The organism is Curtobacterium sp. UCD-KPL2560, assembly GCF_001705035.1.
Classification (GTDB): Bacteria; Actinomycetota; Actinomycetes; order Actinomycetales; family Microbacteriaceae; genus Curtobacterium.
The window spans coordinates 1-55,292 of sequence record NZ_MCIG01000005.1; the positions used below are offsets into that span (position 1 = coordinate 1).

A 55,292-nucleotide genomic window follows, 5' to 3' on the forward strand; every position below is an offset into this window, starting at 1 on the left:
GGTCGGGCCTCCCGGCCGCGCCGAGGCACGACGCGGGTCGACGTGGCGGGGGTGGGTCGCGCCTCCAGACCGGTCGACCGGCCACGGGGCGGCGGCGACCCGCCGTCGCACCGGTACCGGGCCCGGCCGACCGGACACGGACCGGGTACAGGACGGGGCCGCGCGGCGCATCAGCAGCCAGCGCGGCCCCGTCGGTGCGGATCCCGCCCCCACAGCGGTACCCGCGGGTCGACCGGGTGCTAGCGCGCCCCGTCGACGTCCTTGGCGAGCGTCCCCAGGTAGAGCTCGATGACCTTCGGGTCGTCGGCGAGCTCCCGCCCGGTGCCCGAGTACGCGTTCTTCCCCTGGTCGAGCACGTACCCACGATCGCAGATCTGCAGACAGCGCCGGGCGTTCTGCTCGACCATGATGATCGAGACGCCGGCCTTGTTGATGCGCCGCGTCCGGATGAAGGTCTCGTCCTGCCGCACCGGCGACAGGCCGGCGCTCGGCTCGTCGAGGAGCAGCACCTTCGGGTCCATCATCAGCGCACGCGCCATCGCGACCGACTGCCGCTCACCACCGGAGAGCGAACCGGCGCGCTGGTTGCGCCGCTGGCCGAGGACCGGGAACAGGTCGTAGATGACCTCGAGCCGCTCGGCGAACTTCTTCGGGCGCAGGTACAGGCCCATCTGCAGGTTCTCCTCGATGGACAGCGAGGGGAAGACGTTGTTCGTCTGCGGGACGAAGCCGACGCCGGCCTGCACGAGCTTGTTCGCCTTGAGGTTCGTGATGTCCTCGCCCTGCAGCGTGACGGCGCCCTCGCGGACGTTCACCAGGCCGAACAGCGCCTTGAGGAGCGTCGACTTGCCGGCACCGTTCGGGCCGATGATGCCGATGAGCTCGCCCGGGTAGCAGTCGAGGTCGCAGCCGTTGAGGATGTTCACGCCCGGCAGGTAGCCGGCGACGAGGTTCTTGGCGCTGAGGACCGGTTCGCGGTCCAGGGTCGCCGTGCCGGTCGCGGTCGTCGCGCCGGTCGCGGTCGTCGCGCCGGTCGCGGTCGTCGCGCCGGTCGCGGTCGTCGCGCCGGTCGCGGTCGTCGGGTCCGGACTGGAGGCGCGGCTCGCGTCCGCTGCGTTCGGTGCGTCGGTCATCGGGTCGCCTCCTGCTCGTCCTGCTCGCGGTGGTCGGCCGCCGCGTCTTCTTCTGCGACCTCTTCGGCGAGTTCCTCGTAGGTCTCCTCGGTGAGGAGCGAGTCGTCGCCCAGGTCGGTGTCGTGGTGGGCGCCGAGGTACGCGTCGATGACGGCCTGGTCGTCCATCACCGTGTCGGCCGGCCCCTCGGCGACGACCTTGCCCTCGGCCATGACGACGACCCAGTCCGAGATGTGCCGGACCATGTGCATGTCGTGCTCGACGAAGAGCACCGTCATGCCGTCGTCGCGCAGGGACTTGATGTGCCCGAGCAGCGACTGCGTCAGTGCCGGGTTCACGCCGGCCATCGGCTCGTCGAGCATGATCATGCGCGGGTCGGACATGAGCGCCCGGGCCATCTCGAGGAGCTTCCGCTGACCGCCCGAGAGCGAACCGGCGTAGTCGTCCTTCTTCTCGAGGAGCTTGAAGCGGGCGAGGAGGTCCTCGGCCTTGGCCGTGATCTCCTGCTCGCGCTTCGACCAGAGCGGCTTCACGAGGGCGGCGAAGAAGTTCTCGCCCGGCTGGTCCCGCGCGCCGAGGAGCATGTTCTGCATCACGGTCAGGCGACTGAGCGCCTTCGTGAGCTGGAACGTGCGGACCATGCCCTTGTTCGCGATGTGCGTGGCGCTCGTCTTCTGCAGGGTCGCCCCGTCGAAGGTGGTCCGCGCGCCGGGGGTCGGCTTGTCGAACCCGGTGAGCAGGTTGAAGAACGTGGTCTTGCCGGCACCGTTCGGACCGATCAGGGCGGTGATGGAGCCGCGCTGGACCTCGAGGTGGTCGACGTCGACCGCGGTCATGCCGCCGAAGTGCCGGGTGACCCCGTCCACCGTCAGGATCGGGTCGGTCTTGCTGTGGGCGTACGTCTCAGACACTGAACGTCAGCTCCTTCTTGTTGCCGAGGAGTCCCTGTGGACGGAACACGATGAGGAGCATGAGCGCGACGCCGACGAGCACGTACGAGAACTGCTCGGCCTGCTGGGCGTTCATGATCGAGTCCGGGATGAAGTCACCCGCGAGGGTGCGGATGAACAGGCGGACGACGAAGAACAGCACGGAGCCGAGCACCGGACCGAACACCGTCGCGGCACCGCCGAGGATGAGCGCCGTCCAGATGAAGAACGTCATCGAGCGGCCCATCGCGTCCGGCTGCACCGAGCTCGGCAGGACGTAGATCACCCCGGCGAGCGCACCGAGCGCGCCACCGAACACGAGCGCCTGCATCTTGTACGAGTAGACGTTCTTGCCGAGGGAGCGCACGGCGTCCTCGTCCTCGCGGATGGCCTTCACCACGCGGCCCCACGGGCTGCGCATGAGCAGGAACAGCACGAGCGTGAACAGGGCGACGAGGCCCCACGCCGCGATGCGGATCCACCAGCCGTTGACGCCGTTGTTCGAGTACGTGAACCAGAGGATCGACGTGGTGCCGTCGGGCAGCGGGCTGAGCGCGTTGAACGGGTCGCGGTAGGCCGAGCCGGCGATGCCGTTCGAGCCACCGGTCGTCGTGGTGAGCAGGCTGGAGCGTCCGACCATGCGGATGATCTCGGCGCCGGAGATCGTCACGATCGCCAGGTAGTCACCACGCAACCGCAGGGTCGGGACACCGAGGATCACCGCGAAGACGATCGCCACGGCGAGCGCGACGAGGACGGCTACCACGAAGGGCAGTCCGTTCGTGATCGAGATCGCGAACCCGTAGGCACCGAGCAGCAGGAACGCCGCCTGGCCCATGTTGATCAGGCCCGTGAGGCCGAAGTGCACGTTGAGGCCGATCGCCGCGAGGGCGAACGCCGCCGTGGTCGGCGCGAGGGCCTCCTGCGTCAGCGAGCTGAGCAGGTTCAGGATGTAGTCCATGTCGGTGCTCCCTTAGCCGATGCGCTCGGCGCGGCCGAAGATGCCCTGCGGCCGGAACAGCAGGATGAGGATGAGGATCACGAGGGCCGTGGCGTACTTGAAGTCGCCCGGCAGCACGAGGTTCGTGAGCTCGACGATGATGCCGATGATCATCGAGCCGACCAGGGCGCCGTACGCGGTGCCGAGGCCGCCGAGGGTGACGGACGCGAACATGAGCAGCAGCAGCTGGAGACCGGTCTGCCAGTTCACGCCGTTGAGCACGAGGCCGAGCATCACGCCGGACAGGCCGGCGAGGCCCGCCGCGAGCGTCCACACGAAGCGGATGACGCGGTCGACGTCGATGCCCGAGGCCGCGGCGAGCGCGGGGTTGTCCGACACCGCGCGCGTGGCACGACCGAAGCGGGTCTTCGCGAGGAAGAGCCCGGTGCCGACGAGCACGACGAGCGCGACCGCCATCGCGACGTAGGACTGCACCGTCAGGGTGAGCCCGGCGAACGTCACCGTCTCGGGGTTGCCCTGCTGGATGCGGACGGTCGAGGCGCCGAACAGGTACTGGAAGGCGTACTGCGCGGCGATCGACAGACCGATCGTCACGATCATGAGCTGCGTCAGGCTGATCCGCTTGCGCCGCAGGGGCTTCCAGATCGCGGCGTCCTGCAGGTACCCGGTCGCGGCGCAGAGCAGCGTCACCACGATGCCGGTCAGCCAGATGTTCCACCCGAGCTGGTTCGCGAAGACGTAGGCCAGGAGCCCGCCGAGGGTGACCTGCTCGCCGTGCGAGAAGCTCGACAGGCCGGTGGTGCCGTAGATGAGCGAGAGGCCGACCGACGCCAGCGCGATGAGGAGCCCGAGGCGGATGCCGGACGCGAACTGCTGCCAGGCCCGCGCGGGCGTCACGCTCGACGTGTCGGTGTCCGTCGTCGCGCCCTTCTGGTCGGAGAGCTGGAAGATCTGCCCGACGTTGGCGTTCAGCGTGGCGTTCACCTTGCGCTCGGCGTCCGCGGCGTTCGTCAGGTACTGGCCCTTCGGCAGCGAGGACTGGTCGACGCTCACCGTGTACTGCCCGGCGGTCGTGACGCTCACCGACCACCGACCGGTGGCGTCGGTCGTCGCGGTCTGGTCGAAGGACGCGGGTCCGGCGACCTCGACGTCGATGCCCTTCGCCGGCTTGCGCTCGGAGTCCAGGATCGTGCCGCGGATGCAGCCGTTGGTGGGGCTGACCGTGCAGGGCCCGGTGGCCGCCGTCCCGCCGGCCGGGCTGGTGCCGGCCGGGCTGCTGCTGGCGGACGGACTGCTCGTCACCGCGTCGGCTGCGGGCGACAGTGCCCAGTCGACCGCGAAGGTGGCGAGGAAGGCGAGGAAGAGCACGGCGGCGAGGACCAGGCGGCTGCGGCCTGGTGCCCCGCGGCGGAATCGGCGCATGAGCGCAGACCCCGGCGGAGTGATGGAACCCACGGATGAGCCTCTCGTTCGGATAGTCGAGGACCCTAGGGATTTTTTGTGTCCCCCGTGTTTCCGTCACGTCTCCTGCACAAATCGTGCTGCATTCGTGACCGATCCCCTGTCGATCCGCATGAATCCGCCCGTCCGGCCGGTACAGCGGTCGACGCGAGAGGTGTCCAGTGCCCTCCGGGAGGGGTCACGACGCACCATCCCAGCGGTCCCCCAGCGTGGATCTGCTCAGGCGCAGGAATGGCGCCTCGCCCGGGCGCGTTACCATTGCCCATCGGGAACCCGACGGTGCGTTGCCGGTGCAGCAGACCACTTCACCTCGCCCACGAAGGGGACCCATGGACCAGCCGGATCCGTTCGGATTCATCGGACTCACGTACGACGACGTCATGCTCCTCCCCGGGCACACCGACGTCATCCCGAGCGAGGCGTCCACCACGTCCCGGCTCACCAAGCGCATCTCGGTCGCCGTCCCGCTGCTGTCCGCGGCGATGGACACCGTGACCGAGGCCCGCATGGCCATCGCCATGGCGCGCCAGGGCGGCATCGGCATCCTGCACCGCAACATGTCGATCGAGGACCAGGCGGCCTACGTCGACAAGGTCAAGCGGTCCGAGTCGGGCATGATCACGAACCCCGTGACGACCCGTCCCGACGCGACCGTCGCCGAGGTCGACGCCGTGTGCGGGCAGTTCCGCGTCTCCGGCCTGCCGGTCGTCGAGGAGGACGGCACGCTCGTCGGCATCATCACCAACCGCGACATGCGCTTCGTCGCCCCGTTCGAGATGGGCACCACGCTCGTCCGCGACGTCATGACGAAGGCCCCGCTCATCACGGCGTCCGAGGGCATCGACCCCGAGGACGCGGTCGCGATCTTCGCGCAGCACAAGATCGAGAAGCTGCCCCTCGTCGACGAGTCCGGCCGCCTGACCGGGCTCATCACGGTCAAGGACTTCGACAAGAGCGAGAAGTACCCGGACTCCACCAAGGACGACGAGGGCCGACTGCGCGTCGGTGCCGCGATCGGCTTCTTCGGTGACGCCTGGCAGCGCGCCGAGGCCCTGCGCGACGCGGGTGTCGACGTGCTCGTGGTGGACACCGCGAACGGCGAGAGCGAGGGCGTGCTCGACATGGTCCGTCGCCTGAAGGCGGACCCGTCGTTCGCCGGCATCGACGTGATCGGCGGCAACGTCGCGACCCGTCAGGGCGCCCAGGCGCTCATCGACGCGGGCGTCGACGCGGTCAAGGTCGGCGTCGGCCCCGGCTCGATCTGCACGACCCGCGTGGTCGCCGGCGTCGGCGTCCCGCAGGTCACCGCGGTCTACGAGGCGTCGCTCGCGGCCCGCGAGGCCGGCGTCCCGGTCATCGCCGACGGCGGCCTGCAGTACTCGGGTGACATCGCCAAGGCGCTCGTCGCCGGCGCGGACACCGTGATGCTCGGCTCGCTCCTCGCCGGCACCGACGAGTCCCCGGGCGACCTGGTGTTCGTCGGCGGCAAGCAGTACAAGGCGTACCGCGGCATGGGCTCCCTGGGCGCCCTGCAGACCCGCGGCGAGAAGACCTCGTACTCGAAGGACCGCTACTTCCAGGCCGACGTCCCCTCGGACGAGAAGCTCATCCCCGAGGGCATCGAGGGCCAGGTGCCCTACCGCGGCTCGGTGGCGAACGCCGTCTACCAGCTCGTCGGCGGGCTGCGGCAGTCGATGTTCTACGTCGGCGGCCGGACCGTGCCCGAGCTCAAGGCCCGCGGCAAGTTCGTCCGCATCACGGCCGCGGGGCTCAAGGAGTCGCACCCGCACGACATCAAGATGGTCGTCGAGGCCCCGAACTACCGCGGCTGACCGACCCTCCCGCTCGTCCCCACGTCGGCGGTTCCCCGCAGCGCCACCCCGCTGCGAGGAGCCGCCGACGTGCTGTTCCCGGGGACGTTCCGGCACGGCCGTCGAGGTCCGCGTCCACCGGACAGGACCGGTCCTCCCCGGCCAGCGGCGGGCCCGAGACCGTCCGGACGGACTCCTCATCAGGGGTTCCCGGGCGGCCGCTCAGATGAGTCACGGGTCTGTAACGAAACGTCCAGGGGAGGATCTCGGACACACACGCGAAACACATCGGCCCTAGTTTTCTCGGCAACCCACGCAGAGGACACTGCGCTCGACCCGATGCGGTCAGGCCTCCGCGCAGAGAAAGGGCTCCACGGATGATCAGAACCACCCGTGCCACCACGGCACTGGCAGTGGCGGGAGCGGCAGCGCTCCTCCTCGCCGCGTGTTCCACCAGCGGCAGCGCCGAGTCCACGTCCTCGGCCTCGGCCGGCGGGGCGAAGAAGGACCCGGCGGCGAGCTGCAAGGCTCCCGCCACCCCGGGTACCGACGCGCTCAAGATCGGCACGATCCTGCCGCTCACGGGGACGCTCTCGTACCTCAACCCGCCCGCGGAGTCCGGGGTCGGCCTGGCCGTCGAGGACATCAACGCCGCCGGCGGCGTGCTCGACAAGGACGTCAGCATCGACCCGGCGACCGACTCGGGTGACAGCAACGACATGACCGTGTCGAGCTCGGCCGCGACGAAGCTCGTCAACGCCAAGGTCCCGGTCGTCATCGGTGCGGAGTCGTCCAGCGTCACGCTGAACGTCATCGACCAGCTGACGAGCAGCTGCATCGTGCAGATCTCCCCGGCGAACACCGCGACCTCGCTGTCCGGCTACTCGTCGCACTACTTCCGGACCGCTCCGCCGGACTCGGTGCAGGGTTCGGCGCTCGGCCAGCTCATCACGGGTGACGGCAACGCCAAGGTCGCGTTCCTGGTCTTCAACGACACGTACGGCACCGGCCTGCGCGACACCGTCCAGAAGGCCATCGAGTCCTCGGGCGGCCAGGTCGTCTACGGCGGCAAGGGCAAGGGCCAGGAGTTCCCGCCCGGCCAGACGACGTTCTCGTCCGAGGTCACCGCGGCGCTCGCCACGAAGCCCGACGCGATCGTGGTCCTCGCCTTCGACGAGACGAAGTCGATCGTCCCCGAGCTCAAGTCGCAGAACGCCGACATGGCGAAGATCTACATGTCGGACGGCAACACGGCCGACTACTCGAAGGACTTCGACAAGGGCACGCTGGCGGGCGCGCAGGGCACCATCCCCGGCGCGAGCCCGAAGGACGAGCTGAAGCAGCGTCTGTCGGACTTCTACCAGAAGACCGCCGGCAAGCCGCTCGCCGACTACTCGTACGCCGCTGAGTCCTACGACGCCACCACCCTCGCCGCGCTGGCCGCGGTCGCGGGCAAGGGCACCGACTCCGGCACCATCCAGGCCAACATGGCCAAGGTGTCCGGTGCGGACGGCGGCACCGAGTGCTCGACCTTCGCGGACTGCAAGAAGCTGCTCGACTCCGGTCAGCAGATCCACTACACCGGCCCGTCCGGCATCGGTCCGTTCGACAAGAAGAACGACCCGTCGAGCGCCTACATCGGCATCTACAAGTTCGACGGCGACAACAAGCCCGTGTACCAGAGCGCCATCCAGGGCTCGGTCTCGAAGTAACCACTGCACGGCAGCGAGCACGACGGTCCCCCGCGGAACTCCCGCGGGGGACCGTCGCGTTCGCGGGGGTCGTCGCGTGCGCCGGGAGCGCTGTCACGCGCACGGGGCCGGGCCGCGTGCACCGAGCACCGTCGCGGGAAGACCCGGATGACCGGCCGGGAGGCGCGCCCCGCCCCCGTCAGGCCGGCTCGACCACCGCGGGTGCGAGCGCCCGGCGCCGCGCTGCCCGAGCGGCCACGAAGCCGTCGACGGTGAGCACCACGAGCGCGACCCACACGATCCCGAAGCCGATCCACCGTGCGGGCGGCATCGCCTCGTGCTGCACGACCACGCCGACCAGGAGCTGCATCACGGGCGCCAGGTACTGCGTCAACCCGAGCGTGGACAGGCTCACCCGCCGGGCCGAGGACGCGAAGAGCAGCAGGGGCACCGCGGTCGCCGGGCCGGTCAGCACCGTGACGACGGTGTGCCCCCAGCCCTCGCTCGCGACGGTCAGCCCGCCGCCGAGCCCGGTCACCCCGAGCACCACGAGCGTCCCGACCGCGATCGGCAGCAGCCACACCGTCTCGAGGGTCAGCCCGCTCAGTGCGTCCACCGTCCCGCCGACGCGCTTCTTCACCAGGCCGTACAGCCCGAACGAGAACGCGAGCACGAGCGAGATCCAGGGCACGTGCCCGTAGCCGATCGCGATGACGACGACCGCGACGACGCTGATGCCGACCGCGGTCCACTGCGCCGCACGCAGGCGTTCCCGCAGCACGACGACGCCGAGGGCGATCGTGACGAGCGGGTTGATGAAGTAGCCGAGCGCGGCCTCGACCGTGTGCCCGGTCGTCGTGGCCGCGACGTACACCGTCCAGTTCACCAGGATGAGCACCGCGGCGAGCCCCATCACGAGCATCACGCGACGCCGGGCGAGCAGGGAGCGGGTGCGCAGCCACGAGCGGGTGACCGCGATGGCGACGACGCAGAACAGCAGCCCGAAGACGATCCGCCACGCGACGATCTCGAACGCGCCGGCCGGGGCCATCGCCGCGAACAGCAGCGGCATGAGCCCCCAGAGCCCGTACGCGACGATCGCCTGCACGACCCCGACGGTCGCCTCGCTGCGGGCCGGTCGGGCGGACGTCGGTTCACTCACGGAACCATCCTAGGAAGCCGGACCGACGCGGCGGACGGACACCGCGCCTCCCGGCCGACGAGCCCCGGGACGCGACGCGACACGGCGGACCGGCGCCGCGCCTCCCGGCCGACCAGCGCCCGCGCCGCGACCGGCACTCTACCTGCGTGCGCCCCCGGGAACGCGAGAACGCCCCGCCGGCCGGAGCCGAGCGGGGCGTTCGTCAGGTGCTGGCTGGGTGTCAGCGCTCGATGACCGCGAGCACGTCGCGAGCCGAGAGGACCAGCAGGTCCTCGCCCGAGTACTTGACCTCGGTGCCGCCGTACTTCGAGTAGATGACCTTGTCGCCGACGGCGACGTCGAGCGGGATGCGGTTGCCGTTGTCGTCGATGCGACCCGGTCCGACGGCGACGACCTCGCCCTCCTGGGGCTTCTCCTTCGCGGTGTCCGGGATGACCAGACCGGAAGCGGTGGTCTGCTCCGCCTCGACCTGGCGGATGACGATGCGATCCTCGAGCGGCTTGATGGTGACGGCCACGGTGACCTCTTCTTTCTCGGTACTGACTCGGTACAGATGGGAACCGGGTTGGCACTACGCACAGGAGAGTGCCAACGCCAACTCTAGGGGCTGCCTGGCACTCGGTCAATCCGAGTGCCAGCACGTGTCGGGCCGTCCGGCGACCTGCGAGGATCGTCGGGTGGACGCCGCCGAACTCGCACAGCTGCTGACCCCCGCGGGGATGGCCCTGCTCGACCGTACCCCGAGCGTCTCCGACGGGGGCGAGATCGTCCGGGTGGTCTCGAGGCTGCGCGCCGAGGGCCACGACCCGGCCCTCGTCGCCGGGGTGCTCACGCAGGCGAAGCTCCGGCAGAAGGCCCGCGGCAAGTTCGGCGACTTCGCCGCGCGCATGCTCTTCACCGAGGCCGGCCTCGAGCAGGCGACCCGGCTGCAGGTCGCCGCGCAGCACGCCGGCCGGTTCGCCGCTGCGGGGCTGACCCGCGTGGCCGACCTCGGCTGCGGGATCGGCGGCGACGCCATGGCGATGGCGGCGCTCGACCTCGACGTCACCGCGGTCGACCGCGACGAGGTCACCGCGGCCGTCGCGACGCACAACCTCGCGCCGTGGCCGAACGCCCGGGTCGAGCTCGGCGACGCCGCGGCGTTCGACACCGCGCGCGTCGACGGTGTCTGGATGGACCCCGCCCGGCGGACGGCCGGTCACGCGAACACGAAGCGCCTGGCCGACCCGGACGACTGGTCGCCCTCGCTCGACACCGTGTTCGCGACCGCGACGACCACCCCGACGGGCGTCAAGCTCGGACCGGGCATCGACCGCGACCTCGTGCCGGACACCGCCGAGGCGCAGTGGGTGTCGGTCGACCGCGAGGTCGTCGAGCTCGTCCTGTGGTTCGGCCCCCTCGCGCGCCCGGGCGTCCGCCGGGCCGCGACGGTCATCGGCGCGCACGGCGTCGCCGAGCTGACCGGGGCGGCGGACGCCGAGGACGAGCCCGTCGGGCCGATCGGCGACTACCTGTACGAGCCGGACGGCGCCGTCATCCGCGCACGGCTCATCGGGGACCTGGCGCGCTCGATCGACGGCCGGATGCTGTCCGACGGCATCGCGTACGTCACGTCCGACCGGGCCGTGTCGACGCCCTTCGCGCAGGGGTTCCGGGTCCTCGACACGATGCCGCTCGACGTCAAGAAGCTGTCCGCGCGGCTCGCCGCCGACGACGTCGGCACGGTCGAGGTGAAGAAGCGCGGGGTCGACGTCGACCCGGCGCAGTTCCGGAAGCGGTTGCGGCTGCGCGGCCGGCGGTCGGTCACGCTCGTGCTCACCCGTCTGGAGGGACGGCACACCGCGGTCCTGTGCGAGCGCCTGGGCGACGTGGCGGCCTGAGCGCGGGGCGCCGTCGGCCCCCGGGGCGAGCCGGGCCGGACGGGTGCGTGGTCGCGCTGGGCTGCGCGCTGCGCGCTGCGCGCCAGTGCCGTGCGCCGGGGGCCGTGCGCCAGCGCCGGGGGCCATCCGCCGTGCGCTGTGCGCCGTGCGCGGGCGGACGCGGCGCCCCCGACGACGAGAGCACCCCGCGGGTCCCGCGGGGTGCTCTCGTCGTGGCTGCTGTGGTCGGCTCAGCCGATGAAGGCGCCCGAGTCGTAGTCGTAGCCGTACGGGTCGGAGTTCCCCGCCGTGATCCCGACGATGATGACGATCCCCACGATGAGCACGTACAGACCGGTCAGGACCCACCCGCCGATGACCCCGGCGAGCGCGAGCCCCCGTCCAGCCTCACCGGTCTGCTTGATCTTGCCGAGGGCGATGTGCCCCATGATCGCGCCGGCCGGGCTGGTCAGGATGACGAGCGGCCAGATGATGATGCCGGCGTAGGCGAACACGATCGACAGGATCGCGAGCGTGTTCGTCTTCGGACGCTGGGCGTACGGCTGGTAGCCCGTCGAGGCGTACGGCGCCGCGTACGGGTTCGCCGACTGCTGCGCGTACGGGTTCTGCCCGTACGCGTTCGACGGCTGCTGCCCGTACGGGTTCGACGGCTGCTGGCCGGAGGGGTTCTGGGACGCGTACGGGGACTGGCCCGCCGCGGGCGCCTGGCCCGGCTGCTGCGACGGCGCGGCGTAGGGGTTCTGCCCCTGCGGCGCGCCGTACGGGTTCTGCTGCTGGCCGGGCGCCTGGTGCCCTGCCCCCGGGTACTGCTGCTGCGAGGGCGCGGCGTACGGGTTCTGCTGCTGGCCGGGCTGGCCCTGGTGCTGGCCGGCGGCCTGCTGACCGGTGCCCGGGTACTGCTGCTGCTGCTGGGCACCGTACGGCTCGTGCGACGACTGCTGCCCCCCGGCACCCTGCGCCGACGATCCCTGGCCGGACTCCGCCCACGGGTCCGCGCTGCCGGGCGTCGTCGCGCCGTGTGACTGCGCGCCCTGCTGTGCGTCGTCGGAGCCCCGCTGCTCGCCCGGCTTCGGCCACTGGTTCTGATCGGACACCGTTCCACCCCTCTCGACGCCCCGGTCGGTCGGCGCCTCACTGGATCCTCCCACAGACCGTCCCACCCGGTGCTGGAGGGGCGGCCCGGTCAGACCTGGACGGTCGTCACCGGCAGGGTCGAGTCGGCCGCGAGCCCGAGGTCGCTCGGCGCGTGCCCCTCGGCGACCAGGCGTGCGCCCACCGCGGCGATCATCGCGCCGTTGTCGGTGCACAGGTCGAACGGCGGGATCCGCAGCGCGACCCCGGCGGCGGCGCAGCGTTCCTCGGCCACGGCCCGGAGCCGCGCGTTCGCGACCACGCCGCCGCCGAGCAGCAGCCGGTCCACGCCGGTGTCCCGGCACGCGGCGAGCGCCTTCGTCAGGAGCACGTCGACCACGGCCTCGCGGAAGCTCGCGGCGACGTCGGCGACCGGGACCTCGCGGCCCTCGTCGCGGCACTTCTCCACCCAGCGCGCCACGGCCGTCTTGAGCCCCGAGAACGAGAAGTCGTAGCGGTGCGCGGCCATGTCCTTCGGCAGGGTCAGCCCGCGGGGGAACCGGATCGCCGTCGGGTCGCCCTCGGCCGCCGCACGGTCGATCTGCGGGCCGCCGGGGTACGGCAGGCCGAGGAGCCGCGCGACCTTGTCGAACGCCTCGCCCGCGGCGTCGTCGATCGTCTCGCCGAGGAGCTCGACGTCGCCGACCAGGTCGCGCACGAGCAGCAGCGAGGTGTGCCCGCCGGACACGAGGAGCGCCACCGTCGGCAGCTCGATCGCGGAACCGTCGGCGCGCAGGACGTCCGCACCCACGTGCCCGACGAGGTGGTTCACGCCGTACAGCGGCTTCCCCGTCGCGACCGCGAGGGCCTTCGCCGCTCCGACGCCGACCATGAGGGCGCCCGCGAGGCCCGGGCCCGCGGTGACCGCGACCGCGTCGAGTTCGTCGAGCGTCACGCCCGCGCGGTCGAGCGCCTCGTGCAGGGTGGGCGTCATCGCCTCGAGGTGCGCCCTGGCGGCGACCTCGGGCACGACACCGCCGTACCGGGCGTGCTCGTCCATGCTCGACGCGATGACGTTGGCGAGCAGCGTGGTCCCGCGGACGATGCCCACGCCGGTCTCGTCACAGCTCGTCTCGATGCCCAGCACCAGGGGTTCAGCCGCGCTCATCGAGGGTCTCCTGTCCGACGGGTCCGACGGGCGACGTGGTGGGAGCGGCGGCGGGCAGTTCCGCGCGCATCACCCAGGCGTCGACGCCGTCGGGTTGGTAGTAGCGGGGGCGCACGGCGATCCGTTCGAAGCCGGCCGCCGTGTACATGGCCTGGGCCACGGGGTTGTCGGCGCGGACCTCGAGGAACACCTCGTGCACGCCGCGACGCCGTGCCTCGTCGAGCAGCTCCGTGAAGAGCGCCTTCCCGACGCCCCTCCCCCGCTGCTCGGCCGCGACGGCGATGGTCTGCACGTCGGCGACGGGGTTCCCCGCGAGCGAGGACAGGCCGCCGTACCCGACGATCGACGGAGCCCCGTCGTCGGTGGTCTCCACCACGACGTAGTACCCGTGCGGGGACCACAGCTCGCCGGACATCTGCGACGCCGACCACGCGTCCGTCGGGAACGAGACCCGCTCGAGCCACATCACGTCGTCGAGGTCCTGCGGCACCGCCCGGCGCATCCGCAGCCCGTCGGGCAGGGACGGTGCGCTCACCGGACCACCCGCTTCGGGGCCCCCGGCATCGTCACGTCGGGGTCGCGCAGGTACAGCGGGCTGTCGTCGGCGAAGGGCGCGCCGGAGGCGAGCCGGTCCGCGGCGAGCGCCCCGAGCCTCCAGGCCGGGATGGTCGCGACGGTCACGCGGTCCCAGCCCACCGCATCCGGACGGGAGGCGCGGATCGCCTCGTCCAGGTCGGCGGGCCTGGCGAGTCCCGGCCCCGCGACGCGCGTGCCGGTCCGGTCGTAGGCGCTCCAGTAGACCTCGCGCCGGCGCGCGTCCGTCAGGACGACGAACGGCCCGTCCTGCTCCTGGTCGGCCGCGACCGCGTCGTGGCTGACGAGCGGGAGGACGGGGACGCCGCGTGCCGCGGCGAAGGTGCGCGCGGCGGCGATGCCGACGCGCAGGCCGGTGAAGGGCCCGGGCCCCATGCCGGCGACCACACCGGTGACGTCGGCACCGGTGATGCCGGCCTCGGCGAGGACCTCGGCGAGGAACGGGCCGACGACCTCGGCGTGCCGGCGGGAGTCGTCGGTGCTGCGCTCGGCGACCGCGCGGCCGGAGGCGGGGTCGACGACGGCGACCGAGGTGCCGGCGGACGTGTCGATGGCGAGGAGCACGCGTCCATCGTAGGCGCGTCGGAACGCGCGGGATCTTTCCCCCTTGCCCCGTGAACTGATGTTCAGTACGTTGCACATCAGACACCTCGATGGAAGGAGACTCATGAAGAACGTGAAGCCTGCCACCGCAGCGACACTCACCGCGATCATCGCCGCGACGGTCCTCGTGCCGACAGCGGGTGCTTCCGCTCAGACCGGACCCTCGACTCCGGCGATGCAGCATGCCGCGACGAGCCCGACCCTGAACGGCACTGGCGAAGGACAGGATCCCCGTGGCGTCGGCGGAGTGGCGAAGGCCCTCTACGCGGGTTTCAAGGCGGCAACTTCCCCACGCGACGCGGCGAAGGTCCTCTCGTGGGCGAGCGTCGTGGGGAGGTCATCGTTGCCGAACGGCGAGACGGCCGACCTCGAAGCCGACTACTTCGACCGCTGACCCGGGGTGGCGCTCTGTGTGCGGAGCGCCACCCCCGCCGGAGGAATCATGAAGAGACGGATGCTCTGTGCAGCCTCTGCCGTGGTCGTCAGCAGCTACACGCTGCTCGCCCTCGCCCTCGTCCTCGCGGGCCCGGTCACTCCGATCAGTTTCGCGCTCGCGCCCATCGCACATCGCATCGAACCCTGGTTCTCGCAGAGCTGGCAGCTCTTCGCCCCCGATCCGATCAGCGAGGAGCGAGGAGTCCTCGCCCGGCTCGCCTGCCGACGCGGAAACACCGAGTTCACCGACATCACGACCCCGGCGATCGTCAGGTCCAACTCGAGAAGGGTCTTCCCGTCGAGGGAGAGCCGGATCGTGAGCAACCTCCTCGTCCAACGGTTCATGCAAGACCCCGTCAGCCAACGCCTCGCGGAGAAGGACATCGATCGCCCGCGCGAGCTCACCGAGGTGGCCCGCAAGGCGGAACGGGACGCCGAACAGACATCGGCCCGCTACGCCGCACACCGGGTGGGTTGCGCCGACGGTTCGCAGGCCTCGGCGGCCCAGTTCCGGTACGTGTTCCACCGGTTCCCTGGCTGGTCCAGACGGACTGCGGAGGACGACCAGGAGAACACGCGCGTGGAGGAATCCGGATGGGTCGTGCTGCAGTGACCGCGATCGTCGATCGCATTGTCCGTTGGTTGAGTGACCGACCGCATTCGCCCACTGCGGTTTGTCTCCTCAGGGCCACGGTCGGTCTCGTCTCCGTGGCGTTCTACGTCACGGGATACGCTGAGCGGCGCTTCTTGTTCGGACCGGACGGCCTGTACGGCGCGGACATGACACGTGCCCTCCTCGCCGATCGCGGCGCAGTCAGCCTGTACATGGTGAGCGATTCCCCAGCCTGGTTCGAGGCCGTCTTCCACACAGGTCTTGCGCTCGCCGTCCTGGTCACGGTCGGCGTCGGTGGTCGCGTCTTGCTCGGATTGCACGGCGCCTTCATCTGGTCGTTGTACATGACGAATCCCACGCTCATGGACGGCGGAGACAACCTCGTCGTCCTGGTGATCCCCTTCCTCCTGCTCACCAGGTGCTACGACCGGATCGCGGTGCCATCGAAGCCGAGGCGCGGCGCGCCCACGATCGGGACATCCGTCGCCCACAACACCGGGCTGCTCCTCATCGCCGCGCAGGTCTGCATCGTCTACCTCCTCGCCGGTCTCTACAAGGTCCAGGGCCAGCTGTGGCAAGACGGCACAGCGCTGTACTACATCCTCCGAGTCCCAGAGTTCTTCTGGCCGGAGGTCACTCCGCTCCTCTTCCACTTCGGTTGGGCCCTCGTCGTTGCCGCTTACGCGACCGTGCTGGTGTCCGTCTTCTTCCCCGCTTTCGTACTGTTCCGGGCCGGGCGGCCGATCGCCGTCTCCGCGATGGTCGTGTTCCATGCCGGGATAGCGCTGCTCATGAACCTCACGTCGTTCGCACTCGTGATGATCGCCCTCGACCTCGTCTTCGTCGATGCACATGCCGAGCGGATGGCCCGCCGGGCCGTGCTGGTGGTTCGAACAGCCACGCGCGCGGTCACGCGGACGATCAGGAAGGTGCACCGTGAACCTGTTCCGTCGTTCGAGGAATGACACAGGGGCCTGGATCGCCGGCAAGGTGGACGCGACCGGTCATCTGGAGATGCTGCGCGACCACGTCGAGCCGTACGCTCCCGAGCGCCTGGTCGAGTGGGGCAGCATCACGAAGGCGGTCACGGCGACCGCCGTGCGGATCGCTGTCGACCGGGGTCTGATCGAGGACGGCCACGAGGTCGCTCGGGTGGTCCCCCGGCTGACGGGAGCGCACTTCTCCGTCGACGAGGTTCTCCGTCATCGTTCGGGCCTGCCTCGCATGGCCCACCCGATCAGAGCGTTCTTCCAGCGCGACCCGTACGCCGACGTGGTCGGACGCCGCCTCGACCCGGCGGTCGTGACGCCGTTGCTCCGCCGAGGCGACCTCCTCTACTCCAACCTCGGGTACGCCGTCCTCGGCGAGGTCCTCGACGAGGTGACCGGCGACTGGTGGGCGTGGGCCACCGACGAAGTCCTCCGTCCAGCGGGAGTCAAGACCGCGGTACTCCACCCTCCGCCGAGGGATCGCGTGCTGCCGCGGGACCGCGGCGGCCGCGCACTCACGCCATGGTCCGTCGGTGCGGGACCGTACGCCGCAGCCGGCGGTGTCTGGTCGACGTTCGACGACCTGTGCTCGTTCCTCAGCACCGCGTTGCTGACCTCGGGGACGCCGCCCGGCTGGCAACGAGCGCCGGGAGCCGACGTGATCAACGGCGCGACCCGCCACAGCCGAGCGTGCGCGATCAGACCGCTCGACGGGACTCAAGTCGTGGTCGCTCATGGCCTCGGTCTCGGCACGCGGCTGGAGCGGATGACGGTGGAACTCCTGAAGGAGATGCGCTCCGGAGGCACGCACCGTCCCTGAACCGCGGGCGTCCTCGTGGCGATGACGAGCGGACGTCCCCCGGAGTGGGGTACGTCACGGTGCTGTCGAGAACGGCGTGTCGACCGACAAGCCACCCTGCGGGCCGTCGGGTCGGCCCGCAGGGTGCGGTGATCCACGGAAGGCCCGCACCCAGGAAGGGTCCGTCATGCGCAACCGTACCGTCCAGGTGGTCCTCACCACCGCCCTCCTCGCCTCGGCGCTCGTCGCCGCTCCCCTCGCCCAGGCGCCCGACCACGCGGAGGCGGCCACGCCGCCGAAGCGCGCCGGCACGTTCGTCCAGACGTTCCGCGAGGACTTCACCACCCCGGCGGCGGCGAACGGCCGGTTCGCTGCGCGGTACCAGGACTCCTGGCAGCCCTACCCCGACGGCATGGGCGACGGGAAGTACTGGTCCGGCTCGCAGGTGAGCGCGCACGACGGCGTGCTCGACGTCACGCTGAGCGGGTCGCGCGGTGCTGCCGGCACGTTCGGCACGAAGCGCGGAGCCTGGTCGAACGTCGGCGGCTCGTTCAGCGTGCGGGCGAAGGCGGTCGGCGCGGACGGGAACGGCGCGGCGTTCATCCTGTGGCCGACGTCGAACGTCTGGTCCGAGGGCGAGCTCGACTTCCCCGAGGGCGACTTCGACGCGGAGCCGTGGGCCCACCACCACTCGATGACCCCGGGCAACGAGGTCCAGGCCGTCAGCGCCGGCACCGGCGTCTCGTGGCGGCAGTGGCACACCTACACGATCCAGTGGATCCCGGGGAAGAGCGTCACGTACCTCGTCGACGGTCGGGTGCTGCAGACCGTGACCCGCGACGTGCCGACGACGCCGCACCGCTTCATGTTCCAGACCGGGAACTGGGGCAAGGCGGGGCACCTCACCATCGACTGGGTGTCGATGTCGGCCTACCGCCCCTAGGCGCCGACGCGGCACCGGTCCCCGGTGCCCGGGGTCATGCCCCGGGCGCCGGGGGCACGGCGGTCAGAGCGTGGTGTCCGCCCACCGGGCACCGGTCGCGGTGACGACCACGCGACGCGGCTCGTCGGGCACGTCGTCCGGGTCGGTGGCCTCGGCCTCGGGTCCGTCGTCGCCGGCCGGGGCCGCTGCGCCGGTGGCCCGGGTGATCTCGACGTCGAGCACCGCGTCCGAGACGCCGTCGACGAAGCCGCGCCCCCACTCGACCACGACGATCGAGCCGTCCCAGTCGAGGTCGAGGTCGTCGAGCTCGAGCGGGTCGGACAGTCGGTAGGCGTCCACGTGCACCAGGTCCGGGCCGGCCGTCGTCGGGTGGGTCCGGGCGAGCACGAACGTCGGGCTCGACACCTGGCCACGAGCGCCGAGCGCGGCACCGAGGCCGCGCGTGAGGGTGGTCTTGCCCGCCCCGAGCGGTCCGGTCAGGACGACCAGGTCGCCGGCACGGAGCACCGCGGCGAGCCGGGCACCGAGCGCGGTCGTCTCGTCGGTCGTCGAGACCGTGGTGTCGAGCAGGACGCGGGCAGCACCGTCGACGGCGGCGTCCTGCACGCCGTCGTCCGCGCGCTCGTCGGTCACGGCTGCTCCCCCCGCAGCCACGAGCCGACCCGGCCCTCGACCTCGTGACCCTCGTACTCGCGCGGCACCCGGGCACCGATGCGGCAGGTGATCTCCTCACCGATGGTGCCGAGCGCCTCGCCCCACTCGATGACGGTCATCTCGTCGTGCTCCCCCGTGCCGAAGAGCACGACGGTGTCCCCGACGCGCACGTCGTCGTCGCCGACGTCGACGAGGAACTGGTCCATCGCGACGCGACCGGCGACCGGGTACCGGCGGCCGGCGATCGTCACCTCGACCCGCCCCTGGGCGCGACGCGGCACCCCGTCGGCGTACCCGACCGGGACGAGCGCCAGCGTGGTCTCCCGCGCGGTGCGGTAGGTGTAGTCGTAGGAGACGCCGGTGTCGACCGGGACGCGCTTGGTCTTCGCGACCGAGGCCGTCAGGGTCATCACCGGCTCGAGCCCGAGGTCGGCCGCCGAGACGCCGTCCGCGCCGGGGATGCCGAACAGGTTCGCCCCCATCCGGACCATGTCCTTGCGGAACTCCTTGCGCTCGAGCCCGGCCAGGGACGCGGCGACGTGCTCGAACGGCACGTCGAGCCCGAGGTCCTCGGCCTGTGCGACCGCGGCGTCGAAGACCGCGACGGCCGCGCTGTCGTCGTCGTCCGACGACTCGGCGAGGTGCGTGTACGCGGCGACGACCTCGATGCGACCGGCACGCTGCGCGTCGACGGCGAGCGCGACGAGCGCGGGCCAGGCGTCCGGGGTCGCACCGTCGCGGTGCAGGCCGGAGTCGACCCCGAGGTGGACCCGGGCCGGACGCTGGTCGACGGCGTCGACGACCCGCTGGAGCTCGGCCGCGTTCGAGACGCCGAGGTCCACCGCGGAGTCGATCGCGTCGCGGAAGTCGAGTGCGGGGTCGTGCTGCCACGTGAACAGGTGGACGTCCTCGCCGACGCCGATCGCGCGCAGGCGCAGCGCGTCGGGGACCGTGAGCACGCCGATCCACCGGACACCGGCGTCGACGGCCGCGAGGGCGATCGGTTCGAGGCCGTGCCCGTAGGCGTCGGCCTTCATGATCGCCATCACCTCGACCGGCTCCATCCAGCCCCGGACCAGGTCGAGGTTCGAGCGGTAGGCGTCGAGGTCGATCCGGGCCCGTCGCAGCGGCGCGTTCACGTCGTCCTCCGTTCGACGCTGCGGCCGACCCGGGCGACCACCTCGTAGTTGATGGTGCCGATCGCGGTGGCCCACTCCTCGACCGCCGGGTCGCCGTCAGCCGGGTCGCCCCAGAGCACGACCTCGTCGCCGACCTGCACGTCCGCGTCGCCGATGTCGATGTGCATGGCGTTCATGGCCACGCGACCCACGACCGGGAACCGACGGTCACCGATGCGCACCGAGACGTGGTTGCCGAAGTCGCGGTCGAACCCGTCCGAGTAGCCGAGGCCGATCACCGCGAGGCGGGTGTCGGTCGCCGCCCGCCAGGTGTAGCCGTAGCTCACCCCGTCGCCCGCCGGCACCGGGACCGTCCGGAGCACCGCGGCGGTCACGCGCATGGCGGGGCGCAGGCCGAGGTCGGCCGAGGTCCGGTCGGCGAAGGGGCTCAGGCCGTACAGCGCGAGACCGACCCGGGCGGCGTCGTGCCGGGTCTCGGGGACGGCGATGCCCGCGGCACTCGCGGCCAGGTGCACCACGTCCGGGACGACACCGTTGGCCGCGAGTCCGTCGAGCGCGCGCCGCAGGGCGGCGTCCTGGTCGAGGTCGTCGGCGCGTGACGCGTTCGACAGGTGCGACATGAGTCCCTCGACCCGTGTCCGCCCGCCCTGCTGCCGGATCCGTCCCGCCACCGCGAAGAGCTCGGCCCACTCGGACTCGACCGCACCGTTCCGGCTCAGCCCGGTGTCGACGCACAGGTGCACGGCGGGGACCTCGGAGTCGGCTGCGGCGGCGAGCTGCTCGACGCTCGACACCGCGGGGGTGACGTCGTACTGTGCCGCGCGCCGGAAGTCCTCGTCGGGGGCGTGCAACCACGCGAGGATCCGCACGTGCCGGTCGACCCCGGCCTGGCGGAGCGCGATGCCCTCGTCGAGGTCGGCGACGCCGAGCCACTCCGCGCCCGCGTCGACGAAGGCCCGCGCGGCGTCGAGGGCCCCGTGGCCGTAGCCGTTCGCCTTGACGACCGCGATGACCCCCGCCGGTGCGACCCGGTCGGCGACGGTCGCGTAGTTGGCGATGAGCGCCTCGCGGGAGACCGTGATGCCCGTGTACGCGCTCATGCGCCCTTCCCTTCGATGACGACGAACGCCGTCGCGATCCCGCCGTCGTGCGAGAGCGACAGGTGCACCGATGCGACGCCCCGGTCGTCCGCGACGCGCTGGGCACCCTCGTGCAGGGTGAGCGACGGGTTCCGCTGGTCGTCCGCGACGACCTCGAGCTCCTGCCAGCTCAGCCCCGCGCTCGACCCGAAGGCCTTGATGAGCGCTTCCTTGGCGGCGAACCGCGCGGCCAGCGAGGTCACCGACCGGGGTTCACCGTCGCGCAGCAGTTCGGCCGGGGTGAACAGCCGCGCCCGGAGCGCGGGGGTGCGGTCGAGCACGCTCCGGAACCGCTCCGTGTCGACGACGTCGACCCCGATGCCGATGATCACCGCGACTACTCGACGGTGACCGACTTCGCGAGGTTCCGCGGCTGGTCGACGTCGAGCCCCTTGGCAGCGGCGAGCTCCATGCCGAACATGTGCAGCGGCGCCACGGCGAGCAGCGGCTCGAACAGCGGCGTCGCGAGCGGGATGCGCAGGACCTCGTCGGCGAAGGGCAGCACCGCGGCGTCGCCTTCCTCGGCGATCGCGATCACCCGGGCACCGCGGGCGCGGATCTCTTGGATGTTCGAGACGACCTTGGGGTGCAGCGAGCGCGGGTCGCGCGGCGACGGCACGATGACGAAGACGATCTGGCCGGGCTCGATCAGGGCGATCGGGCCGTGCTTGAGCTCGCCCGCAGCGAAGCCCTCGGCGTGGATGTACGCGAGCTCCTTGAGCTTGAGCGCACCCTCGAGCGCGATCGGGTAGCCGACGTGGCGACCGAGGAACAGCACGCTGCGGGTGTCCGCCATCCACTTCGCCAGCTCGGCGACCCCGGACGCGTCGTCGATGGTCTGCTGGAGCTTCGGCGCGAGGCCCTCGAGCTCGGCGACCTGCTCGGCGATCTCCTCGGTGGTGAGCGTCCCGCGCAGGGTCGCGAGGTGCAGCCCGAGCAGGTACAGCGCGACGCCCTGGGCGATGAAGGCCTTGGTCGACGCGACCGCGACCTCGGGACCGGCGTGCGTGTAGATCACGGCGTCGGACTCGCGGGGGATGGTCGCGCCCTGGGTGTTGCAGATCGAGAGCACCTGAGCGCCCTGCTCGCGGGCGTACTTGACGGCCATGAGCGTGTCCATGGTCTCGCCGGACTGGCTGATCGAGACCACGAGCGTGCGCCCGTCGAGCACGGGGCTGCGGTACCGGAACTCGTGCGCGAGCTCGACCTCGACCGGGATGCGGGCCCACTGCTCGATCGCGTACTTGCCGAGGATGCCGGCGTAGGCCGCGGTCCCGCAGGCGATGACGATGACGCGGTCCACCTGCTGCAGGCGGTCGGCGATCGGGTCGAGGTCGGTGAGGGTCACGGCGCCGTCGTGGACGCGGCCGAGGACGGTCTTGGCGACGGCCTCGGGCTCCTCGCTGATCTCCTTCGCCATGAACGAGCTCCAGCCGCCCTTGTCGGCGGCGCTGGCGTCCCAGGTGACCTCGAACTCGACGGGCGTCGCCGGGGAGCCGTCGAAGCCGATGACCTCGACCCCGCCGGGCCGGATCGTGGCGATCTCGTCCTGGCCGATCGCGAGGGCGCGCTGCGTGTACGCGACGAACGCGGCCACGTCGGAGCCCATGAAGTTCTCGCCGTCGCCGAGGCCGACCACGAGCGGGGAGTTGCGGCGGGCACCGACGACGACGCCCGGCTGCTCGGCGTGCACGACGAGGAGCGTGAAGGCGCCCTCGAGTCGCTGCACGACCTGCTGCATCGCGGTGGTCAGGTCGCCGGTCTCGCGGAACGCCCGGCCGACCAGGTGTGCCGCGACCTCGGTGTCGGTCTCGCTGCTGAAGGTCACGCCCTCGGCGAGGAGTTCGTCCTTCAGCGGCGCGAAGTTCTCGATGATGCCGTTGTGGATGAGGGCGAGCTTGCCGCCGTCGGCCAGGTGCGGGTGCGCGTTGCCGTCGGTGGGGCCGCCGTGCGTCGCCCAGCGGGTGTGGCCGATGCCCGTTCCGCCGTCGGCGATCGGGTGCTCGGCCAGGTCGTCGACCAGGGCCTGGAGCTTGCCGGCCTTCTTCGCCGAGGCGAGCTCGTGCCCGCCGTCGACGACGGCGATGCCCGCCGAGTCGTAGCCCCGGTACTCGAGCCGCCGCAGCCCACCGAGGAGGACCTCCTGGCTGCTCTTGTCACCGACGTAACCCACGATTCCACACATGCCGACGATCCTACGGTGTGTCCGGCCGCCCACCCTGCGGAGCACGGGTACCGGGGATAACGTTTGGACCATGGGCCGCTTCGACGACATCGCGATCACCACACTGCAGGGCGAGCAGACCACCTTCGGACAGTTCTCCGACCGGGCGGTGCTCGTCGTGAACGTCGCCTCGCGCTGCGGGCTGGCACCCCAGTACGAGCAGCTCGAGGCGCTCCAGGAGACCTACGGCCCGCGGGGCTTCACGGTGCTCGGCTTCCCGAGCAACCAGTTCCTGCAGGAGCTCGGCTCGTCCGAGGCGATCGAGGAGTACTGCTCCACCACGTGGGGCGTGACCTTCCCGATGTCCGAGAAGGTCAAGGTCAACGGCAAGGGTGCCCACCCGCTCTACCAGGCCCTCAAGGAGACCCCGGACGCCTCCGGCAAGGCCGGCCGCGTCGCGTGGAACTTCGAGAAGTTCCTCGTCGCCCCCGACGGCACCGTCACCCGCTTCCGTCCGACGACGAAGCCCGACGCCCCCGAGGTCGTCGCCGCCATCGAGGCGGCGCTCCCCGCCTGAGCCGACCGGGCCGGTCCGGCACGCGCCGGTGCCGGCAGCACCGGTCCGGCACGCGCCGGTCCGTGCAGCACCGGCCCGTCGTGCGGCGCGCGGACGCGCGCGCGGCACCGGACGGGAGGCGCGGGGCACGTGAGCCGGTCGGCTCACGTGCCCCGCGCCTCCCGTCTGTACGCTCGTGCCCATGCCGATCACGGAAGCCACCGTCGCGCACCCGACCCCGTTCGTGGAGATCCCGCGCGCGGAGTGGTCGCAGCTCGCGCCGAGGGAGCACCTGTCGCTCACCGAGACCGAGGTCGTGCAGCTGCGCGGCCTGGGCGACCGGCTCGACATGCAGGAGGTGCAGGAGGTCTACCTCCCGCTGTCCCGCCTGCTGACGCTGTACGCCGCCGGTGCCCGCGACCTGCACGCCGAGACGAGCCGGTTCCTCGGCGAACGCGCCGGGCGCACGCCGTTCGTCATCGGCGTCGCCGGGTCCGTGGCGGTCGGCAAGTCCACCGTCGCCCGCCTCCTCCGCGAGCTGACGAAGCGCTGGCCGGACACCCCGCGCGTCGAGCTCGTGACCACCGACGGCTTCCTGTACCCGAACGCCGAGCTCGAGCGTCGCGGGATCATGGACCGCAAGGGCTTCCCGGAGTCCTACGACCGACGGGCGCTGCTGCGGTTCGTCAGCCAGGTGAAGAGCGGCGCGACCGAGGTGCGGGCGCCGTACTACTCGCACCTGGTCTACGACATCGTCCCGGACGCCGAGATCGTGGTGCGGCAGCCCGACGTGCTCATCGTCGAGGGGCTCAACGTGCTCGCGCCGCCGGTGCACGGTCGTCTGGCGCTGTCCGACCTGTTCGACTTCACGATCTACGTCGACGCGAAGACGAAGGACATCGAGTCCTGGTACGTCGACCGCTTCCTGGCCCTGCAGCAGGAGGCGTTCGCGAGCCCGGACTCCTTCTTCCACCGGTTCGCGTCGTTGTCCCGCGAGGACGCGGTGGACACCGCGACGAAGGTGTGGCGGGCGATCAACGAGCCGAACCTGCTCGAGAACGTGCTGCCCACGCGCTCCCGGGCGACCCTCGTGCTCAAGAAGGGCGCGAACCACAAGGTGAACTCGGTGCTGCTCCGCAAGATCTAGCGGGGCGCGGGGCGCGGCGCCGCGGCATGGCGCCGCCCAGCGCGACGTGCTCCCGCACAACGGAAAGCAGCTCGCACCACGTGATCACGTGGTGCGAGCTGCTTTCCGTTGTGCGAACGCCGGCGGGACGGCCGGGCCAGCCAGGCCGGCCAGGCCCCGCCGGGCCCTACGCCGCCGCGTCGAGCGTGAGCCGCTCGCGCACGACCGCCGCGAGCTCCTCGGCGACGCGCTGGGCCTCGTCCTGCGACGCCGCCTCGACCATCACGCGCACGACGGGCTCGGTGCCCGACGGCCGGAGCAGCACACGCCCGGCGTCCCCGAGCGCAACGGTGGCCGCGGTGACCGCGTCCTGCACGCCCTGGTCGTCGAGCCCGTGCCGGTCGACGCCCTTCACGTTGAGCAGCACCTGCGGGAACACGGTCATGCACGACGCGAGCTCCTGCAGGGTCTTGCCCGTGCGTGCCATCTCGGCCACCAGGTGCAGACCCGTGAGGACGCCGTCACCCGTGGTCGCGTAGTCGTTGAAGATGATGTGACCGGACTGCTCGCCACCGAGCGAGTAGCCGCCCTCGGTCATCCGCTCGAGCACGTAGCGGTCGCCGACACCGGTCTCGAGCACCGTGATGCCCGCGTCCGCCATGGCGCGCTTGAGCCCGAGGTTCGACATCACGGTCGCGACGAGCGTGTCGTCGACGAGCAAGCCGCGCTCCTGCATCGACAGCGCGAGGATCGCCATGATCTGGTCGCCGTCGATCGCGTTGCCGGCGGCGTCCACTGCGAGGCACCGGTCGGCGTCGCCGTCGTGCGCGATGCCGACGTCCGCACCGGCCGCGAGCACCGCGGCGGCGAGGTTGTCGATGTGCGTCGACCCGACACCGTCGTTGATGTTCATGCCGTCCGGATCGGCACCGATCAGGGTGACCCGGGCCCCGGCGTTGACGAACACCTCGGGCGAGACGCCCGCCGCGGCACCGTTCGCGCAGTCGAGCACGACGTGGATGCCGTCGAGCCGGTGCGGGAGCGTGCCGAGCAGGTGCACGACGTAGCGGTCCTCGGCGTCGGCGAACCGGGTGATCCGGCCGACGTCGGCGCCGGTGGGCGTCGGAGCGGACTGGTCGTGCATGGCCGCTTCGATGCGGTCCTCGACCTCGTCCGGGAGCTTGCGGCCACCCGTGGCGAAGAACTTGATCCCGTTGTCGGGCGCCGGGTTGTGCGACGCGGAGATCATCACGCCGAAGTCGGCGTCGATGTCCGCGACGAGGAACGCGGCAGCGGGGGTGGGGATGACCCCGGCGTCGAGCACGTCGACGCCGGCGGAGGCGAGCCCGGCCGCGACCGCGGCACCGAGGAACTCGCCGGAGACGCGCGGGTCGCGCGCCAGGACCGCGCGGGGACGCGGTCGGCCGGACGCCCGACGGGCGTCCGCATGGTGTCCGTGCGTGAGCACGGCCGCGCTGGCCTGGGCGAGACCCAGGGCCAGCGCGGCCGTCAGCTCGCCGTTGGCGAGTCCACGAACACCGTCGGTACCGAACAGACGCGGCATTGCGATCGGGTCCGTCGCGCGACTAGCGCTTCGAGAACTGCGACGCCTTGCGGGCCTTCTTGAGACCGGCCTTCTTGCGCTCGATGACGCGGGCGTCACGGGTGAGGAAGCCGGCCTTCTTGAGGGTGGCGCGGTTGTTCTCGCGGTCGATCTCGTTCAGCGCACGCGCGATGGCGAGGCGGAGCGCACCGGCCTGACCCGAGGGGCCACCACCCGTGATGCGGGCGACGACGTCGTAGGCACCGAGGAGCTCGAGCACCTTGAACGGGTCGTTGATCAGCTGCTGGTGCAGCTTGTTCGGGAAGTAGTCCTCGAGCGTGCGGCCGTTCACCACGAAGGTGCCGGAGCCCGGGACGAGGCGCACGCGGGCGATGGCCTCCTTGCGGCGCCCGACGGCACCGCCCGAGACGTTGAGGATCTGGCGGGGAGCGGCCTCCGAGGACGCCGGGGCGCTCTCGGTGGTGAAGCTCTCCGGGGTCTGGTCGAGGGAGTCAGCGATCTGAGCCATGAGTGTTGTCAGTCCTTGATGTCGTCGTGGCCGGAACTACTGTGCGACCTGGTCGAAGGTGTACGCCTTGGGCTGCTGCGCGGCGTGCGGGTGCTCGGGGCCGGCGTAGACCTTGAGCTTCTTGAGCTGCTCACGGCCGAGCGTGTTCTTCGGCAGCATGCCGCGGATCGCCTTCTCGACGGCGCGGGTGGGGTGCTTCTCGAGCATCTCCGGGTAGGAGGTCGCCGTGAGGCCGCCCGGGTAGCCCGAGTGACGGTAGTAGACCTTCTTGGCGAGCTTGGAGCCGGTGAGGGCGACCTTGTCCGCGTTCACGATGATGACGAAGTCACCCATGTCCATGTGCTGGGCGAAGGTGGCCTTGTGCTTGCCGCGCAGGAGCGCCGCGGCGTGGGTGGCGAGACGGCCGAGGACGACGTCGGCTGCGTCGATGACGATCCAGTCGTGCTGGACGTCTGCCGGCTTCGGGGAGAACGTACGAGTCACAGGAGTGCTGCTTTCGTGTCGAGGTGAGGAGTCCGTGAATCCCGCTCCGGTGGGTGTTCCGTGGACGACGTCCGCGGAACCGCCCGGTGGAGGGCTCATCTGACTGTCCGGCGCACGGGGCGCACAGACCAAGGTGAGAGCCTACCCGACGCGGCCCACCTTGTCGAACGCTCGCCACGACGGACGGGAGGCGCGGTGCCGGCCGGCACCGCGCCTCCCGTCCGTGGGACCCACCGGATCAGGCGGTGCGCACCTGCCGACGACGTCGTGCGACGAGCACCCCGGCCCCTGCGGTCAGCAGGAGCAGGGCCGCCGCGAGGCCGCCGCCGAGCTCGGCGCCGGTGAAGGCGAGCGTGCCCGTCGCGGGGTCGACGACCCGGATCGGCGTCCAGCCGACCAGCGAGCCGTCCGCCGCGGTCACGGCGAGGCGGTGCGCCCCGGCGGTCGTGCCGGCCGGGATCGTGACCCGGACGGTGCCGTCCGCGCGGACCGTGGCGGTCGCGAGGAGCACCGGGTCGGAGTACAGCCAGACCGCGATCCGCTCGCCGGCGCGGGCGGTGCCGACGCCGACCGTGATCGTCTCCCCGGCACGCACGGTCGCCGGGGCGGTCACGCCGCCGCGGACCGCGTCGGTCAGCGTCGGTGCGGTCGGAGCGACCGGTGACGGTCCGGTGCCGGGACCGCTGCCTGCGCCCGTGCCGTTGCCGCCGGTGCCGGTGCCGGTGCCGGGCGTGCCGCCGGCGCCGGGCGTCCCGCTGCCGGAGGCCACGTCGAACCCGACGAGGATCGGGTCGTGGTCGCTCGCTCGGTAGACGTCGTCGCGGTACAGGTCGGTGACGTTGTAGTCGTAGCGGCTGTACTCCAGACCGACCGACTCCACCGAGTTGATGTTCCAGATGTCCACGCCGGTGACGTCCGCGAGTGCCGCGGGTGAAGCGAGCACGTGGTCGAGCGACCCGCTCAGGCCGCCGAAGACGTACGACCACTCCGAGGCGTCGAGCGCCGGGCCGAGGTCGGTGTAGCCGGCCTCACGGAGGACGACCATCGGGTCCTCCTGGCTGTAGGCGTTGAAGTCACCGAGCATGAACACCCGGTCGGTGCCGTACTTCGCCTGCTCCGTGGTCGAGAACCCGGCGAGCGCCTTCGCCTGCGCCACGCGCGACGCGTTCGACGCACCCTGTCCGTCGCCGGTGTCGGCGTCCGCACCCGAGCCGGACCCCTTCGACTTGAAGTGGTTCGCGATCACCAGGAAGTCGTCGTCCGCGGTGCCGCCGACCGGACGGAAGGCGTCGGCGACGGGCTGGCGGGCGTTCACGAAGGCGGGGTCGTCGAGGATCGTCGACTCCCCGACCGGCGCGACGCGGTCCTGCTTGTAGATCAGTGCGAGGCGGATGACGTCCTCGCTCGCGGGCAGCTTCGCGGGCGACTTCACGTACGCCCAGGTGTCCTGCCCGGTGGCGGCGTTGAGGGCGGCGACGAGCGTGCCCACCGCGGCGTCGCGGTCACGGCCGAAGCGGGCCGAGTTCTCGATCTCCTCGAGCGAGACGACGTCGGCGCCGAGGCCGTTGATCGCCTTGACGATCTTGACCTGCTGGCGGGCCAGGTCGTCGGCGTTCGCGGCACCGCGGGCGTCGCAGCCGCCGCGGACGGTCACGGGGTCGCCGTCACGGTCCGTGTAGTACGTGCAGCCGGTGAGCTGGTCGCCCGTGGTCGGGAAGTAGTTGAGCACGTTGAAGCCGGCGAGCTCGAGGTCGCCTCCGACCTGCGCGGGCGCCGCGGTGCGCACGTTCGAGAACGACGCCGGCAGGGTCGCCACCGGGGTCGCTCCCGTGATCGGCGACGTCGGCTGGAACTTCCACGTGTCGTTGCGGTAGTCGAGGACGACCGGCTTCGAGAAGGTCGCGGCGGCGCCGACCGTGACCGGGCCCTGGGTGAGCCAGGACACCGGGATCGACTGGTTCGCCGCACTGAGGAAGTTCGTGCTCGCGCCGTCGTCGAGCACCACCTTCCGTGCGGCGTTGTCCGCTGCGACCGCGGCGGCCTCGGCGCTGCCCGGTCGGGCGACCTCCGTCGGCTGGATCAGCCGCTTCGTCCCCGAGGCGAGCACGACCTCGCCGTACTGGTTCGTCGTGAAGGTGTCGGCGACCGTGTAGCTGCCCTGCGGTGCGAGGAGCATGCTCTCGAGCGACTCGCGCTGTGCGTCGGTGCGCGGGAACGCGAGCGTGGCCGGCACCGGCTGCGCGACGCCGGTCGCGGGGAGCCGCACCAGGTCGGCGGTCGACGCGACCGTGAGCTCGGTGAGGCCGTTGAACTCGGACACCTCGCCGGTCAGCCGGACGGCGTCGCCGATCGCGACGCTGCCGACCGTCGCGGCCGAGAACACGAACACGGCGTCGGACGCGGTGTGCGTGGTCAGGTCGAGCGCGCCGCCCGTGCCGGCCGTCTGGATCGTGTAGCCGTTCAGCCCGCCGGTCGGGTACACCGCCGTGACGACGCCCTCGGTGGTCACCCGCTTGCCCGCGTACGGCGACGCCGCCCCGGTGCCCTGCAGCTGCGCGACGGTGACCTGCTCGGCCGGTGTCGTCGGCGTACCGGGGTCCGGTGTGCCGGTGCCGGGCGTCCCGGTACCCGGCGTTCCGCCGCCGCTCGTCTGGCCCGCACTGTTCCGCGGCGTCGGCGTGGTCGTCTCGACGAAGTCCGCGCCGTTGTCGTCGGTGTCGGTCGTCCCCGTCCGGGTGAGGGCGTTCGGCACCGCGTTGGTACCGGTGACCGGGCGCACCGTGCGCTCGAAGGTGTTGGACGCGCCGTACCCGAGCAGGTCCACGACACCCGGGGTGCCGGTCGCGACGGCGCCGGCCGGCAGCGTCAGCGGTGCGGTGCGGTCGGAGAGGGCGAGCGTCCCCGTGGTGCCGGACACGTTCAGCGAGACGGTGTCGTCGGGCGTCGGCAGGTCGGCGCCGACGGGCGTCGCACCACCGTTGCCCGGCATCGCGACGAGGAACGTCCCACCGGCGGGCACGGTCCCCTCGAGCGCGCTCGCGGTGAAGCTCCCGGTGCCGGCCGCGGGGCGGTACTGCAGCGACCACCCGGCCAGGGACACCGGTGACGCCGTGGGGTTCGCGATCTCGACGAACTTGCCGTTGTACGGGGCGTTCGCGCTGCCGCCCTTCAGGTACGCCTCGCCGATCACCAGACCGGTGCCGGCGGGATCCGCCAGCGCGGACGAGACGGACACGAGCGGTGCCGCGACGAGCGTCGCTGCGACGGTGGCGCACGACACGGTGCGCCGGAGGGTCTTGGGCATGCTGACCTTCGGGAAGAGGAGGGGGACTCCAGCACGCTAGCCACCTGCGGGGGCGTTCAGGTTTCCGGCAGGTGAACGATCCGGTCCACCCCCGTGCAGGGCACGCCGGTCCGGTCCGCCCGGGCGCCCTCGGCGTCAGTGCGCGACCGGCACCCACTCCGAGCCGACCCGGTGCACCGCGGGCCCGTGCCCGGGCAGCACGATCTCCGGGATCGGCAGCGCCCGCGCCGACTCGAGCGCCGTCGCCCCGTCGGCGGTGAAGAACGGCGTGATCATCCGGGGCCGCGGCTGCCACGACGCCGGCTGCGTGTCGTGGTGGGTGACGACGGCGTCGCCCGTGACGATCGCACCCGCCGCGGGCAGCAGGTACGCCGTCGACCCGGCGGTGTGCCCGACCGCGGGGAACGGCGTGATCGCACGCCCCGCGAACGTGACCGCGGTGAAGGCCGAGGCGCTCGGGACGGTGGTCGGACGGAGGGCGTCGGACCGGATCGCCCGGACCAGCCACCGCAGCACCCGCGGCGAGGCCAGGCGGCCACCGATCTCGGCGGGCGTCACCTGCTGCCGCTCGGGTCCGCGCACGTTGTCGAGCTCGTCCGCGTGCGCGAGGACCTGCACGTGCGGGTGTCGCTCGAGGATCCCCGGGATGCCGCCGACGTGGTCGACGTGCCCGTGGGTGACGTACACCCGGCGCAGGTCGGCGACGTCGTGGCCGGCCCAGCGGATCGTGTCGAGCACGAGCTCGCTGTCGGCGGGGTAGCCGGCGTCGACGAGCGCGACGCCGTCCTCCTCGGCGAGGACGACCCAGTTCGACACCGGCCCCTCGACGAAGACCACCCCGGGGGCGACGGAGACGACGGACCGGGGTTCGCGGGAGGTCATCCCCCGACGCTACCGCCGGCGGGCTCGTGCTCGGACCGGCGCGCGCGGGTCTGCGATGCCCGGGCGGCGAGGGCGTCGTCGTCGGGGTACCCGACCTCGGTGAGGGTGAGACCCTTCGCGGGCGCGATCGTGAAGGCGCTGGTCCGCTCCTGCGCGACGCGCAGCTCCTCGAGGCGGTCCGGGCCGAACCGACCCTGGCCGACCGCGATGGTCGCGCCGACCATCGCGCGCACCATGGAGTGGCAGAAGGCGTCGGCCTGGAGGCGCGCCACCAGCACGCCGTCCGGCTCGCGGTCCCAGCGGAACTCCTGGAGCGTCCGGATGGTCGTCGCGCCCTCGCGCGGCTTGCAGAACGTCGCGAAGTCGTGCAGCCCCAACAGCGTCAGCGCACCGCGCTCCATCGCCGCCGGGTCCAGACGCGCCGGGTGCCAGAGCGTGTGCCCACGACGACGGGGATCGCGGGGGGCGTCGGCGTCCGCGACCCGGTACTCGTAGCGCCGCCAGAGCGGGGAGAACCGGGCGTCGAACCCGTCCGGCGCGACCGAGGCCCGCGTGACGACGACGTCACCGTCCGGCCCTGCGATGCCGTTGATCCGCTTGACGAGTCCGTCCAGGCTGGTCCGCGGCGGGCCGTCGGGGGCCGACCGGCGCGGCCGGCTGAGCGCGCCCCACTGCTCCGCGGTGAGGTCGAGGTGCGCGACCTGTCCGGTGGCGTGCACGCCGGCGTCGGTGCGTCCGGCGACGGTGAGCAGCGGCGGTTCCCCCCAGCGGGTGAACACCGTGGCGAGCGCCGACTCGAGCGCTCCCTGCACGGTCCGCAGCTCGGGCTGCCGGGCCCAGCCCGAGAACGCCGCTCCGTCGTAGGCGACGTCCAGACGGAGCCGCACACCGCCCTGGTCGCCGGCCGTCTCGTCCACACGAGCGAGCGTACCGGGGCCGTGCCGCGCCTCCCGGCCGTCCCCGAGCAGCGCCGGACGGCCGCGCCGTGTCAGGACCGCGTCAGTGGCGCGTGAGCGCCCCTCGGCACGATCGACACCGACATCGACGAAAGGACCCAGCGATGACCAGCTCACCCCTCGCGGTCGAGGCGACCGGCCTCGTGAAGACCTTCGGGTCGAACCGTGCCGTCGACGGCGTCGACCTCCGTGTGGAGGCCGGGACCGTCTACGGCGTGCTCGGGCCGAACGGCGCCGGCAAGACGACCACCATCTCCATGCTCGCGACGCTGCTGCAGCCGGACGGCGGCGAGGCCCGCGTCTTCGGGCACGACGTCCGCCGCGAGCCGCAGACCGTGCGCTCCCTGATCGGCGTGACCGGGCAGTACGCCAGCGTCGACGAGACCCTCAGCGCGACCGAGAACCTCGTCATCTTCGCGCGGCTGCTCGGCCTGTCCCGCGGCGACGCGCGGCGCAAGGCGACCGAGCTGCTCGAGCGCTTCAGCCTGACCGAGGCCGCGTCCCGTCCGCTCAAGGCGTTCTCCGGGGGCATGCGTCGTCGGCTCGACCTGGCCGCGAGCCTCATCGCGCAGCCGCCGCTGATCTTCCTCGACGAGCCGACCACGGGTCTCGACCCGCGGACCCGCGCACAGATGTGGGACACGATCCGGGAGCTCGTCGCGACCGGCTCGACGGTCCTGCTCACCACGCAGTACCTCGACGAGGCCGACCAGCTCGCCGACCGCATCGCCGTGATCGACCACGGCCGCGTGGTCGCCGAGGGCACCGCCGACGAGCTGAAGTCCTCGGTCGGCACGTCCTCGCTGCAGCTCCGTCTGGCGGACGCCGACGCGGACGTCCTCGCGACGGCGGCGTCGCTCGTGGAGCGCGTGCTCGGCACCCCGGCGGTCGTCAGCCCCGAGGGAGCGCGACTGACCGCCCCGATGACGGCGCCGGACCGCGTCACCGACCTGCTCGTGTCGTTCCGCGACGCGGGCGTCTCCCTCGCCGAGATGAGCGTGCAGAAGCCGACGCTCGACGAGGTGTTCCTCACCATCACCGGCTCGCCGACGCCCGCGGACACTGCCGCGGACGACACCGCCGAGCGCACGCTCGAAGGGAGCCTCGCATGACCACGCTCACCCCCACCACGACCACCGCACCCCGGGTCACCCCGCGCCCCGGCGTCGGCTCGACCGGTCTGGGCGCGACCGTCCGCCAGTCGTTCACGATGGCGTACCGCGGGCTCGTGAAGATCCGCAGGACGCCCGAGCAGCTGTTCGACGTGACGCTCATGCCGATCGTCTTCACGGTGATGTTCACGTACATCTTCGGCGGCGCGATCTCCGGCGACGTCGGCAGCTACCTGCCCGTGATCATCCCCGGCATCCTCGTGCAGACCGCGATCACGTCGTCGGTCGTCACCGGCGTCCAGCTCCGCGAGGACATGGACAAGGGCGTGTTCGACCGCTTCCGGTCCCTGCCGATCGCGCGGATCGCCCCGCTCGCCGGGGCCCTGCTCGCCGACACCGTGCGGTACGCCATCGCGACGACGATCACCTTCGTGGTCGGCATCGTGATGGGGCTGCGGCCCGCCGGTGGCCTCGGCGCGGTCCTGCTCGCGGCGCTCCTGGTGATCGTGGTCGCGTGGGCGATCAGCTGGGTGTTCGCGTACTTCGGCGTGATCGCCCGCACCGCGTCGAGCGTCTCCGGCATCGCGAACCTCGTGCTGTTCCCGCTGACGTTCCTGTCGAACGCGTTCGTCCCGACGGACACGCTCCCCGCCTGGCTGCGCTGGTTCACCGAGGTCAACCCGGTCTCGCACCTCATCACGGCGGTGCGGGAGCTCGTGAACCACGGCACCGTCGGCGGCGACCTGTGGCTCAGCCTGCTCGGTGCCGCGGTGGTCGTCGCGGTGTTCGCTCCGCTGACGGTGCGGGCGTACATGCGGAAGGCCTGAGCGCCGGAAGGACCGGGCGGGCTCGGGCGGCGTCGGCCGCTCGAGCCCGCCCGTCCGTCCCGACCGCGGCCGACGGCCTGGGCACACCGCGTGCTCAGGCCGTCGGCGCGATGCGGACGCCCTCGAGGAGCGCACGGGTCCTGGTGACGACCCGTGCGCGCCCCCAGTCGTGCGCGAGCGGGTCGTGGTCGGCAGCCGAGGCGTCCGCCGCCTCGGCCTCGGCCGCGGCGAGCGCCCGCTCCCCCGCGGCCGCCGCGAGGAGCGGACGGATCCGCGCGTGCGCGAGCACCGCGTAGTCCTGGCGCGTGCCGACCCGGGTCGCGAGGGCCCAGCAGCGGACGGCCGCGTCGGGCTGGCCGTCGCGGACGAGCGCGACGGCCAGCCCGAGCAGCGCCGTCCCGACGACCGGCAGGTCCAGCCAGGTCGACCCGAGCCGCAGCTGCACGAGTGCTCCGGTGCGCAGGCGTCGTGCGACGTCGCGCTCGGCGGCCGGGAGGCGCACCCCGCCTCCGCCGGGTCCCTCCACCTGGTCGGTGGTCGCGCCCAGGGCCTCGTCCACGGCCGCGATCCGCGCTGCGCCCGCCATGAGGCGCCAGTGCACCGCGCGGGTGCGCGGGTCCCGCAGCAGGTCCCACGCCGCGGTGTACTCGGCGGCCGCGCGCTCGGGGTGTCGCTCGTACCGGGCGCACTCGGCACCGATCGCGCGGGCGAGCACGCCCACCTGGACCGTGCCGTCGGCCGGACCGCCGCGCATCGTCACCGGGCGGAGGCGCAGGTCCTCGGCGATGGCGCGCGCCCGGACGAGGTCGCCCGTCGCCGCCGCGGCCAGGCCGACCGTCCAGCTGATCTCGTACAGGTCGTCGTCGGCGCCGAACCGTTCGAGCAGCTCCTGCGCCGACGCGGCCGTCTCGAGTGCCTCGCGGTACCGGCCGCCCTGCGCGTGCAGCTGGGTCAGGGTGACGGCGACGGAACCGGCCGTCCAGGCGTCGCCGGAGACCGCGGCGAGGTCCCGCGCGCGCTGGGCGTACCGGAGCGCGGCCGCGGGGTCGCCGGCGTTCTCGGCGAGCGGCGCGCTGAGCATCGCCCCGAAGCAGGCGACGCCCGGGTCCGGGTCGGCCCGCATCCGTCCGAGCAGCGCCGCTCCGGCCCGTTCCCCGCCGAGCACGAGCAGCAGGTCGCACTGCGCGTCGACCACGGGGTGCCCGGTGCCGCCGTCCCGTCGCATGCGCCGCAGCACCGAGCGGGCGCGGGCGGTGGTCCGGATGTCGGTGAAGGCCGCCGACGCCCCGCACAGCACGAGCGACACGACCGTCGCGGTGCGGTCGTCGGGGGCGACCGGCGCGGACCGGAGGGCGGCGATCACGTCGTGGGCGACGGCCACGACCTCGCCGTGGGTGCCGCGCAGGGTCCAGTAGCCGCCGAGCGCGGCGAAGACGTGCGCGACGGTCGGCCCGTCCTCGTCGCGCACCGCCCAGCGCAGCAGGGTGACGAGCGTCTCGGCCTCCCGGCGCACCACGCCGAACGCCGCGAGCTGCGCGGGCCCGGTGAGGGCGAACAGGTTGCACGTGGCCGACAGCTCCCGGCCCCACGTGGTCATCGCCGCCCGCACCTGCCCGGTCGTGCCGCGCTCGTCGAGGCGGTCCGCCCCGAACTCGCGCACGGTCTCGAGCAGTCGGTAGCGCACCGGTTCGCCCGGCGTCTCGACGAGCTGCACGAGGGACTGCTCGACGAGCTCCGCGAGGTCGTCCGACGCGTCGGCCCGACGGTCGGGTACCGCGACGGCCTCGACCGCACCGTCGGGGACGCCGTCGGGGAACAGCGCGAGCCGCGTGAGGAGGTCCTGCGCCCCGGCGTCGAGCAGCCGCCAGCTCCACTCGATCACCGCGAGCAGCGTCCGGTGCCGCTCCGGGGCGCTCCGGTCCCCGCTGCGGAGCAGGGCGAACCGGTCGTCCAGGCGCCGCTCCACCTCGTCGACGCTCATCCCGCGGACCCGCGCGGCGGCGAGCTCGATCGCGAGCGGCGACCCGTCGAGCCGGGTGCAGATGCGGCGGACCGTGTCGACCGGGAGCACCGCACCCGGGCGGGCCGCTCGTGCACGGTCGGTGAACAGCCGGACCGCGGCACCGTCCGCCTCGACCGGCAGGGGCGCGAGCGGTGCCACGACCTCGCCGCCGATCGCGAGCGGCGCCCGCGAGGTCGCGAGCACCCGCAGCCCGGGCACCGCGGCGAGCAGGTCGGCGGTGAACGGCGCGACCCGGTCGAGCAGGTGTTCGCAGTTGTCCAGCACGAGCACGGTCGGGGCCTCGTCGAGCACCCGGGTGACGCGGCCCCACAGGTCCGTGACCACGGCGTCGCGGAGGGACCGCGCCGACCGCACCTCGGCGACCCCGAGGAGTGCCGCGAGTGCCGGCAGCAGGTCGTCGGCGTCGGTGAGCGGTGCGAGCTCGCACACCACGACCGCCGTGGTCTCCGGCAGGCCGGCGGCGACCGCCTGCGCGAGCCGGGTCTTGCCGAGCCCGCCCGGCCCGAGCACGGTGACGAGTCGCCCCCGACCGAGCTCGGCGGTCACGGTCGCGACGTCGTGTGCGCGGCCGACGAGCTCGTTCGGCGCCGCACGCAGCCCGATGCGTCGGACGGTGCCGGTCGGGGCGGCCGGACCGCGCAGGAGTGCGGCGTGCAGGGCGACGAGCTCCGCGGACGGGTCGGCACCGAGCGCGTCGGCGAGCCGCCCACGGTGCGCCGCGAACACCGCGAGCGCCTCGGCCGGACGACCGTCCGCCGCGAGGGCGCGCATCGCACCGGCCGCGGCCACGTCGTCGTAGGGCGCCGCGGCGGACTCGTCGGTCCAGACCGCGGCGGCGGCCGTCGTGTCGCCGGACTCGAGCAGCAGGACACCCAGGCGTCGACGGAGGGCGTGCCGAGCCGCAGCCGCGCGGGCCGCCAACGCCGTGCCGAGCTCGCCCTCGACGTCGTCGCCCGGTGCCCCGGTCCACCGGTCGAGCGCGGCCCGGACGGTCTCGAGGTCGGTCGCGTCCACGGCGCGCTCGGCAGCGTCGAGGTCGACGGTGTCCTGGCCGGGTGCGAGCGCGTAGCCGGTGGTGGTGGAGACGACGAGCCCCTCGGCCGTGCTCCGTCGCAGGCGGGACACCATGGTCTGCAGGGCCGCTCGCGCTCCCCGGGGGCGGTCGTCACCCCAGAGCGCGTCGATCAGCGAGTCGGTCCCGACCGCGTGGCCCTCGGCGAGCACGAGCGCGACGAGGAACGACCGGGCGAGGGCACCCGTGACTGGCACGCTCCCGCCGTCCGGCCCCGCGACGGTCACCGGTCCGAGGACGGCGACACGGGACGCGACGGGCACGCGCCGATCCTACCGACGCCGTGCGACGGCCCCGGTCGGCGACGCGTCCGGGGTCAGCGCTTCTCGCCGAACGGCCCCGTCTTCGTGTCGACGTCCTGGGTCGCCCGCTTCTCCGACTCCAGGATCCCCCGCAGGGCGACGATCGCGCTCGCGGTGACGGCCACGCTCGACGGGTTCTCCCGGCTGGCGTCGAGGGCGCGCTCGAGCGTCGGGAGTGCCTCGTCGCCCGCGTCCTCCGCGCAGTCCCCGCGCACCACGCACGCGACCTGGCGCAGGGCTGCGGCGAGCGGCTCCGCGAACGACGGGTCCGGACGGCCGATGTTGTCCGCGACCGGGCCGGACCGGGCGACGAGCTCGGTGAGGTCCGTCGTGTACCAGGCGGCCCGCTCGAGGGCACGGAACCGCGCCCCGTCGGTCGCCAGGCGCGCCCGCGACCCGCGGAGCACCCCACGGGGGTTCCACCGACGGCTCTCCTGCGCCACCGACACCCGTTCGCGCACGTCCTCGATCGCCGCGTCGAGCCGCGCCTGCTGCCGGTCCCACGCGCGGGTGTCGGGCTCGCCCTGGTCGAGCACGGCCGCGAGGTCGTCGAGGTGCTCCGCGAGCACCGCGTTGACCTGGTCGATGCGCCGCTCGGCGTCCCAGAAGTGCAGCGGCGGCACGATCAGCGAGTTCACCAGCAGCCCGATGCCGATCCCGATGCCCATCTGCACGACGTACGCGAACGAGTACCCCTCGGCGTTGCCCCCACCGACGAGCAGGACGAACAGCGCCGCCATCGGGACCCACGAGTACCCCTCGCCGAGCACCCGGAACCCGCTGACCAGCACGCCGAGGCCCACCGCGAGGGCCACCGCGACCACGCCCGGGTCGCCGATGAGCATCGTGAACCCGGCGATGAGGATGCCGAGCGTGATCCCGACGAGCGTCTGCAGACCGGCCCGGACGCCCGCGAACACCGTGGTCCGCATCGCCACGATCGCCCCGAGGGGTGCGTAGTACGGGTAGTCGGCCGCGACCCCGGGGGCGTGCTTCGCGAGCGTCCACGCGATCGTCGCCGCGAGCGCGGCCTTCGCCGCGAGCAGCAGCCGCGGCTGGGTGCCCGAGTCGCGGCTCCACTGCCAGAGGCGGCGCCCGGCGCCCGTGATGCGTTCTGCTCGTGCCATGTCGGCGGCCAAGCTAGCCGCGGACCGCTGTGAGCGTTGACGGCGAGCGGGGCGGGACGGGAGGCACGTGGCGGCCGTGCTGTGCGCCTCCGTCCGTCGGACGATCAGACGGGAGGCGCGTGGCGGCGGTGCACCGCGCCTCCCGTCCGGCGAGCGGTCGCCGACGCGGAGAAGCCCCCGCGACGTGCGTCGCGGGGGCTTCTCCGATGTTGGTGCTGGACCTACTTGGCGTCGTCCGCCTTGGCGGCGGCGTCGGCCTCGACCTCGGCAGCTGCGTCGGTCTCGGTCTCGGCCTCGGCCTCGACCGGGGTCGACTCCTCGGTGGTCTCGGTCTCGTCGACCGGGGCCTCCTCGACCGGCGCGGCGGCGGCCGGGGCCGCCTTGCGCTGCACCGGGGCGGGCGAGCTCGAGACCGGCTCGAGCACGAGCTCGATCGACGCGAGCGGCGCGTTGTCACCCTTGCGGAAGCCGAGCTTCGTGATGCGGGTGTACCCGCCCTGGCGGTCCTCGACCTGGGGCGCGATCTCCGTGAACAGCGTGTGCACGACGGACTTGTCACGCAGCTGCGCGATGACGCGACGGCGCGCGTGCAGGTCGCCACGCTTCGCGAACGTGATGAGACGCTCGGCGACGGGACGGAGGCGCTTGGCCTTCGTCTCGGTGGTGGTGATGCGGCCGTGCGTGAACAGGGCGTTGGCGAGGTTGCTCAGGAGCAGGCGCTCGTGGGCGGGGCCGCCACCGAGGCGGGGGCCCTTGGTGGGCTTCGGCATGTCAGTTCTCCAGTGGTGATGGTGGTGCGCGCTGCGTCAGCGGCGCGCGTGCGCGTCAGCGCGAGGTCAGTTGCTGGACTCGTCCTCGTCGTACCCGCTGTAGAAGTGGGCGCCGTCGAATCCGGGGACGGTGTCCTTGAGGGACAGGCCGAGCTCGGTGAGCTTGTCCTTGACCTCGTCCACCGACTTCTGACCGAAGTTGCGGATGTTCATGAGCTGCGTCTCCGACAGGGCGACGAGCTCGGACACCGTGTTGATGCCCTCCCGCTTCAGGCAGTTGTAGCTGCGCACCGACAGGTCGAGGTCCTCGATCGGGGTCTGCAGCTCGTTCGAGAGCACGGCGTCGACCGGCGCGGGGCCGATCTCGATGCCCTCGGCCGCGGTGTTCAGCTCGCGGGCGAGACCGAACAGCTCGACCAGCGTGCGACCGGCCGACGCGATGGCGTCGCGCGGCGTGATCGCGGGCTTCGACTCGACGTCGACGACCAGGCGGTCGAAGTCCGTGCGCTCACCGGCACGCGTCGCCTCGACGCGGTAGGTGACCTTGAGGACCGGCGAGTAGATCGAGTCGATCGGGATCTGACCGGCCTCGCTGAACTCCGAGCGGTTCTGGGTCGCCGAGACGTAGCCGCGGCCACGCTCGATCGTCAGCTCGAGCTCGAAGCGCGCGGTGTCGTTCAGGGTCGCGATGACGAGGTCCGGGTTGTGGATCTCGACGCCGGCCGGAGCGGAGATGTCCGCTGCGGTGACCTGACCGGCACCCTGCTTGCGCAGGTACGCGGTGATCGGCTCGTCGTGCTCGCTGGAGACGACGAGGCTCTTGATGTTGAGGATGATCTCGGTGACGTCTTCCTTGACACCGGGGACGGTGCTGAACTCGTGGAGGACGCCGTCGATGCGGATGCTGGTGACAGCCGCGCCGGGGATCGAGGAGAGGAGCGTGCGGCGCAGCGAGTTGCCGAGGGTGTAACCGAAGCCCGGCTCGAGCGGCTCGATGACGAAGCGCGAGCGGAACTCGGAGATCGACTCCTCGGTCAGGGTGGGGCGCTGTGCAATGAGCACTGTGGGATTCCTTTCGGCGGAGTGTCCGCTATATGACACTCGGCGGTACGACGGGGCCGACCGGGCCCCGACGGGTCTGTTGAGTTGTGATCACGCGCACCGACCGGCCACGGGGACCGGCGGTGTGCGATCGAACGACCAGGAATGGCCGCGGGCCCCGCCCGCCCCGGACCGGGATGACCCGGTCAGGGGACGAGCAGGGCGCGGCCGGTTGCTCCTCGCGTCAGACGCGGCGGCGCTTCGGCGGGCGGCAGCCGTTGTGCGCCTGCGGGGTGACGTCGTTGATCGAGCCGACCTCGAGGCCAGCGGCCTGGAGGGAGCGGATCGCGGTCTCGCGACCCGAGCCCGGGCCCTTGACGAAGACGTCGACCTTCTTGACACCGTGCTCCTGCGCCTGACGGGCGGCGGACTCGGCGGCGAGCTGCGCCGCGAACGGCGTCGACTTGCGCGAACCCTTGAAGCCCACGGCACCCGAGGACGCCCAGCTGAGGACGGCGCCCGACGGGTCGGTGATGCTGACGATGGTGTTGTTGAACGTGCTCTTGATGTGGGCCTGGCCCACGGCGACGTTCTTCTTCTCCTTGCGGCGCGGCTTGCGCGCGGCAGTCTTGGGGGTAGCCATGATGATCTCCTATCGGGCCTTCTTCTTGCCTGCCACGGTGCGCTTCGGTCCCTTGCGGGTACGCGCGTTGGTCTTGGTGCGCTGACCACGCACCGGGAGACCACGACGGTGGCGGAGACCCTCGTAGCTACCGATCTCGACCTTGCGGCGGATGTCGGCGGCGACCTCACGGCGGAGGTCACCCTCCACCTTGAAGTTGCCCTCGATGAAGTCACGGAGGGCGACGAGCTGGTCGTCGGTCAGGTCCTTGACGCGGATGTCACCGGAGATACCGGTCTCGGCGAGTGCCTGGACCGCGCGGGTCCGGCCGACGCCGTAGATGTACGTGAGTGCGATCTCCACGCGCTTCTCGCGCGGGATGTCGACGCCTGCTAGACGTGCCATGTGCTGGCTGCTCCTGTTGTCGATGGAGGTGTGGCGCAGTACCGGTGCCCGGGCCTCCGCCCCGAGGTGTCCCCCCGCCGGTGACCTGGGTCACGACGGGGTTCTGGTACTGCGTGTTCGGTGTTGAGTTGTGGGTCCTGCTGGGAGCTCAGCCCTGGCGCTGCTTGTGACGCGGGTTGCTCTTGCAGATCACCATGACGCGGCCCTTGCGGCGGATGACACGGCAGTGCTCGCAGATGGGCTTGACGCTGGGGTTGACCTTCATGGTTGTTTCCTCGTGCTCGCTGGCTTCGTGCTCGGCGGGTTCGCCGGGCCGTTCCTTTCCAGCTCGCGGATCACTTGTAGCGGTAGACGATCCGGCCGCGGGTCAGGTCGTACGGGCTCAGCTCCACGATCACGCGGTCCTCGGGGAGGATGCGGATGTAGTGCTGGCGCATCTTCCCGGAGATGTGCGCGAGGACCTTGTGTCCGTTGGTCAGCTCAACGCGGAACATCGCGTTGGGCAGAGCTTCGAGCACCGAGCCTTCGATCTCGATGACGCCGTCTTTCTTGGCCATAGCCTCACTGTCGCTTGATTGGATTACCGGTGTGATCCCCGAGCCGGTCTGCGGGTCGGGCGCCACGCCATAAGGCATGGCACACCAAGGGTCGATCCTAGGCGACAGCGGGCCGATTGCCAAGTGCGGGCCGGTCCGACCCCTCGTCTGGGGCTTCCGCAAGGGTTCCTGAGCGTTCCACAGTGGGTTGTCGGGCTGCTCCGGGCCGCGGAGCAGCGGTGCGCCCGTAGCCTGGCCGACGCACCGACCGGGTCCCGGTCGGCGACCGGACCCCCGATCGGAGACCCCGTGCCGCACGATCCCCGCCGCCCCATCGCCCGACACGGCCGACTCCCCCGCCGTCGGGCGTGGACCACGGCCGCCACGGTGGTCGCCGCCGCGCTCGCGGTCGTCCTCGTCAGCGGCACCAGCGTCGCCGGCATCGCGGCGGTCCAGCTCGCGACCGCGCCGCACACCGTGCAGCTGAGCACCGACGACCAGAACACCGCGAAGGTCGCCGACATCACGGCGATCAAGGGCGGAGCGAACATCCTCCTCGTCGGCAGCGACACCCGCATCGGCCAGTTCGACTCGGACGAGAACGTCGAGGGCGCGCGCAACGACGTCACGATCCTCGTGCACGTCTCCCAGGACCACCAGCAGCTCACGGCGGTCAGCTTCCCGCGCGACCTCAAGGTCCCGATCCCGGCGTGCACCAACCCCCAGACCGGCACCACCTACCCGGCCGCGAGCAAGGAGCTGCTCAACGAGGCGCTCGGGCACGGCGGCCTGTCGTGCGTCGTCGACACCGTCGAGAACCTCACCGGCCTGACCGTCCCGTACGCCGGCCTCATCACCTTCGACGGCGTCATCGAGATGTCGAACGCCCTCGGCGGCGTCGACGTCTGCGTCGCGAAGCCGATCCACGACTCGTACACCGGGCTGCAGCTCACCGCGGGCGACCACACGCTCGAGGGGCAGGACGCCCTCGCCTTCCTCCGCAGCCGCCACGGCGTCGGCGACGGCAGCGACCTCGCCCGGATCAGCTCGCAGCAGGTCTTCCTGTCCGCCCTGCTCCGCAAGGTCGCCTCGGACGGCACCCTGTCGAACCCCGTGACCCTCTACAAGCTCGCGGGTGCCGCGCTGTCGAACATGACCCTGTCCGACGGCCTCGCCCAGACCCGCACACTCGTCGGCCTCGCCTCGACGCTGCGCGGCATGAGCACGTCCAACATGCTCTTCGTGCAGTACCCCGTGGTCGACGACCCGACGGACACGTCGCACGTGCTCGTCGCGCAGGAGCCCGCGCACGCCCTCAACGTCGCGCTGCAGCAGGACGTGAAGACCTCGCTGACCGACTCGAGCACGGGCCGGGCGTCGACGCTGTCACCGGACGCGCAGGCCTCCGCGCCCGCGCAGGCACCGGCCTCCGGGACGGGTGGCGGGACCGGCACCGGGACGGGCGGCGGCACGGACACCGGGGCCGGCACCTCGGGCACCGGGGACGCTGCGGCCGGTTCGACCCCGAGTCCGAGCGCCACCCCGCTGCCGTCGAGCATCACCGGGCAGAGCGCCTCCGAGCAGACCTGCTCGCGCGGCAACTGACGCGGTCGCCACGGGGCGGGGCCGGCCAGGCAGCTGTCCCGGACCGCGAGGCCGTGGTCAGGGTCCACAGGGCCACTGACCCGGCAGGCAGGGGCGTGTTCACGGTCCGCACAGGGCCCGCTCAACCGACCCGCAGGGTCGTGGTGACGGTCCACAGCGCCGCTGACACGTTCCGCAGCGCCGTGGTCTCGCGTCATCGGCCATGGGCCACGGACCACGGACCACGGGCTCCGCCCCCAGGACCGCAGGCATGGTCCGCAGGACCGCTGACCCGTGCCCGGGCAGCCCACCTGTCGGGATGTCGGCGTAGAACCCGACGAAAGGCCCACCGCCGGGCAGGAGTCGAACCGAGGCCCGACGCGTGTCTGGAAACCCGGCGCGCCGACGGACGGAGACCGACCAGGCGGAACCGCCCCGCATCTCCTGACCTGCCAGGCCGACGGACAGCAACCGTCCCGGCTGTGCCGTCCTACCTGCCACGCCGACGGACGGGAACCGACACGACCGAACCGCCCCGCGCCTCCCGAGCTGCCATGCCTGCGGACGGGAACCGTCGCGGCCGAGCCGCGCGGCGCCTCCCGAACCGACCCACGGACGGGCTGGACCCGACACGGCGGAACCCACCCGCGCCTCCCGGCCCGAGCGACCGACGCTGCCTAGGCGATCGGGACGGGCGTCACGCCGAGCGCTGCGAGGCCTGAGGCGCCCCCGTCGGAGGCCGTCGTGACCCAGATGCCGTCCGCGTGCACGGCAACCGTGTGCTCCCAGTGCGCGGCGTCCGAGCCGTCGAGCGTCCGGATGGTCCAGTCGTCGTCGTCCGTCGAGCTGTCGATCGTGCCGGCGGTGACCATCGGCTCGATCGCGACCACGAGTCCGGGCCGGACCGCGGGCCCGGCGCCGCGGACGCGGTAGTTGAAGACGGGCGGATCCTCGTGCATCGAACGGCCGATCCCGTGCCCGGTGAAGTCCTCGACGATGCCCCAGGCGCCGGTCTCGTCGATCGCGTCCTCGATCACCGCGCCGACCTCGTTGAGGTTGCGGGCGTGCGCGAGTGCCGCGACGCCGTGCCACAGCGCACGCTCGGTGGTGTCGCACAGCGTCTGCCGCGCTGCGGTCAGCGGTGCGTCCCCACCCGGGAGCACCGTCGTGAACGCGCTGTCGCCGTTCCACCCGTCGACCTCCGCGCCGGCGTCGACCGACACGATGTCGCCGGGCTGCAGGACACGGTCACCGGGGATGCCGTGCACGACCTCGTCGTTGACCGAGACGCACAGCGTGTGGCGGTAGCCCGGCACGAGCTGGAAGTTCGGGATGCCGCCGCCGTCACGGATGGTGCGTTCTGCGACCGCGTCGAGCTCGCCGGTGGTGACACCGGGTCGGATCGCCTGCCGCACCGCCGTGAGGGCCGCCTCGGTCAGCAGCCCGGGACGGACCATCGCCCGGAGTTCCTCGGGGCTCTTGTAGATCGACGGCTTGCGACGTCGCACGAGCGGGCTCAGACGCTGGCGGTGAGGCCGCGCGAGACCAGGGCCGCCTGGATGCGGTCGCCGACCTCGTCGATGGTGCCGAGGCCGTCGACCTCGACCACGAGTCCACGCTCGGCGTAGGACGCGACGATCGGTGCGGTCTCCTGCGTGTAGACCTCCTGGCGACGACGGATGGTCTCCTCGTTGTCGTCGCTCCGACCCTGCTTGGCGGCACGGTCGAGCAGACGGCTGACGAGCGCGTCCTGGTCGGCCACGAGCTGCACCACGGCGTCGATCCCGGCGCCCTGCTCGGCGAGCAGTGCGTCGAGGTAGGCCACCTGCCCGACGGTGCGGGGGTACCCGTCGAGCAGGAACCCGTCGACCGCGTCGGCCTCGGCGAGACGGGACTTCACGAGCTCGTTCGTCAGTTCGTCGGGCACGTAGTCCCCGGCGTCCATGATCGCCTTCGCCTGGACCCCGAGCGGGGTGCCCTCGGACACGTTCTTGCGGAAGATGTCACCGGTCGAGATCGCGGGGACCCCGAACGACTCGGCGATGCGGCCCGCCTGGGTGCCCTTCCCGGCTCCGGGAGGTCCGACGATGATGAGACGTGCGCTCAACGGAGAAGCCCTTCGTAGTGACGTTGCTGCAGCTGCGAGTCGATCTGCTTCACGGTCTCGAGACCGACACCCACGATGATGAGGATGCTCGCGCCACCGAACGGGAAGTTCTGGTTCGCGCCGAACAGCGCCAGTGCTGCCAGCGGGATGAGCGCGATGAGACCGAGGTAGAGCGCACCGGGCAGCGTCACCCGGGTCAGGACGTAGTCGAGGTACTCCGCCGTCGGACGGCCGGCCCGGATGCCCGGGATGAAGCCGCCGTACTTCTTCATGTTGTCGGCGACCTCTTCGGGGTTGAAGGTGATCGCGACGTAGAAGTACGTGAAGCCGACGATGAGCAGGAAGTACAGGACCATGTAGAACCAGTTGTCACCCGAGGTCAGGTTCGCCTGGATCCAGGTCACCCACGCGGCCGGCGCGGAGCCGTCCGAGGGCTGGTTGAACTGCGCGACCAGGGCCGGCAGGTACAGCAGCGACGAGGCGAAGATGACGGGCACGACGCCGGCCATGTTCACCTTGATCGGGATGTAGGTGTTGTTGCCCCCGTAGGTGCGACGGCCGACCATGCGCTTGGCGTACTGCACGGGGATCCGCCGCTGCGACTGCTCGACGAAGACGACGGCCATCATGATGACCAGGCCGACCAGGATGACGAACAGGAAGAGCTCGAAGGACTGCGACTGCTCGATCGCCCAGAGCGCGGACGGGAACTGCGCTGCGATGGACGTGAAGATGAGCAGGGACATGCCGTTGCCGATGCCGCGCTCGGTGACGAGCTCGCCCATCCACATGATGAGGCCGGTGCCGGCGGTCAGCGTGACGACCATGAGCATGATCGCGTACCAGCTGTCGTTCGAGATGATCGACGAGCAGGAAGCCGAGGCGTTCGTGCCGAACAGGGCGCCGGAGCGGGCGACGGTGATCAGGGTGGTGGACTGCAGCACGCCCAGCGCGATGGTGAGGTAGCGCGTGTACTGCGTCAGCTTCGCCTGACCGGACTGCCCCTCCTTGTAGAGGGCGTCGAAGTGCGGGATGACCACGCGCAGGAGCTGCACGATGATCGACGACGTGATGTACGGCATGATGCCGAGCGCGAAGACCGAGAGCTTCAGCAGCGCGCCGCCGGAGAAGAGGTTGATCAGGTCGTAGAGGCCGCCGGAGGACGACGCGCTGGCGAGACAGCTCTGCACGGCGGCGTAGTCGACGAACGGTGCGGGGATGTACGACCCCAGACGGAACAGCGCGATGATCGCGAGGGTGAAGCCGATCTTCTTGCGAAGATCGGGGGTGCGCATGATGCGCGCGACCGCTCTGAACACGAGGACTCCGAACTGCTGGGACCGGCGACCTGGTCGAGGTCGGCACGGTGTCGATCGGCAGGGCCGACCCGGCCGACGGACGGCCACTGTCAAGGAAACCGTAACGGCGGCCCGTGCGCAAACGCACGGGCCGCCGACGGGGATTACTGGGAGACGGAGCCGCCAGCAGCTGCGATCTTCTCGGCGGCGGACGCCGAGACCTTGTCGACCGCGACCGTGAGCTTCACGCTGATGTCACCCTGACCGAGAACCTTGACCTTCTCGTTCTTGCGGACGGCGCCCTTGGCCACCAGGTCCGCGACGGTGACGTCGCCACCGTTCGGGTAGAGCTCCGCGAGCTTGTCCAGGTTCACGACCTGGTACTCGACGCGGAACGGGTTCTTGAACCCGCGGAGCTTCGGGGTGCGCATGTGCAGCGGCATCTGCCCACCCTCGAAGCCGACCTTGACCTGGTAACGAGCCTTCTGGCCCTTGGTACCACGGCCGGCGGTCTTGCCCTTCGAGCCCTCACCGCGACCCACGCGGGTGCGGTCCTTCTTGGCGCCCGCGGCGGGGCGGAGGTGGTGCAGCTTCAGCACCTGCACGCGCTCGTTCTTCTCGTCGCTCATGCGTCGACCTCCTCGACCTTCACGAGGTGCGCGACCGTCGCGACGTACCCGCGGTTCTGGGCGTTGTCCTCACGCAGGACCGTACGGCCGATGCGCTTGAGACCCAGGCTGCGGAGCGTGTCGCGCTGGTACTGCTTCTCGCTGATAACGGACTTCGTCTGCGTGATCTTCAGCATCGCCATCACGCACCTGCCTTCTCGGTCGCGGCACGCAGGGCTGCGGCCTCGGCGCGGAGCAGGCGGGCCGGGACGACCCGGTCGACGTCGAGGCCACGACGGCTGGCGACGGCGCGGGGCTCCTCGAGCTGCTGCAGCGCCTCGACGGTCGCGTGCACGATGTTGATGGTGTTCGACGAGCCGAGCGACTTGCTCAGGACGTCGTGGATGCCGGCGCACTCGAGCACGGCGCGGACCGGACCACCGGCGATGACACCGGTACCGGCAGCAGCCGGACGCAGCAGGACGACACCGGCAGCGGCCTCACCCTGGACGGGGTGCGGGATCGTGTTGCCGACGCGCGGGACGCGGAAGAAGTTCTTCTTCGCCTCCTCGACGCCCTTGGAGATCGCGGTGGGGACTTCCTTCGCCTTGCCGTAACCGACACCGACGAGGCCGTTGCCGTCACCGACGACGACGAGCGCCGTGAAGCTGAAGCGACGACCACCCTTGACGACCTTCGAGACGCGGTTGATGGTCACCACGCGCTCGAGGAACTGGCTGTCGCCACCGCGGTTGTTGCGGTCACGACCCTGCTGACGGTCACGGCCACCGCCACGACGGCCGCGCTGGTCGGCGTTGTCGCGGTTGTTGGACGCGGAGCCCGCAGCGGTCTCGACGGGGCGCTCGGCGACCGCAGGAGCGTCCGCCTCCTTGCCGGTCGTCGCCTTCGCAGCGGTCTCGGTCGCAGCAGCGGTGTCGGTCTCGACAGCGGTCTCGGTCTCGACAGCGGCCTCGGCCGGCGTCTCGGTCTCGGCCGCTTCGTTGTTGTTCGCGATGTCGCTCACAGGTTCAGCCCTCCTTCACGGGCACCATCGGCGATCGCGGCGACGCGACCGGCGTACTTGCTACCACCGCGGTCGAAGACCACGGCCTCGACGCCGGCAGCCTTCGCACGCTCGGCGAGGAGCTCGCCGACGCGACGGGCCTTGGCCGTCTTGTCGCCGTCGAACGACCGGAGGTCGGCCTCCATCGTCGACGCGCTGGCCAGGGTGTGACCCTGGGCGTCGTCGATGACCTGGACGAACACGTGGCGCGACGACCGGAAGACAGCGAGGCGCGGACGCGACTCGGTGCCGGTGATCTTCTTGCGGAGACGGTTGTGACGGCGCGCCTTGGCGGCCGACTTGCTCTTTCCTCGGATACCGAGAGCCATGATCACTTACCTGACTTTCCGGCCTTGCGGCGCACGATCTCGCCGGCGTAGCGGACACCCTTGCCCTTGTAGGGCTCGGGCTTGCGCAGCTTGCGGATGTTGGCAGCCACCTCGCCGACGGCCTGCTTGTCGATGCCCGAGACGGTGAGCTTGTTGTTGCCCTCGACGGCGAAGCTGATGCCCGCCGGCGGCTCGACCGTGATCGGGTGGGAGTAGCCGAGCGCGAACTCGACGTTGCTGCCCTTGGCCTGCACGCGGTAACCGGTGCCGACGACCTCGAGGCCCTTGGAGTAGCCCTGGGTCACGCCGACGATGTTGTTCGCGATCAGGGTGCGGATGAGGCCGTGCAGGGCACGGGACTCACGCTCGTCGTCCGGGCGGGTGACGAGGACCTGGTTCTCCTCGACCTTGGCCTGGATGGGCTCGGCGACGACGAGCGCGAGCTCGCCCTTCGGGCCCTTGACCGCCACGGTCTGACCGTCAACGGAGACGGAGACCCCGGCGGGGATGTCGATGGGAAGACGTCCGATACGAGACATTGTCGATCACCACACGTAGGCGAGGACTTCCCCACCCACGCCCTTCTGCTCGGCTTCACGGTCGGTGAGCAGTCCCGAGGAGGTCGAGAGGATCGCCACGCCGAGGCCACCGAGGACCTGGGGGAGCTCCGTCGACTTCGCGTAGACCCGGAGACCGGGCTTCGAGACGCGCTTGATGCCGGCGATCGAACGCTCGCGCTCGGGGCCGTACTTCAGGTCGATCGTGAGGGTCTGCCCGACGCGGGCGTCCTCGATCTTCCACTCGCTGATGTAACCCTCGCGCTTGAGGATCTCGGCGATGTTCTTCTTCAGCTTGGAGCTGGGAAGCGAGACGGCGTCGTGGTGCGCCGAGTTCGCGTTCCGCAATCTGGTCAGCATGTCTGCGACCGGATCGGTCATCGTCATGATGGTCGTCCATTCTTCGCCTGGTTTCGACACCCGTTCCACGAATGCCGACCTGAGCGATCGGGGTGATCCCGGAGCGGTTCCCCGGGATCGGTGTGTTCAAGGGTGCGGGCCGGAGGACGTGAATCCTCCGGCCCGCACCGCCCGAAGTAGCTTAGACCGTCTGGTCGGCCGAACGGAACGGGAACCCGAGCTGGCGGAGCAGCGCGCGTCCCTCGTCGTCCGTCTTCGCGGTGGTCACGACGGTGATGTCGAAGCCACGCACGCGGTCGATGCGGTCCTGGTCGATCTCGTGGAACATCGACTGCTCCGTGAGACCGAACGTGTAGTTGCCGTTGCCGTCGAACTGCTTGTCGCTGAGACCGCGGAAGTCGCGGATGCGGGGCAGTGCGAGGGTGACGAGCCGGTCGACGAACTCCCACGCGCGGTCACCACGGAGGGTGACGTGCGCGCCGATGGCCTGACCCTCGCGCAGCTTGAACTGCGCGATGGACTTGCGGGCCTTCGTCACGATCGGCTTCTGACCCGTGATCGCCGTGAGGTCCTTGACGGCCCCGTCGATGATCTTCGAGTCGCGAGCGGCCTCGCCGACGCCGGTGTTCACGACGACCTTGACCAGGCCAGGGACCTGCATGACGTTCGCGTATCCGAACTGCTCGGTGAGGGCAGCCTTGATCTCGTTCTTGTACTTCTGCTTGAGGCGCGGTTCGACCTTGGTCGCCGGCGCTGCAGTCGTGTCGGTCATCAGAGCTTCTCACCCGACTTCTTGGCGTAGCGGACGCGGACGGTCTTCTTGACGCCGTCCTTCTCCACCTCTTCGATGCGGAAACCGACGCGGGTCGGCTTCTTGGTCTTCGGGTCGACGATCGCGACGTTCGAGACGTGGATCGGAGCCTCGTGCTGCTCGATGCCACCGGTCTTCGAACCGCGCTGCGTCTGGCCGACGCGGACGTGCTTCGTGACGAAGTTCACGCCCTCGACGACGACCCGGTTCTTGTCCTTGAGGACCTCGAGGACCTTGCCCTGCTTGCCCCGGTCACCGCCGCGCTCCTGCTTGGCGCCCGTGATGACCTGGACGAGGTCGCCCTTCTTGATGTTCGCCATGGCTTACAGCACCTCCGGCGCGAGCGAGATGATCTTCATGAACTTCTTGTCACGGAGCTCGCGACCGACCGGACCGAAGATGCGCGTTCCGCGCGGGTCGCCGTCGGCCTTGAGGATCACTGCCGCGTTCTCGTCGAACTTGATGTAGGAGCCGTCCTGACGACGGGTCTCCTTCTTGGTGCGAACGATGACCGCCTTGACGACGTCACCCTTCTTCACGTTGCCGCCGGGGATGGCGTCCTTCACCGTGGCGACGATGACGTCACCGAGGCCGGCGTAGCGACGACCCGAGCCACCGAGCACGCGGATGGTCAAGATCTCCTTGGCACCCGTGTTGTCGGCGACCTTCAGGCGGGATTCCTGCTGAATCACTGCTGTCTCCTATTCCGAAGCAGGCCGGGGCCTACTTGGCCTTCTCGAGGATCTCGACCAGGCGCCAGCGCTTCGAGGCGCTGAGGGGACGGGTCTCGCTGATCACGACGAGGTCGCCGACACCGGCGGTGCCGAGCTCGTCGTGGGCCTTCACCTTGGACGTGCGGCGGATGATCTTGCCGTAGAGCGCGTGCTTCACGCGGTCCTCGACCTCGACCACGATGGTCTTGTCCATCTTGTCGCTCGTCACGTAGCCGCGACGCGTCTTGCGGTAGCCGCGGGTGGAGGCGGCGGAGTTGAGCTCTTCGTTCGCCATCAGTTCTCCTCGGCGGTAGCGGCCTCGGTCGACTCGGCGGGCTTGTCAGCCTTCTTCGTCGTCTTCTTGGCCTTGGTGGCGGTCTCGACGGGCGCGGGAGTGGCACGGATGCCGAGCTCGCGCTCGCGGAGGACGGTGTAGATGCGTGCGATGTCGCGCTTGACGGCACGGAGACGACCGTGGCTCTCCAGCTGGCCGGTGGCCGACTGGAAGCGGAGGTTGAAGAGTTCCTCCTTGGCCTTCTTCAGCTCGTCAGCGAGACGCTCGTTCTCGAACGTGTCGAGCTCCGTCGGACGGAGCTCCTTGGAACCGATCGCCATTATGCGTCGCCCTCCTCGCGCTTGATGATGCGTGCCTTGAGGGGCAGCTTGTGGATTGCACGGGTCAGCGCCTCACGGGCGATGTCCTCGCTGACGCCGGAGAGCTCGAAGAGCACACGACCCGGCTTGACGTTGGCGACCCACCACTCGGGCGAGCCCTTACCGGAACCCATGCGGGTCTCAGCCGGCTTCTTGGTGAGCGGGCGGTCCGGGTAGATGTTGATCCAGACCTTGCCGCCACGCTTGATGTGACGCGTCATGGCGATACGAGCGGACTCGATCTGACGGTTGGTCACGTAGGCGGGGGTCAGCGCCTGGATGCCGTAGTCACCGAACGACACCTTGGTGCCACCGGTCGCCTGGCCCGAGCGCTTCGGGTGGTGCTGCTTGCGGTGCTTGACTCGACGGGGGATAAGCATGGTTACGCCTCAACTCCTGCGCCGGCCGGCGCGTCCTGCGGGGCCTGCTGCTGGCGGCCGCCGCGGTCGCCGCCACGGCGGTCCCCACGGTCGCTGCGCTCGCCACGCGGGCCGCCACGACGCTCGGGGCGCGACGAACGCTGGTTCGCCTGCTCGCGAGCGAGCTCCTTGTTCGTGATGTCGCCCTTGTAGATCCAGACCTTCACGCCGATGCGGCCGAACGTGGTCCGGGCCTCGTAGAAGCCGTAGTCGATGTTCGCGCGGAGCGTGTGCAGGGGCACACGGCCCTCGCGGTAGAACTCCGAGCGCGACATCTCGGCGCCGCCGAGACGACCGGACACCTGGATGCGGACACCCTTGGCGCCGGCGCGCTGTGCACCCTGCAGACCCTTGCGCATGGCGCGACGGAACGCGACACGAGCGGAGAGCTGCTCGGCGATGCCCTGCGCGACGAGCTGGGCCTCGGTCTCGGGGTTCTTCACCTCGAGGATGTTGAGCTGGATCTGCTTCTTGGTGAGCTTCTCGAGCTCGCCACGGACGCGCTCCGCCTCGGCGCCACGGCGACCGATGACGATGCCGGGACGCGCGGTGTGGATGTCCACGCGGACGCGGTCACGGGTGCGCTCGAGCTCGATGCGGGCGACGCCTGCGCGGTCGAGGGTCTTCTTCAGGTACTCGCGCACCTTGATGTCCTCGGCCACGTAGTCGGCGTAGCGCTGGCCGGCCTTCGTGCTGTCGGTGAACCAGTGCGAGACGTGGTCCGTCGTGATCCCGAGACGGAAGCCGTACGGGTTGACCTTCTGGCCCATTAGTTGCTCGCCTTCTTGCTCGTCGCGGCAGCCTCGACCTCGTCCGGCGTCGCGAGGACGACCGTGATGTGGCTGGTGCGCTTGTTGATGCGGAAGGCGCGGCCCTGGGCGCGCGGCTGGAACCGCTTCAGGGTCGTGCCCTCGTCGACGAAGACGCGGCTCACGTAGAGGTCGCGCTCGTCGAGGAAGCTGTTCGTCGAGTCAGCCTTGACCCGTGCGTTGGCGATCGCCGAGGCGACCAGCTTGTACACGGGCTCCGAAGCGCCCTGGGGGGCGAACTTCAGGATGGCGAGCGCCTCGTGGGCCTGCTTGCCGCGGATCAGCTCGATGACGCGACGGGCCTTCTGAGGCGTGACGCGGATGTGTCGCACACGTGCGATCGACTCCACCATTTCGTTCCTCCTCTGCGTCGCCGCCTCAGCGGCGACGGCCCTTCTTGTCGTCCTTCACGTGACCACGGAAGGTGCGGGTCGGCGCGAACTCGCCGAGCTTGTGACCGACCATCGACTCGGTGACGAACACCGGGATGTGCTTCCGACCGTCGTGCACGGCGATCGTGTGACCGAGCATGTTCGGCACGATCATCGAGCGACGCGACCAGGTGCGGATCACGTTCTTGGTGTTGGCCTCGTTCTGCGTGACGACCTTGCGGAGCAGGTGCTCGTCGACGAAGGGGCCCTTCTTCAGACTGCGTGGCATCTTCTGAACTCCTACTTGCGCTTCTTGCCGGCGTTACGGCGACGGACGATGAGCTTGTCGCTCGGCTTGTTCGACTTGCGCGTGCGACCCTCGGCCTGACCCCACGGGCTGACCGGGTGACGACCACCGGACGTCTTGCCCTCGCCACCACCGTGCGGGTGGTCGACCGGGTTCATCGCGACACCACGCACGGTCGGGCGGACGCCCTTCCAGCGCATGCGGCCGGCCTTGCCCCAGTTGATGTTCGACTGCTCGGCGTTGCCGACCTCGCCGATCGTGGCGCGGCAGCGGGCGTCGACGTTGCGGACCTCGCCCGACGGCAGACGGAGCTGCGCGTAGGGGCCGTCCTTGGCGACGAGACGCACCGAGGCGCCGGCCGAGCGGGCCATCTTCGCGCCGCCACCGGGGCGGAGCTCGATCGCGTGGATCACGGTACCGACCGGGATGTTGCGCAGCGGCAGGTTGTTGCCGGGCTTGATGTCCGCGCCCGGACCCTGCTCGATGACGTCGCCCTGCTTGAGCTTGTTCGGCGCGATGATGTAGCGCTTCGTGCCGTCCACGTAGTGCAGGAGCGCGATGCGCGCCGTGCGGTTCGGGTCGTACTCGATGTGCGCGACCTTGGCGTCGACGCCGTCCTTGTCGTGACGACGGAAGTCGATCACGCGGTACTGGCGCTTGTGGCCACCACCGATGTGGCGGGTCGTGATGCGACCCGAGCTGTTGCGGCCACCGGTCTTCGGCAGCGGACGAAGCAGCGACTTCTCC

General features: G+C 71.3%; 61 protein-coding genes (1 of these 61 running past the window's edge). 13 read left to right on the plus strand and 48 right to left on the minus strand.

Going from position 1 to position 55,292, the window contains the following annotated elements; all coding sequences use genetic code 11:
• Positions 1-239: 239 nt before the first annotated feature.
• The 4 genes from BEP24_RS02530 to BEP24_RS02545 are packed head-to-tail and all read right to left on the minus strand — an operon-like array spanning position 240 to position 4,478.
• The gene (locus BEP24_RS02530) at positions 240-1,133 is read right to left on the minus strand and encodes an ABC transporter ATP-binding protein (protein ID WP_253181541.1); all 894 of its coding nucleotides are present in this window, start codon (positions 1,131-1,133) and stop codon (positions 240-242) included.
• On the minus strand, positions 1,130-2,044 hold the full coding sequence (locus tag BEP24_RS02535; protein WP_065959952.1) for an ABC transporter ATP-binding protein: 915 nt from the start codon (positions 2,042-2,044) through the stop codon (positions 1,130-1,132). The genes BEP24_RS02530 and BEP24_RS02535 overlap by 4 nt, the downstream gene beginning before the upstream one ends.
• Complete coding sequence (locus BEP24_RS02540; protein WP_065959955.1) at positions 2,037-3,023, minus strand: branched-chain amino acid ABC transporter permease; 987 nt, start codon at positions 3,021-3,023, stop codon at positions 2,037-2,039. The genes BEP24_RS02535 and BEP24_RS02540 overlap by 8 nt, the downstream gene beginning before the upstream one ends.
• A 12-nt stretch (positions 3,024-3,035) precedes the next feature.
• A complete protein-coding gene (locus tag BEP24_RS02545) occupies positions 3,036-4,478 on the minus strand; it encodes a branched-chain amino acid ABC transporter permease (RefSeq protein WP_253181542.1) in 1,443 nt (480 codons plus the stop codon).
• A gap of 335 nt (positions 4,479-4,813) precedes the next feature.
• Between BEP24_RS02545 and guaB the strand changes: the two genes are divergently transcribed.
• Together guaB and BEP24_RS02555 are read left to right on the plus strand one after the other, a co-directional pair.
• Positions 4,814-6,316: an IMP dehydrogenase gene (guaB, locus tag BEP24_RS02550; protein WP_065959958.1), complete on the plus strand. Its 1,503-nt coding sequence runs from the start codon at positions 4,814-4,816 to the stop codon at positions 6,314-6,316.
• 356 nt (positions 6,317-6,672) lie between these two features.
• Positions 6,673-8,007 carry an ABC transporter substrate-binding protein gene (locus BEP24_RS02555; protein ID WP_065959959.1) on the plus strand — a complete coding sequence of 445 codons (1,335 nt, stop codon included), beginning with the start codon at positions 6,673-6,675 and terminating at the stop codon, positions 8,005-8,007.
• Between the two features lie 178 nt (positions 8,008-8,185).
• On the opposite strand, the gene rarD is transcribed toward BEP24_RS02555, so the two are convergent.
• Together rarD and groES are read right to left on the minus strand one after the other, a co-directional pair.
• Positions 8,186-9,148 (minus strand): EamA family transporter RarD, encoded by a 963-nt coding sequence (gene rarD, locus BEP24_RS02560; protein ID WP_065959961.1) that lies wholly within the window; start codon positions 9,146-9,148, stop codon positions 8,186-8,188.
• A 220-nt stretch (positions 9,149-9,368) separates the two neighbouring features.
• Positions 9,369-9,665: a co-chaperone GroES gene (gene groES, locus BEP24_RS02565; protein ID WP_065959962.1), complete on the minus strand. Its 297-nt coding sequence runs from the start codon at positions 9,663-9,665 to the stop codon at positions 9,369-9,371.
• A 160-nt stretch (positions 9,666-9,825) separates the two neighbouring features.
• Between groES and BEP24_RS02570 the strand changes: the two genes are divergently transcribed.
• Positions 9,826-11,028, plus strand: coding sequence for a class I SAM-dependent methyltransferase (locus BEP24_RS02570; RefSeq protein ID WP_065959964.1), 1,203 nt, complete (start codon positions 9,826-9,828; stop codon positions 11,026-11,028).
• 230 nt (positions 11,029-11,258) lie between these two features.
• On the opposite strand, the gene BEP24_RS16350 is transcribed toward BEP24_RS02570, so the two are convergent.
• The 4 genes from BEP24_RS16350 to tsaB all read right to left on the minus strand — a co-directional run bounded on the left by BEP24_RS16350 (position 11,259) and on the right by tsaB (position 14,425).
• Complete coding sequence (locus BEP24_RS16350) at positions 11,259-12,122, minus strand: DUF4190 domain-containing protein (RefSeq protein WP_083230015.1); 864 nt, start codon at positions 12,120-12,122, stop codon at positions 11,259-11,261.
• A gap of 89 nt (positions 12,123-12,211) precedes the next feature.
• The gene (gene tsaD, locus BEP24_RS02580; RefSeq protein WP_065959966.1) at positions 12,212-13,267 is read right to left on the minus strand and encodes a tRNA (adenosine(37)-N6)-threonylcarbamoyltransferase complex transferase subunit TsaD; all 1,056 of its coding nucleotides are present in this window, start codon (positions 13,265-13,267) and stop codon (positions 12,212-12,214) included.
• Positions 13,254-13,802: a ribosomal protein S18-alanine N-acetyltransferase gene (gene rimI / locus BEP24_RS02585; RefSeq protein ID WP_366556876.1), complete on the minus strand. Its 549-nt coding sequence runs from the start codon at positions 13,800-13,802 to the stop codon at positions 13,254-13,256. Before rimI ends, tsaD begins: the two co-directional genes overlap by 14 nt.
• A complete protein-coding gene (gene tsaB, locus BEP24_RS02590) occupies positions 13,799-14,425 on the minus strand; it encodes a tRNA (adenosine(37)-N6)-threonylcarbamoyltransferase complex dimerization subunit type 1 TsaB (RefSeq protein WP_065959968.1) in 627 nt (208 codons plus the stop codon). The genes rimI and tsaB overlap by 4 nt, the downstream gene beginning before the upstream one ends.
• 103 nt (positions 14,426-14,528) lie before the next feature.
• On the opposite strand from tsaB, the gene BEP24_RS02595 reads away from it, so the two are divergent.
• The 5 genes from BEP24_RS02595 to BEP24_RS02615 all read left to right on the plus strand — a co-directional run bounded on the left by BEP24_RS02595 (position 14,529) and on the right by BEP24_RS02615 (position 18,243).
• Entirely contained in the window at positions 14,529-14,858 is a 330-nt protein-coding gene (locus BEP24_RS02595; protein WP_065959969.1) for a hypothetical protein, read from the plus strand.
• 81 nt (positions 14,859-14,939) lie between these two features.
• Positions 14,940-15,512 (plus strand): DUF5819 family protein, encoded by a 573-nt coding sequence (locus BEP24_RS02600; RefSeq protein ID WP_065959971.1) that lies wholly within the window; start codon positions 14,940-14,942, stop codon positions 15,510-15,512.
• A gap of 95 nt (positions 15,513-15,607) precedes the next feature.
• Positions 15,608-16,477, plus strand: a complete 870-nt coding sequence (locus BEP24_RS02605) for an HTTM domain-containing protein (protein ID WP_171898706.1) — start codon at positions 15,608-15,610, stop codon at positions 16,475-16,477.
• Complete coding sequence (locus BEP24_RS02610) at positions 16,449-17,321, plus strand: serine hydrolase domain-containing protein (protein WP_139197348.1); 873 nt, start codon at positions 16,449-16,451, stop codon at positions 17,319-17,321. The genes BEP24_RS02605 and BEP24_RS02610 overlap by 29 nt, the downstream gene beginning before the upstream one ends.
• A 166-nt stretch (positions 17,322-17,487) precedes the next feature.
• Positions 17,488-18,243, plus strand: coding sequence for a glycoside hydrolase family 16 protein (locus BEP24_RS02615; protein ID WP_065959975.1), 756 nt, complete (start codon positions 17,488-17,490; stop codon positions 18,241-18,243).
• 63 nt (positions 18,244-18,306) lie between these two features.
• On the opposite strand, the gene tsaE is transcribed toward BEP24_RS02615, so the two are convergent.
• From tsaE to glmS, 5 genes are read right to left on the minus strand one after another with little or no spacing between them, the layout of a single operon-like run.
• Positions 18,307-18,813, minus strand: coding sequence for a tRNA (adenosine(37)-N6)-threonylcarbamoyltransferase complex ATPase subunit type 1 TsaE (gene tsaE / locus BEP24_RS02620; protein WP_065960089.1), 507 nt, complete (start codon positions 18,811-18,813; stop codon positions 18,307-18,309).
• Positions 18,814-18,872: 59 nt separating this feature from the next.
• Positions 18,873-20,036: an alanine racemase gene (gene alr / locus BEP24_RS02625; RefSeq protein WP_065959977.1), complete on the minus strand. Its 1,164-nt coding sequence runs from the start codon at positions 20,034-20,036 to the stop codon at positions 18,873-18,875.
• Complete coding sequence (alr, locus tag BEP24_RS02630) at positions 20,033-21,136, minus strand: alanine racemase (RefSeq protein ID WP_065959980.1); 1,104 nt, start codon at positions 21,134-21,136, stop codon at positions 20,033-20,035. Before alr (BEP24_RS02630) ends, alr (BEP24_RS02625) begins: the two co-directional genes overlap by 4 nt.
• Positions 21,133-21,507 carry a holo-ACP synthase gene (locus tag BEP24_RS02635; RefSeq protein WP_065959981.1) on the minus strand — a complete coding sequence of 125 codons (375 nt, stop codon included), beginning with the start codon at positions 21,505-21,507 and terminating at the stop codon, positions 21,133-21,135. Before BEP24_RS02635 ends, alr (BEP24_RS02630) begins: the two co-directional genes overlap by 4 nt.
• 5 nt (positions 21,508-21,512) lie before the next feature.
• On the minus strand, positions 21,513-23,360 hold the full coding sequence (gene glmS, locus BEP24_RS02640; RefSeq protein ID WP_065959984.1) for a glutamine--fructose-6-phosphate transaminase (isomerizing): 1,848 nt from the start codon (positions 23,358-23,360) through the stop codon (positions 21,513-21,515).
• Between the two features lie 70 nt (positions 23,361-23,430).
• Between glmS and BEP24_RS02645 the strand changes: the two genes are divergently transcribed.
• Positions 23,431-23,916 (plus strand): glutathione peroxidase, encoded by a 486-nt coding sequence (locus BEP24_RS02645; protein WP_065959985.1) that lies wholly within the window; start codon positions 23,431-23,433, stop codon positions 23,914-23,916.
• Between the two features lie 181 nt (positions 23,917-24,097).
• Positions 24,098-25,042 carry a type I pantothenate kinase gene (gene coaA, locus BEP24_RS02650; RefSeq protein WP_065959987.1) on the plus strand — a complete coding sequence of 315 codons (945 nt, stop codon included), beginning with the start codon at positions 24,098-24,100 and terminating at the stop codon, positions 25,040-25,042.
• 166 nt (positions 25,043-25,208) lie between these two features.
• Here coaA and glmM read toward each other — a convergent pair whose 3' ends face one another.
• From glmM to truA, 6 genes are all read right to left on the minus strand, one after another.
• Positions 25,209-26,585, minus strand: coding sequence for a phosphoglucosamine mutase (gene glmM, locus BEP24_RS02655; protein WP_065959989.1), 1,377 nt, complete (start codon positions 26,583-26,585; stop codon positions 25,209-25,211).
• A 22-nt stretch (positions 26,586-26,607) separates the two neighbouring features.
• The gene (gene rpsI / locus BEP24_RS02660; RefSeq protein WP_065959990.1) at positions 26,608-27,093 is read right to left on the minus strand and encodes a 30S ribosomal protein S9; all 486 of its coding nucleotides are present in this window, start codon (positions 27,091-27,093) and stop codon (positions 26,608-26,610) included.
• Between the two features lie 36 nt (positions 27,094-27,129).
• A complete protein-coding gene (gene rplM, locus BEP24_RS02665; protein ID WP_065959992.1) occupies positions 27,130-27,576 on the minus strand; it encodes a 50S ribosomal protein L13 in 447 nt (148 codons plus the stop codon).
• Between the two features lie 238 nt (positions 27,577-27,814).
• Positions 27,815-30,880, minus strand: coding sequence for an ExeM/NucH family extracellular endonuclease (locus BEP24_RS02670; RefSeq protein WP_065959994.1), 3,066 nt, complete (start codon positions 30,878-30,880; stop codon positions 27,815-27,817).
• A 135-nt stretch (positions 30,881-31,015) separates the two neighbouring features.
• Positions 31,016-31,762, minus strand: a complete 747-nt coding sequence (locus BEP24_RS02675; protein ID WP_065959995.1) for an MBL fold metallo-hydrolase — start codon at positions 31,760-31,762, stop codon at positions 31,016-31,018.
• Positions 31,759-32,679, minus strand: coding sequence for a tRNA pseudouridine(38-40) synthase TruA (truA, locus tag BEP24_RS02680; protein WP_253181543.1), 921 nt, complete (start codon positions 32,677-32,679; stop codon positions 31,759-31,761). Before truA ends, BEP24_RS02675 begins: the two co-directional genes overlap by 4 nt.
• Positions 32,680-32,822: 143 nt before the next feature.
• On the opposite strand from truA, the gene BEP24_RS02685 reads away from it, so the two are divergent.
• Together BEP24_RS02685 and BEP24_RS02690 are read left to right on the plus strand one after the other, a co-directional pair.
• Positions 32,823-33,830: an ATP-binding cassette domain-containing protein gene (locus BEP24_RS02685; protein WP_065959997.1), complete on the plus strand. Its 1,008-nt coding sequence runs from the start codon at positions 32,823-32,825 to the stop codon at positions 33,828-33,830.
• On the plus strand, positions 33,827-34,657 hold the full coding sequence (locus tag BEP24_RS02690) for an ABC transporter permease (protein ID WP_083230018.1): 831 nt from the start codon (positions 33,827-33,829) through the stop codon (positions 34,655-34,657). Before BEP24_RS02685 ends, BEP24_RS02690 begins: the two co-directional genes overlap by 4 nt.
• A 94-nt stretch (positions 34,658-34,751) precedes the next feature.
• Here the strand turns inward: BEP24_RS02690 and BEP24_RS02695 are convergent, their stop codons facing one another.
• From BEP24_RS02695 to infA, 8 genes are all read right to left on the minus strand, one after another.
• Positions 34,752-38,015, minus strand: a complete 3,264-nt coding sequence (locus tag BEP24_RS02695; protein WP_065959999.1) for a BTAD domain-containing putative transcriptional regulator — start codon at positions 38,013-38,015, stop codon at positions 34,752-34,754.
• Between the two features lie 53 nt (positions 38,016-38,068).
• Positions 38,069-39,181, minus strand: coding sequence for an aromatic acid exporter family protein (locus tag BEP24_RS02700; protein WP_141693328.1), 1,113 nt, complete (start codon positions 39,179-39,181; stop codon positions 38,069-38,071).
• A gap of 221 nt (positions 39,182-39,402) precedes the next feature.
• Positions 39,403-39,951, minus strand: a complete 549-nt coding sequence (gene rplQ / locus BEP24_RS02705; RefSeq protein ID WP_065960008.1) for a 50S ribosomal protein L17 — start codon at positions 39,949-39,951, stop codon at positions 39,403-39,405.
• Between the two features lie 66 nt (positions 39,952-40,017).
• Positions 40,018-41,013 (minus strand): DNA-directed RNA polymerase subunit alpha, encoded by a 996-nt coding sequence (locus BEP24_RS02710; protein WP_065960011.1) that lies wholly within the window; start codon positions 41,011-41,013, stop codon positions 40,018-40,020.
• A 223-nt stretch (positions 41,014-41,236) separates the two neighbouring features.
• The gene (rpsK, locus tag BEP24_RS02715; RefSeq protein WP_017885507.1) at positions 41,237-41,635 is read right to left on the minus strand and encodes a 30S ribosomal protein S11; all 399 of its coding nucleotides are present in this window, start codon (positions 41,633-41,635) and stop codon (positions 41,237-41,239) included.
• 9 nt (positions 41,636-41,644) lie between these two features.
• Positions 41,645-42,019 carry a 30S ribosomal protein S13 gene (rpsM, locus tag BEP24_RS02720; protein WP_058728274.1) on the minus strand — a complete coding sequence of 125 codons (375 nt, stop codon included), beginning with the start codon at positions 42,017-42,019 and terminating at the stop codon, positions 41,645-41,647.
• A gap of 148 nt (positions 42,020-42,167) precedes the next feature.
• Entirely contained in the window at positions 42,168-42,284 is a 117-nt protein-coding gene (rpmJ, locus tag BEP24_RS02725; protein WP_022903266.1) for a 50S ribosomal protein L36, read from the minus strand.
• Positions 42,285-42,354: 70 nt separating this feature from the next.
• Positions 42,355-42,576, minus strand: a complete 222-nt coding sequence (infA, locus tag BEP24_RS02730) for a translation initiation factor IF-1 (protein ID WP_017885509.1) — start codon at positions 42,574-42,576, stop codon at positions 42,355-42,357.
• Positions 42,577-42,864: 288 nt separating this feature from the next.
• Here infA and BEP24_RS02735 point away from each other — a divergent pair, with 288 nt between their 5' ends.
• Positions 42,865-44,160 (plus strand): LCP family protein, encoded by a 1,296-nt coding sequence (locus BEP24_RS02735; RefSeq protein ID WP_253181544.1) that lies wholly within the window; start codon positions 42,865-42,867, stop codon positions 44,158-44,160.
• A gap of 656 nt (positions 44,161-44,816) precedes the next feature.
• Here BEP24_RS02735 and map read toward each other — a convergent pair.
• The 19 genes from map to rplB form a co-directional block, all read right to left on the minus strand.
• Positions 44,817-45,647, minus strand: a complete 831-nt coding sequence (gene map / locus BEP24_RS02740; RefSeq protein WP_290439168.1) for a type I methionyl aminopeptidase — start codon at positions 45,645-45,647, stop codon at positions 44,817-44,819.
• An 8-nt stretch (positions 45,648-45,655) separates the two neighbouring features.
• The gene (locus BEP24_RS02745) at positions 45,656-46,246 is read right to left on the minus strand and encodes an adenylate kinase (RefSeq protein ID WP_065960013.1); all 591 of its coding nucleotides are present in this window, start codon (positions 46,244-46,246) and stop codon (positions 45,656-45,658) included.
• On the minus strand, positions 46,243-47,565 hold the full coding sequence (gene secY / locus BEP24_RS02750; RefSeq protein WP_065960014.1) for a preprotein translocase subunit SecY: 1,323 nt from the start codon (positions 47,563-47,565) through the stop codon (positions 46,243-46,245). The genes BEP24_RS02745 and secY overlap by 4 nt, the downstream gene beginning before the upstream one ends.
• A 143-nt stretch (positions 47,566-47,708) precedes the next feature.
• Positions 47,709-48,173, minus strand: coding sequence for a 50S ribosomal protein L15 (rplO, locus tag BEP24_RS02755; RefSeq protein ID WP_065960017.1), 465 nt, complete (start codon positions 48,171-48,173; stop codon positions 47,709-47,711).
• Complete coding sequence (gene rpmD, locus BEP24_RS02760) at positions 48,170-48,355, minus strand: 50S ribosomal protein L30 (RefSeq protein WP_022906355.1); 186 nt, start codon at positions 48,353-48,355, stop codon at positions 48,170-48,172. The genes rplO and rpmD overlap by 4 nt, the downstream gene beginning before the upstream one ends.
• Positions 48,355-49,176: a 30S ribosomal protein S5 gene (gene rpsE, locus BEP24_RS02765; RefSeq protein WP_139197344.1), complete on the minus strand. Its 822-nt coding sequence runs from the start codon at positions 49,174-49,176 to the stop codon at positions 48,355-48,357. The genes rpmD and rpsE overlap by 1 nt, the downstream gene beginning before the upstream one ends.
• A complete protein-coding gene (gene rplR, locus BEP24_RS02770; RefSeq protein WP_058742351.1) occupies positions 49,173-49,544 on the minus strand; it encodes a 50S ribosomal protein L18 in 372 nt (123 codons plus the stop codon). The genes rpsE and rplR overlap by 4 nt, the downstream gene beginning before the upstream one ends.
• A 2-nt stretch (positions 49,545-49,546) precedes the next feature.
• Complete coding sequence (gene rplF, locus BEP24_RS02775; RefSeq protein ID WP_065960019.1) at positions 49,547-50,083, minus strand: 50S ribosomal protein L6; 537 nt, start codon at positions 50,081-50,083, stop codon at positions 49,547-49,549.
• A 6-nt stretch (positions 50,084-50,089) separates the two neighbouring features.
• The gene (gene rpsH, locus BEP24_RS02780; RefSeq protein ID WP_065960021.1) at positions 50,090-50,488 is read right to left on the minus strand and encodes a 30S ribosomal protein S8; all 399 of its coding nucleotides are present in this window, start codon (positions 50,486-50,488) and stop codon (positions 50,090-50,092) included.
• Positions 50,489-50,642: 154 nt separating this feature from the next.
• Positions 50,643-51,233 (minus strand): 50S ribosomal protein L5, encoded by a 591-nt coding sequence (rplE, locus tag BEP24_RS02785; RefSeq protein ID WP_065960023.1) that lies wholly within the window; start codon positions 51,231-51,233, stop codon positions 50,643-50,645.
• On the minus strand, positions 51,233-51,592 hold the full coding sequence (gene rplX, locus BEP24_RS02790; RefSeq protein WP_065960025.1) for a 50S ribosomal protein L24: 360 nt from the start codon (positions 51,590-51,592) through the stop codon (positions 51,233-51,235). The genes rplE and rplX overlap by 1 nt, the downstream gene beginning before the upstream one ends.
• Positions 51,593-51,595: 3 nt before the next feature.
• The gene (gene rplN, locus BEP24_RS02795; protein WP_017885523.1) at positions 51,596-51,964 is read right to left on the minus strand and encodes a 50S ribosomal protein L14; all 369 of its coding nucleotides are present in this window, start codon (positions 51,962-51,964) and stop codon (positions 51,596-51,598) included.
• Positions 51,965-51,995: 31 nt separating this feature from the next.
• On the minus strand, positions 51,996-52,280 hold the full coding sequence (gene rpsQ, locus BEP24_RS02800) for a 30S ribosomal protein S17 (protein WP_065960027.1): 285 nt from the start codon (positions 52,278-52,280) through the stop codon (positions 51,996-51,998).
• Positions 52,280-52,600 carry a 50S ribosomal protein L29 gene (gene rpmC, locus BEP24_RS18100; RefSeq protein ID WP_065960029.1) on the minus strand — a complete coding sequence of 107 codons (321 nt, stop codon included), beginning with the start codon at positions 52,598-52,600 and terminating at the stop codon, positions 52,280-52,282. The genes rpsQ and rpmC overlap by 1 nt, the downstream gene beginning before the upstream one ends.
• The gene (gene rplP / locus BEP24_RS02810; RefSeq protein WP_065960031.1) at positions 52,600-53,019 is read right to left on the minus strand and encodes a 50S ribosomal protein L16; all 420 of its coding nucleotides are present in this window, start codon (positions 53,017-53,019) and stop codon (positions 52,600-52,602) included. Before rplP ends, rpmC begins: the two co-directional genes overlap by 1 nt.
• Positions 53,020-53,021: 2 nt before the next feature.
• Positions 53,022-53,828, minus strand: coding sequence for a 30S ribosomal protein S3 (gene rpsC / locus BEP24_RS02815; protein WP_065960033.1), 807 nt, complete (start codon positions 53,826-53,828; stop codon positions 53,022-53,024).
• Complete coding sequence (gene rplV, locus BEP24_RS02820; protein WP_017885528.1) at positions 53,828-54,220, minus strand: 50S ribosomal protein L22; 393 nt, start codon at positions 54,218-54,220, stop codon at positions 53,828-53,830. Before rplV ends, rpsC begins: the two co-directional genes overlap by 1 nt.
• Positions 54,221-54,245: 25 nt before the next feature.
• Complete coding sequence (gene rpsS / locus BEP24_RS02825) at positions 54,246-54,527, minus strand: 30S ribosomal protein S19 (RefSeq protein WP_017885529.1); 282 nt, start codon at positions 54,525-54,527, stop codon at positions 54,246-54,248.
• Positions 54,528-54,538: 11 nt separating this feature from the next.
• Positions 54,539-55,292, minus strand: partial view of a 50S ribosomal protein L2 gene (gene rplB, locus BEP24_RS02830; protein ID WP_065960035.1) — the 3' portion only. 86 nt of this gene lie beyond the right edge of the window; the window shows 754 of its 840 coding nt (coding positions 87-840); its start codon lies beyond the right edge, outside the window — the gene reads right to left on this strand; its stop codon occupies positions 54,539-54,541.

Excerpts from the sequence above, each read along its gene's own strand:
- BEP24_RS02530 (WP_253181541.1), bottom strand. The coding sequence starts at position 1,133 with ATGACCGACGCACCGAACGCAGCGGACGCGAGCCGCGCCTCCAGTCCG.
- BEP24_RS02540 (WP_065959955.1), bottom strand. The coding sequence starts at position 3,023 with ATGGACTACATCCTGAACCTGCTCAGCTCGCTGACGCAGGAGGCCCTC.
- guaB (WP_065959958.1), top strand. The coding sequence starts at position 4,814 with ATGGACCAGCCGGATCCGTTCGGATTCATCGGACTCACGTACGACGAC.
- BEP24_RS02555 (WP_065959959.1), top strand. The coding sequence starts at position 6,673 with ATGATCAGAACCACCCGTGCCACCACGGCACTGGCAGTGGCGGGAGCG.
- tsaD (WP_065959966.1), bottom strand. The coding sequence starts at position 13,267 with ATGAGCGCGGCTGAACCCCTGGTGCTGGGCATCGAGACGAGCTGTGAC.
- BEP24_RS02595 (WP_065959969.1), top strand. The coding sequence starts at position 14,529 with ATGAAGAACGTGAAGCCTGCCACCGCAGCGACACTCACCGCGATCATC.
- BEP24_RS02615 (WP_065959975.1), top strand. The coding sequence starts at position 17,488 with ATGCGCAACCGTACCGTCCAGGTGGTCCTCACCACCGCCCTCCTCGCC.
- alr (WP_065959980.1), bottom strand. The coding sequence starts at position 21,136 with ATGAGCGCGTACACGGGCATCACGGTCTCCCGCGAGGCGCTCATCGCC.
- glmS (WP_065959984.1), bottom strand. The coding sequence starts at position 23,360 with ATGTGTGGAATCGTGGGTTACGTCGGTGACAAGAGCAGCCAGGAGGTC.
- BEP24_RS02645 (WP_065959985.1), top strand. The coding sequence starts at position 23,431 with ATGGGCCGCTTCGACGACATCGCGATCACCACACTGCAGGGCGAGCAG.
- coaA (WP_065959987.1), top strand. The coding sequence starts at position 24,098 with ATGCCGATCACGGAAGCCACCGTCGCGCACCCGACCCCGTTCGTGGAG.
- glmM (WP_065959989.1), bottom strand. The coding sequence starts at position 26,585 with ATGCCGCGTCTGTTCGGTACCGACGGTGTTCGTGGACTCGCCAACGGC.
- rpsI (WP_065959990.1), bottom strand. The coding sequence starts at position 27,093 with ATGGCTCAGATCGCTGACTCCCTCGACCAGACCCCGGAGAGCTTCACC.
- BEP24_RS02670 (WP_065959994.1), bottom strand. The coding sequence starts at position 30,880 with ATGCCCAAGACCCTCCGGCGCACCGTGTCGTGCGCCACCGTCGCAGCG.
- BEP24_RS02675 (WP_065959995.1), bottom strand. The coding sequence starts at position 31,762 with ATGACCTCCCGCGAACCCCGGTCCGTCGTCTCCGTCGCCCCCGGGGTG.
- BEP24_RS02685 (WP_065959997.1), top strand. The coding sequence starts at position 32,823 with ATGACCAGCTCACCCCTCGCGGTCGAGGCGACCGGCCTCGTGAAGACC.
- BEP24_RS02690 (WP_083230018.1), top strand. The coding sequence starts at position 33,827 with ATGACCACGCTCACCCCCACCACGACCACCGCACCCCGGGTCACCCCG.
- BEP24_RS02700 (WP_141693328.1), bottom strand. The coding sequence starts at position 39,181 with ATGGCACGAGCAGAACGCATCACGGGCGCCGGGCGCCGCCTCTGGCAG.
- rplQ (WP_065960008.1), bottom strand. The coding sequence starts at position 39,951 with ATGCCGAAGCCCACCAAGGGCCCCCGCCTCGGTGGCGGCCCCGCCCAC.
- rpsK (WP_017885507.1), bottom strand. The coding sequence starts at position 41,635 with ATGGCTACCCCCAAGACTGCCGCGCGCAAGCCGCGCCGCAAGGAGAAG.
- rpsM (WP_058728274.1), bottom strand. The coding sequence starts at position 42,019 with ATGGCACGTCTAGCAGGCGTCGACATCCCGCGCGAGAAGCGCGTGGAG.
- rpmJ (WP_022903266.1), bottom strand. The coding sequence starts at position 42,284 with ATGAAGGTCAACCCCAGCGTCAAGCCCATCTGCGAGCACTGCCGTGTC.
- infA (WP_017885509.1), bottom strand. The coding sequence starts at position 42,576 with ATGGCCAAGAAAGACGGCGTCATCGAGATCGAAGGCTCGGTGCTCGAA.
- rplO (WP_065960017.1), bottom strand. The coding sequence starts at position 48,173 with ATGAGCGACGAGAAGAACGAGCGCGTGCAGGTGCTGAAGCTGCACCAC.
- rpmD (WP_022906355.1), bottom strand. The coding sequence starts at position 48,355 with ATGGCGATGCTGAAGATCACGCAGACGAAGTCCGTTATCAGCGAGAAG.
- rplR (WP_058742351.1), bottom strand. The coding sequence starts at position 49,544 with ATGGCTCTCGGTATCCGAGGAAAGAGCAAGTCGGCCGCCAAGGCGCGC.
- rplF (WP_065960019.1), bottom strand. The coding sequence starts at position 50,083 with ATGTCTCGTATCGGACGTCTTCCCATCGACATCCCCGCCGGGGTCTCC.
- rpsH (WP_065960021.1), bottom strand. The coding sequence starts at position 50,488 with ATGACGATGACCGATCCGGTCGCAGACATGCTGACCAGATTGCGGAAC.
- rplE (WP_065960023.1), bottom strand. The coding sequence starts at position 51,233 with ATGACCGACACGACTGCAGCGCCGGCGACCAAGGTCGAACCGCGCCTC.
- rplX (WP_065960025.1), bottom strand. The coding sequence starts at position 51,592 with ATGGCGAACATCAAGAAGGGCGACCTCGTCCAGGTCATCACGGGCGCC.
- rpsQ (WP_065960027.1), bottom strand. The coding sequence starts at position 52,280 with ATGGCGAACGAAGAGCTCAACTCCGCCGCCTCCACCCGCGGCTACCGC.
- rpmC (WP_065960029.1), bottom strand. The coding sequence starts at position 52,600 with ATGGCGATCGGTTCCAAGGAGCTCCGTCCGACGGAGCTCGACACGTTC.
- rplP (WP_065960031.1), bottom strand. The coding sequence starts at position 53,019 with ATGCTTATCCCCCGTCGAGTCAAGCACCGCAAGCAGCACCACCCGAAG.
- rpsC (WP_065960033.1), bottom strand. The coding sequence starts at position 53,828 with ATGGGCCAGAAGGTCAACCCGTACGGCTTCCGTCTCGGGATCACGACG.
- rplV (WP_017885528.1), bottom strand. The coding sequence starts at position 54,220 with ATGGTGGAGTCGATCGCACGTGTGCGACACATCCGCGTCACGCCTCAG.
- rpsS (WP_017885529.1), bottom strand. The coding sequence starts at position 54,527 with ATGCCACGCAGTCTGAAGAAGGGCCCCTTCGTCGACGAGCACCTGCTC.